The organism is Pseudomonas sp. BN607, assembly GCF_029871175.1.
GTDB lineage: Bacteria > Pseudomonadota > Gammaproteobacteria > Pseudomonadales > Pseudomonadaceae > Aquipseudomonas.
The window spans coordinates 56634-103480 of sequence record NZ_SSOE01000069.1; the positions used below are offsets into that span (position 1 = coordinate 56634).

The 46847-nt window shown below is 62.6% G+C and carries 44 protein-coding genes and 1 tRNA gene (1 of these 45 only partly in view); 29 read left to right on the forward strand and 16 right to left on the reverse strand.

What is annotated here, in order from left to right; translation table 11 throughout:
• Positions 1-92, reverse strand: partial view of a patatin-like phospholipase family protein gene (locus tag E8E68_RS26145; protein ID WP_280346163.1) — the 5' portion only. 2095 nt of this gene lie to the left of the window's left edge; the window shows 92 of its 2187 coding nt (coding positions 1-92); the start codon lies at positions 90-92; its stop codon lies off the left edge, out of view.
• Between the two features lie 67 nt (positions 93-159).
• On the opposite strand from E8E68_RS26145, the gene E8E68_RS26150 reads away from it, so the two are divergent.
• The gene (locus E8E68_RS26150; protein WP_266028839.1) at positions 160-441 is read left to right on the forward strand and encodes a SelT/SelW/SelH family protein; all 282 of its coding nucleotides are present in this window, start codon (positions 160-162) and stop codon (positions 439-441) included.
• Here E8E68_RS26150 and E8E68_RS26155 read toward each other — a convergent pair whose 3' ends face one another.
• Both E8E68_RS26155 and E8E68_RS26160 read right to left on the reverse strand, forming a co-directional pair.
• Positions 442-1332 carry a DMT family transporter gene (locus E8E68_RS26155; protein WP_110743680.1) on the reverse strand — a complete coding sequence of 297 codons (891 nt, stop codon included), beginning with the start codon at positions 1330-1332 and terminating at the stop codon, positions 442-444. It lies immediately after the preceding gene.
• Between the two features lie 107 nt (positions 1333-1439).
• Positions 1440-2207 (reverse strand): AraC family transcriptional regulator, encoded by a 768-nt coding sequence (locus E8E68_RS26160; protein ID WP_280346167.1) that lies wholly within the window; start codon positions 2205-2207, stop codon positions 1440-1442.
• Between the two features lie 126 nt (positions 2208-2333).
• On the opposite strand from E8E68_RS26160, the gene E8E68_RS26165 reads away from it, so the two are divergent.
• Positions 2334-3125 (forward strand): UDP-2,3-diacylglucosamine diphosphatase, encoded by a 792-nt coding sequence (locus tag E8E68_RS26165; RefSeq protein ID WP_280346170.1) that lies wholly within the window; start codon positions 2334-2336, stop codon positions 3123-3125.
• A gap of 39 nt (positions 3126-3164) precedes the next feature.
• On the opposite strand, the gene E8E68_RS26170 is transcribed toward E8E68_RS26165, so the two are convergent.
• Positions 3165-3476: a DUF962 domain-containing protein gene (locus tag E8E68_RS26170; protein ID WP_266028842.1), complete on the reverse strand. Its 312-nt coding sequence runs from the start codon at positions 3474-3476 to the stop codon at positions 3165-3167.
• A gap of 151 nt (positions 3477-3627) precedes the next feature.
• On the opposite strand from E8E68_RS26170, the gene E8E68_RS26175 reads away from it, so the two are divergent.
• A complete protein-coding gene (locus E8E68_RS26175) occupies positions 3628-4689 on the forward strand; it encodes an AraC family transcriptional regulator (RefSeq protein WP_266028843.1) in 1062 nt (353 codons plus the stop codon).
• On the opposite strand, the gene E8E68_RS26180 is transcribed toward E8E68_RS26175, so the two are convergent.
• Entirely contained in the window at positions 4646-6100 is a 1455-nt protein-coding gene (locus E8E68_RS26180; RefSeq protein WP_266028844.1) for a TrkH family potassium uptake protein, read from the reverse strand. The two genes, E8E68_RS26175 and E8E68_RS26180, sit on opposite strands and share 44 nt — an antisense overlap.
• A gap of 102 nt (positions 6101-6202) precedes the next feature.
• On the opposite strand from E8E68_RS26180, the gene E8E68_RS26185 reads away from it, so the two are divergent.
• A complete protein-coding gene (locus E8E68_RS26185) occupies positions 6203-6760 on the forward strand; it encodes an NAD(P)H nitroreductase (RefSeq protein WP_266028845.1) in 558 nt (185 codons plus the stop codon).
• A gap of 85 nt (positions 6761-6845) precedes the next feature.
• Here E8E68_RS26185 and E8E68_RS26190 read toward each other — a convergent pair whose 3' ends face one another.
• From E8E68_RS26190 to E8E68_RS26210, 5 genes are all read right to left on the reverse strand, one after another.
• Positions 6846-8186, reverse strand: coding sequence for a HAMP domain-containing sensor histidine kinase (locus tag E8E68_RS26190; protein WP_280346176.1), 1341 nt, complete (start codon positions 8184-8186; stop codon positions 6846-6848).
• A 59-nt stretch (positions 8187-8245) separates the two neighbouring features.
• Positions 8246-8662, reverse strand: a complete 417-nt coding sequence (locus E8E68_RS26195) for an LTXXQ domain protein (RefSeq protein WP_110743673.1) — start codon at positions 8660-8662, stop codon at positions 8246-8248.
• Between the two features lie 101 nt (positions 8663-8763).
• Positions 8764-9441, reverse strand: coding sequence for a response regulator transcription factor (locus E8E68_RS26200; RefSeq protein ID WP_051099396.1), 678 nt, complete (start codon positions 9439-9441; stop codon positions 8764-8766).
• 121 nt (positions 9442-9562) lie between these two features.
• Entirely contained in the window at positions 9563-9862 is a 300-nt protein-coding gene (locus E8E68_RS26205) for a YciI family protein (RefSeq protein ID WP_015271283.1), read from the reverse strand.
• A gap of 1 nt (position 9863) precedes the next feature.
• Positions 9864-10457, reverse strand: a complete 594-nt coding sequence (locus E8E68_RS26210; RefSeq protein ID WP_110743671.1) for a septation protein A — start codon at positions 10455-10457, stop codon at positions 9864-9866.
• A 67-nt stretch (positions 10458-10524) separates the two neighbouring features.
• Here E8E68_RS26210 and E8E68_RS26215 point away from each other — a divergent pair, with 67 nt between their 5' ends.
• From E8E68_RS26215 to E8E68_RS26240, 6 genes are all read left to right on the forward strand, one after another.
• A complete protein-coding gene (locus E8E68_RS26215; protein WP_110743670.1) occupies positions 10525-11385 on the forward strand; it encodes a PHP domain-containing protein in 861 nt (286 codons plus the stop codon).
• A gap of 13 nt (positions 11386-11398) precedes the next feature.
• On the forward strand, positions 11399-12028 hold the full coding sequence (locus tag E8E68_RS26220; RefSeq protein ID WP_110743835.1) for an L-threonylcarbamoyladenylate synthase: 630 nt from the start codon (positions 11399-11401) through the stop codon (positions 12026-12028).
• 125 nt (positions 12029-12153) lie between these two features.
• The gene (locus E8E68_RS26225; protein ID WP_266028939.1) at positions 12154-12876 is read left to right on the forward strand and encodes a ScpA family protein; all 723 of its coding nucleotides are present in this window, start codon (positions 12154-12156) and stop codon (positions 12874-12876) included.
• On the forward strand, positions 12866-13648 hold the full coding sequence (gene scpB / locus E8E68_RS26230; protein ID WP_266028847.1) for an SMC-Scp complex subunit ScpB: 783 nt from the start codon (positions 12866-12868) through the stop codon (positions 13646-13648). The genes E8E68_RS26225 and scpB overlap by 11 nt, the downstream gene beginning before the upstream one ends.
• A 137-nt stretch (positions 13649-13785) precedes the next feature.
• Positions 13786-14853: a 23S rRNA pseudouridine(2605) synthase RluB gene (gene rluB / locus E8E68_RS26235; protein ID WP_110743667.1), complete on the forward strand. Its 1068-nt coding sequence runs from the start codon at positions 13786-13788 to the stop codon at positions 14851-14853.
• Positions 14854-15496: 643 nt separating this feature from the next.
• A complete protein-coding gene (locus E8E68_RS26240; RefSeq protein WP_266028848.1) occupies positions 15497-16915 on the forward strand; it encodes an amino acid permease in 1419 nt (472 codons plus the stop codon).
• An 84-nt stretch (positions 16916-16999) separates the two neighbouring features.
• Here E8E68_RS26240 and E8E68_RS26245 read toward each other — a convergent pair whose 3' ends face one another.
• Positions 17000-17884, reverse strand: a complete 885-nt coding sequence (locus E8E68_RS26245; RefSeq protein WP_266028849.1) for a LysR substrate-binding domain-containing protein — start codon at positions 17882-17884, stop codon at positions 17000-17002.
• Between the two features lie 152 nt (positions 17885-18036).
• Here E8E68_RS26245 and E8E68_RS26250 point away from each other — a divergent pair, with 152 nt between their 5' ends.
• Positions 18037-21057 (forward strand): FAD-binding and (Fe-S)-binding domain-containing protein, encoded by a 3021-nt coding sequence (locus tag E8E68_RS26250; protein ID WP_280346184.1) that lies wholly within the window; start codon positions 18037-18039, stop codon positions 21055-21057.
• An 877-nt stretch (positions 21058-21934) separates the two neighbouring features.
• Here E8E68_RS26250 and E8E68_RS26255 read toward each other — a convergent pair.
• The 4 genes from E8E68_RS26255 to phhA form a co-directional block, all read right to left on the reverse strand.
• Positions 21935-23134 carry an MFS transporter gene (locus E8E68_RS26255; protein WP_280346186.1) on the reverse strand — a complete coding sequence of 400 codons (1200 nt, stop codon included), beginning with the start codon at positions 23132-23134 and terminating at the stop codon, positions 21935-21937.
• Positions 23135-23225: 91 nt separating this feature from the next.
• On the reverse strand, positions 23226-23354 hold the full coding sequence (locus E8E68_RS26260) for a hypothetical protein (RefSeq protein ID WP_256590512.1): 129 nt from the start codon (positions 23352-23354) through the stop codon (positions 23226-23228).
• 190 nt (positions 23355-23544) lie between these two features.
• Positions 23545-23901: a 4a-hydroxytetrahydrobiopterin dehydratase gene (locus E8E68_RS26265; protein WP_110743662.1), complete on the reverse strand. Its 357-nt coding sequence runs from the start codon at positions 23899-23901 to the stop codon at positions 23545-23547.
• A 39-nt stretch (positions 23902-23940) separates the two neighbouring features.
• Positions 23941-24729 carry a phenylalanine 4-monooxygenase gene (gene phhA, locus E8E68_RS26270; protein WP_266028852.1) on the reverse strand — a complete coding sequence of 263 codons (789 nt, stop codon included), beginning with the start codon at positions 24727-24729 and terminating at the stop codon, positions 23941-23943.
• A 256-nt stretch (positions 24730-24985) separates the two neighbouring features.
• Here phhA and E8E68_RS26275 point away from each other — a divergent pair, with 256 nt between their 5' ends.
• Positions 24986-26545, forward strand: a complete 1560-nt coding sequence (locus E8E68_RS26275) for a sigma-54-dependent transcriptional regulator (protein WP_110743660.1) — start codon at positions 24986-24988, stop codon at positions 26543-26545.
• Positions 26546-26697: 152 nt separating this feature from the next.
• Here E8E68_RS26275 and E8E68_RS26280 read toward each other — a convergent pair whose 3' ends face one another.
• A complete protein-coding gene (locus E8E68_RS26280) occupies positions 26698-26952 on the reverse strand; it encodes a DUF2790 domain-containing protein (protein WP_003254526.1) in 255 nt (84 codons plus the stop codon).
• Between the two features lie 398 nt (positions 26953-27350).
• On the opposite strand from E8E68_RS26280, the gene acs reads away from it, so the two are divergent.
• From acs to E8E68_RS26365, 17 genes are all read left to right on the forward strand, one after another.
• The gene (gene acs / locus E8E68_RS26285; RefSeq protein WP_110743659.1) at positions 27351-29312 is read left to right on the forward strand and encodes an acetate--CoA ligase; all 1962 of its coding nucleotides are present in this window, start codon (positions 27351-27353) and stop codon (positions 29310-29312) included.
• 507 nt (positions 29313-29819) lie between these two features.
• Positions 29820-30605, forward strand: a complete 786-nt coding sequence (locus E8E68_RS26290) for an ABC transporter substrate-binding protein (protein WP_110743658.1) — start codon at positions 29820-29822, stop codon at positions 30603-30605.
• Positions 30606-30693: 88 nt separating this feature from the next.
• A complete protein-coding gene (locus E8E68_RS26295) occupies positions 30694-31383 on the forward strand; it encodes an ABC transporter permease (protein ID WP_003254523.1) in 690 nt (229 codons plus the stop codon).
• A complete protein-coding gene (locus E8E68_RS26300) occupies positions 31380-32078 on the forward strand; it encodes an ABC transporter permease (protein WP_110743657.1) in 699 nt (232 codons plus the stop codon). The genes E8E68_RS26295 and E8E68_RS26300 overlap by 4 nt, the downstream gene beginning before the upstream one ends.
• A gap of 22 nt (positions 32079-32100) precedes the next feature.
• Positions 32101-32865: an ABC transporter ATP-binding protein gene (locus E8E68_RS26305; protein WP_016711851.1), complete on the forward strand. Its 765-nt coding sequence runs from the start codon at positions 32101-32103 to the stop codon at positions 32863-32865.
• Between the two features lie 98 nt (positions 32866-32963).
• Positions 32964-33944 (forward strand): transcriptional regulator ArgR, encoded by a 981-nt coding sequence (gene argR, locus E8E68_RS26310; RefSeq protein ID WP_266028853.1) that lies wholly within the window; start codon positions 32964-32966, stop codon positions 33942-33944.
• A gap of 308 nt (positions 33945-34252) precedes the next feature.
• Entirely contained in the window at positions 34253-35473 is a 1221-nt protein-coding gene (locus tag E8E68_RS26315) for an aspartate aminotransferase family protein (protein ID WP_110743655.1), read from the forward strand.
• Between the two features lie 135 nt (positions 35474-35608).
• Positions 35609-36628 carry an arginine/ornithine succinyltransferase subunit alpha gene (gene aruF / locus E8E68_RS26320; protein ID WP_110743654.1) on the forward strand — a complete coding sequence of 340 codons (1020 nt, stop codon included), beginning with the start codon at positions 35609-35611 and terminating at the stop codon, positions 36626-36628.
• 78 nt (positions 36629-36706) lie between these two features.
• Positions 36707-37735 carry an arginine N-succinyltransferase gene (gene astA / locus E8E68_RS26325; protein WP_280346194.1) on the forward strand — a complete coding sequence of 343 codons (1029 nt, stop codon included), beginning with the start codon at positions 36707-36709 and terminating at the stop codon, positions 37733-37735.
• Positions 37736-39199: a succinylglutamate-semialdehyde dehydrogenase gene (astD, locus tag E8E68_RS26330; RefSeq protein ID WP_280346196.1), complete on the forward strand. Its 1464-nt coding sequence runs from the start codon at positions 37736-37738 to the stop codon at positions 39197-39199.
• Between the two features lie 23 nt (positions 39200-39222).
• Positions 39223-40572: an N-succinylarginine dihydrolase gene (gene astB / locus E8E68_RS26335; RefSeq protein WP_280346199.1), complete on the forward strand. Its 1350-nt coding sequence runs from the start codon at positions 39223-39225 to the stop codon at positions 40570-40572.
• A 13-nt stretch (positions 40573-40585) separates the two neighbouring features.
• Positions 40586-40876, forward strand: coding sequence for a topoisomerase II (locus E8E68_RS26340; protein WP_110743650.1), 291 nt, complete (start codon positions 40586-40588; stop codon positions 40874-40876).
• Positions 40877-40886: 10 nt separating this feature from the next.
• Positions 40887-41894, forward strand: coding sequence for a succinylglutamate desuccinylase (gene astE / locus E8E68_RS26345; protein WP_266028856.1), 1008 nt, complete (start codon positions 40887-40889; stop codon positions 41892-41894).
• Between the two features lie 305 nt (positions 41895-42199).
• Positions 42200-44824, forward strand: a complete 2625-nt coding sequence (alaS, locus tag E8E68_RS26350; protein WP_146230340.1) for an alanine--tRNA ligase — start codon at positions 42200-42202, stop codon at positions 44822-44824.
• A 102-nt stretch (positions 44825-44926) separates the two neighbouring features.
• A complete protein-coding gene (locus tag E8E68_RS26355; RefSeq protein ID WP_110743647.1) occupies positions 44927-46162 on the forward strand; it encodes an aspartate kinase in 1236 nt (411 codons plus the stop codon).
• Positions 46163-46329: 167 nt separating this feature from the next.
• Positions 46330-46518, forward strand: a complete 189-nt coding sequence (gene csrA, locus E8E68_RS26360) for a carbon storage regulator CsrA (protein WP_003254503.1) — start codon at positions 46330-46332, stop codon at positions 46516-46518.
• 72 nt (positions 46519-46590) lie between these two features.
• A tRNA-Ser gene (locus tag E8E68_RS26365) sits at positions 46591-46681 on the forward strand.
• Positions 46682-46847: the final 166 nt, after the last annotated feature.

A 46847-nucleotide genomic window follows, 5' to 3' on the forward strand; every position in this document is an offset into this window, starting at 1 on the left:
AGAACCAGGCCGACCTTGGGCCTGGCCGGTTCGGCGGCGCTTGCTGCAAGCGAGGTGAGGGTAAACAGGAAACAGAACAGCAAACGGCGCATCGTGAGTCTCAAACCGTGGGCTAAAGACCGCTAGTATAAGCGGCCCCCCACCTGGAGATGTTTCACCATGGCCGACAGCAAGCCGGAAATCGTCATCACGTATTGCACCCAGTGCCAGTGGCTGCTGCGCGCTGCCTGGCTGGCGCAGGAACTGCTCAGCACCTTTGCCGACGACCTTGGCCGAGTGGCGCTGGAACCTGGTACCGGCGGCATCTTCCGCATTGCCTGCGATGGGGTGCAGATCTGGGAACGCAAGGCCGACGGTGGTTTCCCCGAAGCCAAGGTGCTGAAGCAGCGGGTCCGCGACCAGATCGACCCGCAGCGCGATCTGGGCCACAACGATCGCTGATCAGGCGCCCTCGGCCACTGGCCGCTGCCTGGGTGGCTGCTCGGCCGCCAGGCGGCTGGACAGTACGATGGCGAAGATGATCAGCGCGCCGCCCAGCAGCATGCGCACGGTGGGGGTTTCGGCAAACACCACCCAGGCCACGGCAATGCCGTAGACCGGCTCCATGCCGAACACCACGGCAGCGGTACGTGCTTTGATCACCGCCAGGCTGGCAACGAACAGGCTGTGTGCCACGCCGGTGCAGAAGATGCCGAGCAGCGCGATCCACAGCCAGTCCATGGGCGCCACGCCTGGCAGGCCTGGTGCTGCGAACGGCAGCAGGCAAAGGCCTACCACCAGGTTTTGCCACAGCGCTGCCTGTACCGCAGGCAAGCGCCCGGAGCCGACGCGGTTGGTGAGCGACAGCAGCGAGAACAGCAGCCCGGACAGCAGTGCCCAGAGCAGGCCGCCAGTGGCCTCGCTGGCCAGGTCGAAGGCCGGTGTGACCAGTACCAGGCCAATGCTGACCAGCAGCACCAGCACTGCCTCGTTGCGGCGAATGCGTTCGCGGAACAGCAGGCCTTCAAGGATCACGGTAAAGGCCGGGAAGCTGGCGAAACCGAGGGTGGCGATGGCCACGCCGCCGACTTTGACGGCGATGAAGAAACTGACCCAGTGGCCGGCCAGCAGCACGCCGCCGAGCAACAGCCGGCGCACGTCCTGGCTGCCTAGACGTTGCCAGCCCGGGCCGGCAACACTGGCGAACAGGGCCAGGGCAAGCACGGCGAAGGCGGCGCGGCCGAACACAATGATTGCCGGGCTTGCGCTGGCGGCCAACTTGCCGAAGACGCCGGTGAGGCCGAAGAACAGCGCGCCAATGTGCAGCGCGCCGAGGGCGGTACGGTGGTTCATGATGGGTCCTTGCTCAAGATCTTCACGCCGTGGGGCGCGCCCACGAAAGGTGCGGTACAGGCTCAGTGTATAGGCTCAGGCAAACGCGTTCTGTCGCAAGACTGCTGTCAGTTGTCGCCAGGCTCTCGCCGCAAAGCTAATGGCGTACACCCGAACGCCCGCAACATCGCCGCCGAAAACGCACTCTGCGAGCCATACCCCACCTGCGCCGCTATTTCACCCATCGGCAGCAGGGTCTGTACCACCAACCGCCGCGCCTTGAGCAAGCGCCGCTGGCGAATGTAGTCCATTGGCGTCATCGCGCACTCGGCAGTAAAGCGCGCGTGCAGCCGAGCGCTGGACAGGCCGGCGATGCGCGCCAGGTCGGCGACCTGCAGCGGGTAGGCTGCATGCTGCTCGATGTGCGCATCGAAGGCTGCATAGGGCAGTCGCTGGCTGGGGCGCACGTTGGCTGCTGTCGTGGCGTTCAGGCTGGCCAGCAACAGCGCTGCGCCTTGCCGGGCAATCAGCGGGTCGTCCATGGGGCTGGCCGCCAACCAGTCCACCAGTTGCTGCTGGCGAGCATCCAGGGCGAGGGTGGCGGGGCGGTCGAGCAGGCGCCGGCTGGCGTCGGCATGCTCGCCCAGCTGCTCGCGCAGCCAGTGGTCTCCGGGCACATCCAGCACCAGGCATTCGCTGCCCTTATCGCTGGCACAGGTGTGGTGAGCGCCGGCCGGCACCACGACCAACCCTTGGCGGGCGACCCCCGCACCTTGCCCCTGCACCTCGAACGCCAGGCGGCCGCGCAGGCCGAACACCAGTTGCGGGTGTTCGTGGCTATGGGCGATCAGGCTGTCGCGGTAGTGGCGCAGGGAGAGGATCGGGCCGACGATCATGGGGCGTCCTCGCAAGGCAAAGGCCCATTGTGCCCGATTCGCTGCTCACCATCACTCGTCACCGATTTGCCACGGCGCTGTCATGCGCGCCTGCCAGTCTCCAGCAAACTGCGCCGGAGCTTGCCCATGACCCATGCCGAACTGTCCCGCCCCTCGCGCAAGCAACGCGTGCGCACCTTGTGGATATCCGACGTGCACCTTGGCACCCGCGACTGCCAGGCCGAACACCTGTCGCAGTTTCTCAAGGGCTACCAGGCCGACCGTGTATACCTGGTGGGCGACATCATCGATGGCTGGAAGCTGCGTGGCGGGATTTACTGGCCGCAGGCCCACACCAACGTGATTCGCCGGCTGCTGACCATGAGCAAGCGCGGCACCGAGGTGATCTACGTCACCGGTAACCATGACGAGTTCCTGCGCCGGTATTCCAGGCTGATCCTGGGCAATATCCAGCTGGTCGACGAAGCCGAGCACCTGACCGCTGATGGCCGCCGGTTGTTGGTGATCCATGGCGACCAGTTCGACGTGATTACCCGCTACCACCGCTGGCTGGCGTTTCTCGGTGACCGTGCATACGAGCTCACGTTGGTGCTCAACCGCTGGCTGAACCATTGGCGCGCGCGTTACGGCTACGGGTACTGGTCGCTGTCCGCGTACCTCAAGCACAAGGTCAAAGGGGCGGTGAACTTCATCAGCGATTTCGAGGCTGCGATTGCCCACGAGTGCACCCGGCGTGGTTTTCATGGCGTGGTGTGCGGGCATATCCACCACGCCGAGATCCGCAAGGTGGGCGAGGTGGAGTACCTCAATTGCGGGGATTGGGTGGAGTCGTGCACGGCGTTGATCGAGCACTGGGATGGCAGTATCGAGCTGTATCGTCTGGCGCAGGCGCAAGCGGCGGTGCGGGAGTTGGCGTAAGGCTCGAGGGCCATGGGCCGCGACGCGGCCCTGGAAATCCTACAGCTTGAGCTTGCCGAGCAGAATATCGCGAAACATCACGAAATCCCCGGCCAGGCTATAAAGCGGATAGGTGAAGGTCGCCGGCCGATTCTTCTCGAAAAAGAAATGCCCGACCCAGGCAAAACCGTAGCCGAACACCGGCACGGCCAGCAGCAGCAACCATTTGCCACTGCCGATGGTGTAGGCCACCAGGGCGATCACCAGGCTGGTGCCGACAAAGTGCAGGCGGCGACAAGTAGGGTTGCTGTGCTCCCCCAGGTAGTACGGGTAGAATTCGGCAAAACTGCGAAACTGCGCTGTGCTGTTCATGGCAGTACTCCGGGATTAATACTTCTGGACAAGATGCACGGCGTGGAGCCTGATTCGAGTCTAGAGTGATTGGCAGTGCCTACCAGTGACAATAGGCGCCAATTGAATATCCTTGGGGTTCACCGCAGGAGCGATCAGGGAAGAGCCTGTCATGAGTGAAAGAACCACGTCAGCCAGCTGGGCATCAGGGATCGTGAAAGCACTTGAACTGGAAGGGCTGGACTGCCGGGCCATGTTCAAGCAGCTGGGGCTGGACTTCGCCGCCCTCGACGACCCTGATGCGCGCTTCCCTCAAGACTCCATGACCCGGCTTTGGCAACTGGCGGTGGAGTTGTCGGGCAACGAGGCCATCGGCCTGAACATGGCGCGTGTGGTGCGGCCAGCGTCATTCCATGTGGTGGGCTATGCGTTGATGTCCAGCCGCACCCTGGCCGAGGGCTTCGAACGGCTGGTGCGGTACCAGCGCATCATCGCCGAAAGTTCCGACCTCAGCTTCGTCCTTGGTGCCGAGGGCTATTCGCTGATTCTCACCGTGCATGGCGACCACCTGCCGCCGACCCGGCACAGTGCCGAAGCCTCGCTGGCCTGCGCGCTGGCGCTGTGCAAGTGGCTGAGCGGCCGGCCGGTGCAGCCGCGGCGGGTACTGGTGCAGGGGCCGCAGCCCAAGGATGTCGAGCCGTACAAGACGGCGTTCCATTCGCCACTGGTGTTCGGTGCACCGCACGATGCGTTGGTGTTCGAGCGGGCCGACATGGAGGCGCCACTGCCCACCGCCAACGAAGCCATGGCGGTGCTGCATGACCGCTTTGCCGGGGAGTACCTGGCGCGCTTTTCCGAAAGCCGGGTTACCCACCGCGTGCGCCAGGTGCTGTGCCGTATTCTGCCGCAGGGTGAGCCCAAGCGTGAAACCCTGGCCCAGGCCCTGCATCTGTCGCAGCGCACCTTGCAAAGGCGCTTGCAGGAGGAGGGGACCAGCTTCCAGACCTTGCTCGACGACACCCGCCGCGAACTGGCCGAACAGTACCTTGCCCAACCGGGCATGACCCTGCTGGAAACCGCCTACTTGCTGGGCTTTGCCGACCCCAGCAATTTCTACCGGGCGTTCCGCCGCTGGTTCGATGCCACGCCCAGCGAGTACCGCGCCCGCCTGGGCACTGAGGCCGAAGGGCTCAGTGACGCCAGAACGCCGGCATACACAATACCAGCACCGTGATGATTTCGAGCCGGCCGAGCAGCATGCCGGCGGCGAGGATCCACTTGGCTGCGTCCGGCAGCGTAGCGTAGTTGCCCGAAGGGCCGATCACTTCGCCGAGGCCCGGGCCCACACCCGAAACCGTGCCGGCGGCGCCGGTCAATGCGGTCATCCAGTCCACGCCCAGCAGTGACAGCAGCAGCGCCATGACGCAGATGGTGATGGCGAAGAAGAACGAGAACGTCAGGATCGAGCGCACGATGTCTTCGTCGAGACGGTGGCCGTTGTATTTCTGCTTGATCACCGCGCGCGGGTGGATCAGCTGGTTGAGGCTGGCCTTGAGCAGGATGTAGGCCACCTGGAAGCGGAAGATCTTGATGCCGCCTGCAGTCGAACCGGAGCAGCCACCAACGAAGCCCAGGTAGAAGAACAACATCAGCGAGAAATTGCCCCAGAGGCTGTAATCGCCCAGGGCGAAGCCGGTGGTGGTGACCACCGAGGTCACGTTCAGTGCCACGTGTCGCAGGGCATCCAGCCAGTGCAGGTTGGTGCTGTACCAGTACCAGGTGCCCAGCACCAGCCAGGTGACCAGTAGCATGCCCAGCAAGCCCTGTACCTGCTGGTCGCGGATCAGCGCCTTGCGGTTGCCACGCAGGGTGGCCACGTACAGGGTGAACGGCAGGCTGCCCATGATCATCACCACCACTGCCACCCAGTGCACTGCCGGGATATCCCATTTTGCCAGTGACTGGTCTGAGGTGGAAAAGCCGCCTGTGGAGATAGCCGACATGGCATGGTTGATGGCATCGAACGGGCTCATGCCGGCCCACCAGAAGGCCAGTGCGCCAAGGATCGAGAAGCCGACGTAAACCCCCACGATCGACTTGGCGACCATGTGCGAGCGTGGCATGACCTTCTCGGAGCGGTCGGAAGATTCGGTCTGGAACAGACGCATGCCACCGATGCGCAGCAGCGGCAGGATCGCTACCGCCATGGCGATGAAGCCGATGCCGCCAAGCCAGTGCAGCATCGAGCGCCACATGAGAATGCCCGGCGACATGGTATCCAGCCCGCTGAGCACAGTGGCGCCGGTGGCGGTGATACCCGACATGCTCTCGAAGAAGGCGTCGGTGTAGCTGATGTGCTGGGTCAGCAGGAACGGCAGGGCGGCGAATATGCACACCACCAGCCAGCTGCTGACCGTGAGCAGGTACATGTCGCGCGGGCGCAGGTGCACGTGTTCGGGTCGCCCCGGCACCACCAGGGCCAGGCCGGCGATGAAGGTGATCAGGCTGGACCAGAGGAACGACGGCATGTCGCCGGTGCGCTCGAAGATCACCAGGGTCGCCATGGGCACGGCCATGCCTACGGCCAGGGTAATCAGGAAGATGCCGATGATGAAACCAATGATCCTTAAGGTCGGCAACGCCATGTGATCTGCTCTGACTCGATTTGGAAGGGCGCCATTCTACCTATGGGTCTGATGATGTAAACGCTAGAATGGCTGCACATTCAACTGCCAGGAGGGTAGCCGATGGAGGCTCTCGACGCATTGCTCAACCGTGTTTCCGTGCCACGCCTGACCGAACCAGCGCCCAATGCCGCCCAGCGCGAGGCGCTGTTCCAGGCCGCCTTGCGTGCCCCGGACCATGGCCAGCTGCGGCCGTGGCGGTTCCTGACCATCGAAGGCCAGGGCCGCGAGAAATTGGGCGAGCTGTTCGCCGAAGCGGTGCAGCAAAAGGGTGATGCCAGCCAGGCTGCGCTGGACAAGGCTCGCGCCATGCCGCTGCGCGCGCCGTTGCTGATCGTGGTGGTGGCCACGCTGCAAGACCACTTCAAGGTGCCCAAGTCCGAACAGCGCCTGGCGGCGGGCTGTGCGGCGCACGGCATTCTGATTGCTGCGCATGCGCAGGGCATCGGTGCGGTGTGGCGTACCGGTGACATGGCCTTTGATGCCCATGTGCACAAGGGCCTGGGGCTGGCTGAGAACGAGGAGCTGATTGGCTACCTGTATGTCGGCACGCCGCTGACCGAGCCGCGTACCGCGCCGGTCCTGGAAACGGCTGATTTTGTCAGTGCCTGGGGTGAGTAACCTGGCCTTGGGCTGATTCATGTACCAAGGCTTCCGGCCTCTTCGCGGGTGAACCCGCGAAGAGGCCAGGCGCCTTTACATCACATCAACTGCCTGCCGCTTCCGCCAAGGGCAACTCCAGCCTGGCCACAAACCCACCCTGTGGATGATTGCCCAGCACCAAACTACCGCCATGGCGCTCCGCAGCCTTGCGCGCAATCGCCAACCCCAGGCCATGCCCCGGCGCTTCTTGCCCCGGCGCGCGGAAGAACGGCTCGCCCAGTTGTGCCAGGTGCTCTGCTGCGGCCCCAGGCCCGTGGTCACGCACGCTGATCACGATCCGGTCCTGCTCGCGCGCGGCGCTGACCTCGACCGGTTGGCCCATCGGATTGAAGCGCAGGGCATTGCGCAGCAGGTTGTCCACGGCACGCTCGATCAACGTTGGCCAACCCTGCAAACTCAACCCCGGCTGCGCCTCCAGGCGCACGTCCTGATCCGGCGCGCTCAGCAGGGCGTCCTTGCGCACGCTGCCGAGCAAGGCGTTGATGTCGACCGGTTCGGCATGAGCTTGTTCGGCGTCGACCCGGGCCAAGGTGAGGATTTCGCTGATCAGGTCTTCCAGGCGGTCGCACTCGCGGGTCAGGCGTGGCCACAGCGCTTGCCGCTGCTCAGGCTCGGCGCGCTCGGCCAGGGCCAGGGCGATACGCAGCCTGGCCAGCGGCGAGCGCAGTTCGTGGGACACATCGCGCAGCAGCTGGCGCTGGCTGCCAATGGTGCTTTGCAGGCGCGCGCCCATCTTGTTGAAGTCCTTGGCCAGTACCCCGAACTCGTCACGCCGTGCGGCAAGCCGGGCCAGGCTGTTCTGCTGGTAGGTGCTCTGGCCCAGGTCGTGCACGGCACTGCGCAGGCGGCTTAGCGGGCGGGTGATGGACAAGGTCACCAGCAGGCTGAACAGGGTCAGTACCACCAAGGCAATACCCAGCGCGCTGAGTGGCCACATCAGGCTTTCACGATGCCAGGCGTCCAGTGCCGGGTGGGGGATGCGGTAGATCAGCAGGTAGGTTTCGCCGGTGTCTGGGCTGGTGTATTCCTCGGTCAGCCGGCGCCACGGCAAGCGCCGCTGGTCATTGTGCTGGCGCGCCTCGAAGGCTGCCGCGCGGCGTGGGAAGGTACCGGGCACTACTGCCTCGCCACTGTCGTCGAGCACCTGCACGTCTATCTTGTAACGGTCCTTGCGCCGCTCCAGGAAGTGCTGCGCCGCCTCCAGGCCTTCCTGCTCGTAATGCCTGGTCCACTTGCTGGCCAGCGTGTTCAGGCCCGGGTGGCGGCTGAGGATCCAGGCGTCCTGGTTGAGCATGTGGCCCAGCAGGATCGACAGGCCTGCGACCAGGGTGATGGCCAGCCAGAAGCTGGCCAGGATGCGCCAGAACAGTGAACGCAAGTGCACCTCCTAAAACAGAAAAAGCCCGGCTCGCGCTTGGGCGGGCCGGGCATTGGGCGGACAGCTTACTGGGCCTTGTTGCCTTTTTCAGCTTTCCAGGCCTGGAACTCTTGCCACTCGGCTTTCTTGGCGGCGCGTTCCTTTTGCAGTTCGTCGAACTTCTTCTGCTGGTCAGGCTTGAGCAGGTTGCGCACGGCGGTGTCGGTTTTGGTGCGGCTGGCTTGCAGTTCGTCCTTCATGGCCTTCTGGTCGGCGGCCGGCAGTTTGGACAGGTAACGCTCGGTGATGTCGCGGCGCTGTTGCATCTGCTCGCCCATCAGCTTGCCGATCTGCTGGCGCTGGTCGCGGCTCAGGTCCAGTTGCTGGAAAGGCGCGTCACCGCGATGATGCGGGCCGTCGTGACGCGGGCCGCCATCAGGCATGGCCATGGCTACGGTCGGCAGGGCGGCGGCGAACATCAGGGCGATAAGGGTCTTGCGCATGGTGTCTCTCCTTTCATAGGCCGGTGGTTACCGGATGAGCACAGTCTAGGGAGATCACCGTCAAGCGCAGTCAGCGGATGGTAAAGGCTCGGTAAAGATGGTCAGAGGCAGTAGTAATAGCCACGGCTGCGCAGCGCGACGATGCGTGGCCGGCCATCGGCGTGGGGGCCGATCTTCTTGCGCAGGTTGCTGACGTGCATGTCCAGGCTGCGGTCGTACAGGGTCAGCTTGCGGCCCAGCCCGATCTGCGCGAGCTCCTGCTTGTCCAGCGGTTCGCCGGGTTGGCGCAGCAGGGCTTCGAGAATGCGGCTTTCGGACAGGGTCAGGGTCATTTCGCGGCCATCGATACTGGCCACGCCACGTGCAGGGCTGTAGACCAGGTCGCCCAGCTCTACCTGGCTGGTGGTAGCGGTGGGGTGGCTACGACGCAGCACCGCGCGCAGGCGGGCAGTGAGCTCACGCGGGTCGCAGGGTTTGGCCAGGTAGTCGTCGGCGCCCAGTTCAAGGCCGAGGATGCGGTCCAGTGGCTCACCACGCGCCGAAAGCATGAGCACCGGCAGTTCCGCATGCTCGCTGCGCAGCTGCTTGAGCAACTCCAGGCCACTGCCATCGGGCAGCATCACATCCAGCACCACGGCAGCGGGGGCGTGCTCGGCCAGGGCCTGGCGTGCGCTGTGGCCGTCGTGGCAGGCACGTACAGTGAACCCTTCCTGGGTCAGCCAGCTGCCGAGCAGCTCGCACAGCTCCTGGTCATCATCAATCAGTAACAGCTCGCTCATGACTCACTCAATTCAACCATTGACGGCGGTTATATCGGCCGCCAGTGGCAAAGATACCGCAGACTGATGGCAACCGCATAACTGCCGCACCGCGAAGCTGCTGACGCGGTGCGGACTCGGATCAAGGCAGCACTTGCTTGAAGGGCTTGACCACAACCTTGTCGTAGACACCTGCCGCAATATACGGATCAGCATCAGCCCAAGCCTGCGCTGCGGCCAGGGAATCGAACTCGGCAACGATCAGGCTGCCGCTGAAGCCTGCTTCGCCAGGGTCGTTGCTGTCGATGGCCGGGTGCGGGCCGGCCAGCACCACGCGGCCTTCGGCCTTGAGCTGCTGCAGGCGCTCGATGTGCGCCGGGCGGGCAGCCAGGCGCTTTTCCAGGGAGTTTGCGACGTCGCTGGCGATAATGGCGTAGAGCATGTCAATCCTTGGGTTTGGAGGTAGAAGGGTCGTCGTGCAGGTGGCGCGACAGGTACACGCCTTGCGCCACCAGGAAAATCACGGTCATGCCCAGGCTGCCGAACACCTTGAAGTCCACCCAGAAGTCCTGGAAGGTGAAGGCGACGAACAGGTTGGCCGCGCCGCAGAACAGGAAGAAGGCGATCCAGGCCAGGTTCAGGCGGGCCCAGATGGCATCCGGCAGGGTCAGGGCGTGGCCCATGATGCGCTTGATCAGTACCCGGTCGCCGATGAAGTGGCTGCCGGCAAAGCCCAGGGCGAACAACCAGTTGACCACCGGTGCCTTCCACTTGAGGAAGGTTTCACTGTGGAAGGTCAGGGTCAGGCCGCCGAAGACCAGGCAGGCGACCAAGGTCAGCCACTGGCCTTTTTCCAGCTTGCGCTGGCGCAGGAACAGCGCGCCGTACACCACCAGCGAGCTGATGATCAGCATGGCTGTGGCGCTGTAGATGCCGCCGAATTCGAAGCTGTGGCCGGCGACTTCCATGGGGCGCGGGTCGAGCTTGTAGACGATGAAGAACAGCAGCAGCGGGATGAAATCGATGAATTGTTTCACAATGGCAGCCAGAATCGGGATGTGACGGCATAATAACAAACATCGATTCCAGCGAAAGCGCTCCTCCATGAATGTTGATCTGCACTGTCACAGCACGGCCTCCGACGGCGCCCTGTCGCCCGCGATCCTGGTTGCCCGGGCCCATGAGCATGGGGTGCAAACGCTGGCACTGACCGACCATGACACCATCGAAGGCCTGCCCGAGGCGCACCAGGCCTGCATTGAGCGCGGCATGCACTGGGTCAGCGGGGTAGAGCTGTCATGTACCTGGGGTGGCGCCACTATCCACGTGCTCGGCTATGACTTCCCGCTCGATGCGCCGCCGCTGCTGGCGGCGATCGAAGCGTTGCACCGTGGCCGCTGGCTGCGCGCCGAAGAAATTGACAAACGGTTGGCCGCCAAGGGCATGCCAGGCACCCTTGAAGGCGCCCGCGCCGTGCAGCACGAGCTGGGTGATAGCGGCAATGCCCCGGCGCGCCCGCACTTTGCCGAGTATCTGGTGCGTGCCGGGCACGTCAAGGACCGCGGCGAGGCGTTTCGCAAATGGCTGGGCGCCGGCAAGCTGGGTGACGTGAAACAGCATTGGCCGACCCTTGACGAAACCGTTGCCACGCTACGGCAGTCCAACGCCTGGGTGAGCCTGGCGCATCCCATGCACTACGACCTGACCCGCAGCAAGCGCAGACGGCTGATTGCCGACTATATTCAGGCAGGTGGGCAGGCGCTCGAAGTGGTCAACGGGATGATGCCTGCCGAGCAAGTGGGCACCATGTCCATCCTTACCCGTGAGTTCGGCCTGCTGGCAAGCGCTGGCAGTGATTTCCACGGCCCCGGCACCTGGGGCGAGATCGGTGCCTACCGGCCTTTGCCCGAGGACCTGCCACCTCTGTGGCGCCGATTCAGCCATGAACAGCCTATGGCGGTATGAACAGGACGATTACGTGAGCCAATTTTTCCAGATTCATCCGGAGAACCCGCAGCAGCGGCTGATCCGCCAGGCGGTGGAGATCATCCGCAAGGGCGGGGTGGTGGTGTATCCCACCGATTCGGCCTATGCCTTGGGTTGCCAGATTGGCGACAAGGCGGCGATCGAACGGGTGCGGCGCCTGCGCGGCCTGGACAAGACCCACAACTTCACCCTGATGTGCTGCGATATGTCGCAGCTGGGGCTTTATGCCAAGGTCGACACAGGCACCTTCCGCCTGCTCAAGGCCCATGTGCCAGGGCCTTACACGTTCATTCTCAACGGTACCCGGGAGGTGCCGCGCCTGCTGTTGCACGAAAAGCGCCGCACCATCGGCCTGCGCGTGCCGGACCACGCCATTACCCTGGCGCTGTTGGCCGAGCTGGGCGAGCCGCTGATGAGCGTGAGCCTGATCCTGCCGGGGGACGACGAGCCGATGACCGACCCCTACGAAATTCGTGAGCGCCTGGAGCACCATGTCGACCTGGTGATCGACGGTGGTTTCGGCGACCTCAAGGCATCGACCATCATCGACCTGTCCGGTGACGAGCCGGAGCTGATCCGCGAAGGCTGCGGCGATCCGACACCGTTCCTGGTCAACGCGTGAGCCAGGTGGAAGCGCCCGAGGCGCCGGCCGAACAGGCCGAGGAGCCTCGGCAGTTACAACTGGCGCTGGTCTACGGCGAAGCCCTCACCGAGCTGCCGTTGGACCTGTACATCCCGCCAGACGCCCTGGAGGTCATCCTTGAAGCCTTCGAAGGCCCGCTGGACCTGTTGCTGTACCTGATCCGCAAGCAGAACATCGACATCCTCGACATCCCGGTGGCAGAGATCACCCGCCAGTACATGGGCTACGTCGAGTTGATGAAGAGCGTACGCCTGGAGCTGGCTGCCGAGTACCTGGTGATGGCGGCCATGCTCGCCGAGATCAAGTCGCGCATGCTGCTGCCGCGCTCCGCCGACATCGAGGAAGAGGAGGGCGACCCGCGCGCCGAGCTGATCCGCCGCCTGCAGGAGTACGAGCGCTTCAAGGCCGCCGCCGAGGGCATCGACGAATTGCCGCGGGTTGGCCGTGACGTGGTAGTGCCCCGCCTGGAGGCCCCGCAGGCCAAGGTGCGCAAGCTGTTGCCGCAGGTCAGCCTGGAGGAGCTGCTGGTGTCCATGGCCGAGGTAATGCGCCGCAATGACCTGTTCGAAAGCCACCAGATCACCCGTGAAACCCTGTCCACCCGCGAGCGCATGAGCCAGGTGCTGGAACGCCTGAAGGGCGGCGCTTTCGTGCCGTTCGTCGAGTTGTTCGGCGCAGACGAAGGCAAGCTGGGCGTGGTGGTGACCTTCATGGCGGTGCTTGAGCTGGTGAAGGAATCGCTGATCGAACTGGTGCAGAATGAACCTTTCGCCGCCATCCATGTGCGGCTTCGCCCGGCGCTTGTTGAAGAACCCGATGAACCTTAATGAACCCCGCGACCTGGCGTCGCTGATCGAAGCCTTTTTGCTGGCGTCGGGCAAACCGCAATCCCTGGACCGCCTCTACGAGTTGTTCGAGGAGGCCGAGCGCCCCGAGCCCAAGGTGTTCAAGCAGGCCCTGGAGGTGCTGGGCAAGTCGTGCAACGGCCGCGCCTTTGAGCTGAAGGAGGTGGCCAGCGGCTACCGCCTGCAAATTCGCGAAGACTTTGCGCCCTGGGTCGGGCGCCTGTGGGAGGAGCGCCCGCAGCGCTATTCGCGGGCTTTGCTGGAAACCCTGGCGTTGATCGCCTACCGCCAACCGATCACCCGTGGTGAGATCGAAGACGTGCGTGGCGTGGCGGTGAACAGCAACATCATCAAGACCATGATGGAGCGCGAGTGGATACGCGTGGTCGGCTACCGCGAAGTGCCCGGGCGCCCGGCGATGTTTGCCACCACCAAGGCGTTTCTCGACCACTTCAACCTGAAAAGCCTGGACGAGCTGCCGGCCTTGGCCGAGCTGCGCGAGATGGAGCCCGAGCCTGTGCTTGACCCGGATGATGCGCCGGTACCGGCGCATTTGCAGGCGTTGGCCGATGCCAGCCTCGGTGAGGAGGAAGCGGTGGGCGAGCCGAAGGAGGAAACCAGCTTCCGCAGCTTGCTGGTGGAACTGGATGCCATGGAAGAGGGGTTGAAAACCGACTTCGATGACCTGCGTTCAGAAGAGCCCGAGGCTTCTGCGGAAGAAGAGGGCAAGGCACAGCCAACCCATCACCATTAGGCAGAAACCCCTCCCGGCCCGCACAAAACCCTCTAATCTCCAGTGCGTTCCCACGGCGAAACGCGTATGATGCGCGACCTTTTGGCGCTTCCGTCGCCAGAAACCCCTTTTTCATTCCTACACCGGGAGGTGCCCAGATGAGTGAGCAAGACCTGCAAGATACCGAGATCACCCCGCCATCCGGCGAAAAGCTGCAGAAAGTGCTGGCACGCATTGGCGTGGGCTCGCGCCGTGATGTCGAGGCCTGGATCAGCCAGGGCCGTATCAAGGTCAATGGCGTCGAGGCCACCCTCGGCCAGCGCGTCGACCTGCACGACGCCATTGCCGTTGACGGCAAGCTGATCAAGCGCGAGGAAGCCGCCGAGGCCACTCGCCGGGTGATCATGTACAACAAGCCCGATGGCGAAATCTGCACCCGTGACGACCCGGAAGGCCGCCCGACCGTGTTCGACCGCCTGCCACGGCCGAAAGAAGGCCGCTGGATCAACATCGGCCGCCTCGACATCAACACCACCGGGCTGCTGCTGTTCACCACCGACGGTGAACTGGCCAACCGCCTGATGCACCCGTCGTACGAAATGGACCGTGAGTACGCGGTACGTGTGCGTGGTGAAGTGGATGACGAGATGATCGAGCGCCTTAAGGCTGGCGTGATGCTGGAAGACGGCCCGGCCAAGTTCACCGACATCCAGAAGGCACCCGGTGGCGAAGGCTTCAACCACTGGTACCACTGCGTGGTGATGGAAGGTCGTAACCGTGAAGTGCGTCGCCTGTGGGAATCCCAGGGCATGGTGGTCAGCCGCCTGAAGCGCGTGCGTTTCGGCCCGGTGTTCCTCAATTCCGACCTGCCGATGGGCCGCTGGCGGGAAATGTCCCAGGGCGAGATCGACATCCTGGCCGCTGAAGTAGGATTGCAGCCAGTTGCGCTGCCAACCCTGAACCTCAAGGCCAAGGACAAGATGGAGCGTATGCAGCGCAAATCGTCTCGCCCACTGGGCCGTGGCGAGCGCGTGCGCAACTTGCGCCCGGCGCAGGAGGGCGCAGCCGCTGGCGAACGCCCTGCGCGTCAACCGCGTGAAGAAGCCCCGCGCAAGGGCAGCCGCGGCAGCGCCGTGGCCGAGCGCCCAAGCGAGATGCGCAAGCGCCCGGGCAAGCCTGATGGTGACAAGCCGGCAGGCCGTGGTCGCGGCAAGCCGCGTGGCTGACAGGCCTTTGCGGTAGAGAGAACCAGCCTTCGGGCTGGTTTTTTTATGCCTGTGAGAAGTGGGGGCGGCAAAACCACCTCAAGATATTGAAGAAAAAGAATTTTTCGGATGACTGGCAAGTTCTTGAACCGCCTTGTAAATAAAACTATACAAGCCTGGCTTATTTCAGCCTGCATTTCAGAATATGCCCGATCTTGTAAACAAACCTTGCCGCTCTTGACGCTGGCAATGCCCCGCCCATGTCCTGCCCACCCTTGCCCAAACCCCCGCCCCACGGTGTTATAGCCGCCATTGCCGTGTGCAAGAGCCTGCCCGAAGAGGCCGGCTGACAAAACAACAAATGGAGGCGCCATGTACGCCGATCACGTTGCCTATCAAGGCCCATACCACAGGATCGCTGCGTTTTTTCCCAAGGAAACGATGCAACGCGTTGACGCCTGCGCGCTTGCAGGGGTATACAGTGCGCCGCGTTTTACCTGTGACCCTCTTGCGTACCGCGCACTCTTGATCACGCCTGGTTGACCCGCCCCGGCGGCACCTGAGGTCAAGAAACCCAAGGTAACCACCTTGCCCATTCCGCTGCGCCACGAGCGCGGTGGGTCCGATTCCGTCACAGATAAAAACAATGCAGGTGACTTCGTTCATGAGTGGACAAAACATGCATTCAGGCGAGCTCAAACGGGGCCTGAAGAACCGCCACATCCAGTTGATCGCCCTCGGCGGCGCGATTGGTACCGGCCTGTTCCTCGGCTCGGCAGGCGTGATGAAATCCGCCGGCCCGTCGATGATCCTTGGCTACGCTATCTGCGGCTTCATCGCCTTCATGATCATGCGCCAGCTTGGCGAGATGATCGTCGAAGAGCCGGTGGCCGGCTCGTTCAGCCATTTCGCCCACACCTATTGGGGCGGTTTCGCCGGCTTCCTGTCGGGCTGGAACTGCTGGGTGCTGTACATTCTGGTGGGCATGTCGGAGCTCTCGGCGGTCGGCAAGTATGTTCACTACTGGTGGCCGGAGATCCCGACCTGGGTGACCGCCGCAGCGTTTTTCGTGCTGATCAACGCCATCAACCTGATGAACGTGAAGTTCTTCGGAGAGGCCGAGTTCTGGTTTGCCATCATCAAGGTGGTGGCCATCGTCAGCATGATCGGCCTGGGTGCCTACCTGCTGACCAGCGGCAGCGGCGGCCCTGACGCCACCGTGGCCAACCTGTGGTCGCACGGCGGCTTCTTCCCGAATGGCGTCAGCGGGCTGGTAATGGCCCTGGCCTTCATCATGTTTTCCTTCGGTGGCCTGGAAATGCTCGGCTTTACCGCTGCCGAGGCCGACAAGCCGAAGACCGTGATCCCCAAGGCGATCAACCAGGTCATCTACCGCATCCTGATTTTCTATGTCGGTGCCCTGGTGGTGCTGTTGTCGCTGACCCCTTGGGACAACCTGGTCGCCAGCATCGACGCTTCGGGTGGCAGCTATGGCAGCAGCCCGTTCGTGCAGGTGTTCTCGTTGCTGGGCAGTGATGTGGCAGCCAACCTGCTGAACTTCGTGGTACTGACTGCGGCGCTGTCGGTGTACAACAGTGGTACCTACTGCAACGCGCGTATGCTGCTGGGCATGGCCGAGCAGGGCGATGCACCGGCATCGCTGGCCAAAGTCGACAAGCGCGGCGTGCCTGTGCGTTCGATCCTGGTGTCGGCTGCCGTGACTTTCGTTGCCGTGCTGCTCAACTACCTGATGCCGCAAAACGCCCTGGAACTGCTGATGTCGCTGGTAGTAGCCACCCTGGTGATCAACTGGGCGATGATCAGCTACTCGCACTTGAAGTTCCGCCAGCACCTCGACCGTACCGGCCAGAAGCCGCTGTTCAAGGCGTTGTGGTACCCGTACGGTAACTATGTGGTACTGGCCTTCGTGGTGCTGATCCTCGGCATCATGCTGATGATTCCGGGTATCCAGGTGTCGGTGTACGCGATCCCGGTGTGGCTGATTGCGATGTTCGTGGTGTACATGCTCAAGCAGCGTCGCCAGCTGAATGCGGGCGGTACCGTTGAGACTGTGGCCAAGTAAGGCACCCTAGGCGGTATGCCAAAACCCGGAGTCACGTGAGTGGCTTCGGGTTTTTTGTTGCCGGTGCGCGGGTACAGGCGACAATCAGATCTGTTCCAGCAACCATCCCCTGAATGCTCGCAGCGACGGCAGCGCCTCATTCCTCGGCGGGTAGATCAGGTAATAGCTGCGCTGGCTGGCAAACGCCACCCCCGGGCTGTGCAGCTCACCCTTGGCCAGTTCTTCCTCCACCAGTATGCGCGGCACCAGCCCGATTCCGATCCCGGCCCGCACGGCCTGGATCAGGTGCGATGTCAGCTCGAAACTGGGCCCCAGGCGCATCGCTCGGTGGGGCAGGCCGTGGTGCGAGAACCACTCGCCCCAGGCATGCGGGTTGTTGGCCACGTTGAGCAGCACCTCCTCGCTGATCCTGGCCGGGCTCCAGTTTTTACTGTCGGCAGCGGCCTGCGGCGGCAGAATCACCACCAGTTCCTCGGCATGCAGGCGATGGCAGATCAGCCCTGGCAGGTCGTGGCTGGCCACGCCGATGGCGGCATCGATCTCGCTGGTGTCGAAGTTGATGGCTTCGATGCGTGAATGGATGTGCACCAGCATACCCGGGTGAGCGCTGTAGAACGCGTGCAGTCGCGGCAACAGCCATTTCGAGCCGAATGTCGGCAGGGTGGCCAGGCGCAGGGTACCCACCCCGGACTGGTAGGCCAGCGCCTGCAATGTGGCGCTGCGGATGCGCCCCAGTGCCTCGCTGAGCTCGCGCTGGTACAGGCGGCCGACATCGGTAAGCTGCACCTGGCGGCCTTCGCGGCGGAACAGGGTCAGGCCCAGTTGTTGTTCCAGTGCCTGCACTTGCCGGCTGACCGCGCTTTGGGTCAGCGACAATTCGGCAGCGGCGCGGGTGTAGCTTTCATGCCGGGCGGCGGCCTCGAATGCCAGCAGCAGCGACATGGAAGGTGTCAAGTGGCGGTAATTCATTCATAAAAGTCATTGATAGCGGCAGGATTATCCGTTTGCCCCTGAAGCCAAACTACAGGAACATTGGCCTATACGTCATCCCCGCATGCCTGAACCCATGCCGGGGCGTCAGGAATCCCGTGAATTAGCCAATATCAAGAGGCCATCCTTCGATGATCGCCCAGCTGTCGACCGTTGCACCGAGCGCCAACTACCCCGAATTCCTTGAAGCCCTGCGCCATAGCGGCTTCCGTGGCCAGATCAGTGCCGACTATGCCACCCGTACGGTGCTGGCCACCGATAACTCGATCTATCAGCGCCTGCCACAGGCAGCGGTGTTCCCGCTGGATGCCGACGATGTGGCGCGGGTCGCCACGCTGATGGGCGAGCCACGCTTCAGGGAGGTCAAGTTGACCCCGCGCGGCGGCGGTACCGGTACCAATGGCCAGTCGCTGACCGACGGCATCGTCGTCGACCTGTCGCGCCACATGAACAACATTCTCGAAATCAACGTCGAGGAACGTTGGGTGCGGGTGCAGGCAGGTACCGTCAAGGACCAGCTCAACGCTGCGCTCAAGCCACACGGGTTGTTCTTCGCGCCTGAGCTCTCCACCTCCAACCGTGCCACCGTCGGCGGCATGATCAACACCGACGCCAGCGGCCAGGGCAGTTGCACCTACGGCAAGACCCGCGACCACGTGCTGGAGCTGCACAGCGTGCTGCTCGGCGGCGAGCGCCTGCACAGCCTGCCGATCGACGATGCCGCACTGGAGCAGGCCTGCGCCGCGCCTGGTCGGGTTGGCGAGGTGTACCGCATGGCGCGGGACATCCAGGAAACCCAGGCCGAGCTGATCGAGACCACTTTCCCCAAGCTCAATCGTTGCCTGACCGGCTACGACCTGGCGCACCTGCGCGATGAGCAGGGCCGCTTCAACCTCAACAGTGTGCTGTGTGGTGCCGAGGGCTCGCTGGGTTACGTGGTCGAAGCCAAGCTCAACGTGCTGCCGATCCCCAAGTATGCGGTGCTGGTCAACGTGCGCTACTCCAGTTTCATGGATGCCCTGCGTGACGCCAATGCGCTGATGGCGCACAAGCCGCTGTCGATCGAGACGGTCGACTCCAAGGTGCTGATGCTGGCGATGAAAGACATCGTCTGGCACAGCGTTGCCGAGTATTTCCCGGCCGACCCTGAGCGCCCGACCCTGGGGATCAACCTGGTGGAGTTCTGTGGTGACGAGCCAGCCGAGGTCAATGCCAAGGTACAAGCGTTCATCCAGCACCTGCAGAACGACACCAGTGTCGAGCGCCTGGGCCACACCCTGGCCGAGGGCGCTGAGGCGGTCACCCGCGTCTACACCATGCGCAAGCGTTCGGTGGGCCTGCTGGGCAACGTCGAGGGCGAAGTGCGCCCGCAGCCTTTCGTCGAGGACACGGCTGTACCACCGGAGCAACTGGCCGACTACATTGCCGACTTCCGCGCGCTGCTCGATGGTTATGGCCTGGCCTACGGCATGTTTGGCCACGTCGATGCCGGCGTGCTCCACGTGCGCCCGGCGCTTGACATGAAAGACCCGGCCCAGGCCGCACTGGTCAAGCCGATTTCCGACGCCGTGGCGGCGCTTACCAAAAGTTACGGCGGCCTGCTGTGGGGCGAGCACGGCAAGGGTTTGCGTTCGGAATATGTGCCGGAGTATTTCGGTGAACTGTACCCGGCGTTGCAGCGCCTGAAAGGCGCCTTCGACCCGTACAACCAGCTCAACCCGGGCAAGATCTGCACCCCACCGGACAGCTCCGAGGGCCTGACCAAGGTCGATGGTGTAACCCTGCGTGGCGACCTCGACCGCACCATCGACGAGCGTGTGTGGCAGGACTTCCCTAGCGCCGTGCACTGCAACGGCAACGGTGCCTGCTACAACTACGACCCCAACGATGCCATGTGCCCGTCGTGGAAGGCCACCCGCGAACGCGAGCATTCGCCCAAGGGTCGTGCCTCGTTGATGCGCGAGTGGCTGCGCCTGCAGGGCGAAGCGAACATCGACGTTCTGGCTGCGGCGCGCAACAAGGTGTCGTGGCTCAAGGGGCTGCCGGCACGCCTGCGCAACAATCGCGCACGCAACCAGGGCCAGGCTGATTTCTCCCATGAGGTGTACGACGCCATGGCCGGCTGCCTGGCGTGCAAGTCGTGCGCCGGGCAGTGCCCCATCAAGGTCAACGTGCCAGACTTCCGCTCGCGCTTCCTCGAGCTGTACCACGGCCGCTACCAGCGCCCGCTGCGCGACTACCTGATCGGCTCGTTGGAGTTCACCATCCCCTACCTGGCGCACGCGCCAGGCCTGTATAACGCAGTGATGGGGTCGAAGTGGGTGAGCAAGCTGCTGGCTGACAAGGTCGGCATGGTCGATAGCCCGCTGATCAGCCGTTTCAACTTCCAGGCCACCCTGACCCGCTGCCGCGTTGGCGTGGCCACGGTGCCGGCGCTGCGTGAGCTGACCCCTGCCCAGCGCGAGCGCAGTATCGTGCTGGTGCAGGACGCCTTCACCCGTTACTTCGAAACGCCGCTGCTGTCGGCCTTCATCGACCTGGCCCACCGCCTGGGCCACCGCGTATTCCTGGCACCGTACAGCGCCAACGGCAAGCCGCTGCACGTGCAGGGCTTCCTCGGTGCGTTCGCCAAGGCCGCGATCCGCAATGCCACCCAGCTCAAGGCCCTGGCGGATTGCGGCGTGCCGCTGGTGGGCCTGGACCCTGCCATGACCCTGGTTTACCGCCAGGAGTACCAGAAGGTGCCAGGCCTGGAAGGTTGCCCGCAGGTGCTGTTGCCGCAGGAGTGGCTGATGGATGTGCTGCCCGAACAGGCGCCTACCGCGCCGGGCAACTTCCGCCTGATGGCGCACTGCACCGAGAAGACCAACGTGCCGGCCAGCACACGGCAGTGGGAGCAGGTATTTGCCCGCTTGGGGCTGAAACTGGTTACCGAAGCCACCGGCTGCTGCGGCATGTCCGGTACGTACGGGCATGAGGCGCGCAACCAGGAAACCTCGCGGACCATCTTCGAGCAGAGCTGGGCGACCAAGCTGGACAAGGAAGGCGAGCCGCTGGCCACGGGCTATTCATGCCGTAGCCAGGTCAAGCGCATGACCGAGCGGAAAATGCGCCACCCGCTTGAGGTGGTCTTGCAGTACGCCCGGCGCTAGGCCCTTGGCGGGCTGCTTGGCAGCCCATTCACGGGTAAACCCGTTTCCACAGGGCTCGCGCTAGATTCTGGAAATTGAGCAAGCCAGTTGATTCCCCAGGTACTGCATCAGCCTCAAGCCTGCGGGGGGTACCTGTGGGAGCGGGCTTGTCCCGCGAAGAATCCAACACGGTGCATGGCACCGGCTCCGCCGGTGTTCGCGGGTAAACCCGCTCCCACAGGGGATCGCGCTAGATTCTGGAAATTGACCAAGCCAGTTGTTTCCCCAGGTACTGCATCAGCCTCAAGCCTGCGGTGTGCCTGTGGGAGCGGGCTTGTCCCGCGAAGCATCCAACACGGTACATGGCACGGGCTTCGCCCGTGTTCGCGGGACAAGCCCGCTCCCACAGGGGATTGCGCTATGTTCTGGAAATTGAGCAAGCCAGTTGATTCCCCAGGTACTGCATCAGCCTCAAGCCTGCGGGGGTACCTGTGGGAGCGGGCTTGTCCCGCGAAGCATCCAACACGGTGCATGGCACCGGCTCCGCCGGTGTTCGCGGGACAAGCCCACAGGGGATCGCGCTAGATTCCAGAAGTTGAGCAAGCCAGTTGTTTCCCCCTGGTATTGCATCAACCTCAAGCCTGCGGGGTAACCAGTGGGAGCGGGCTTGTCCCGCGAAGAATCCAACACGGTACAAGCCCATTCCCACAGGGATTGCGCTATGTTCTGGAAATTGAGCAAGCCAGTTGTTTCCACAGGTACTGCATCAGCCCCAAGCCCACAGCGACCGCGCTAGATTCTAGGATTGAGCAATGCAGTTGCTTCCACGCGGGCCGCGTCAGTCATGATTGATGCGGTCCCTGCTGCGGCAATAGGGCAAGTGCAGGCAACACGAGCGTCAGGGTGCTTGTACCCGATCTCTGTGCCGCCGCGCCTGCCTGTACAGATACAAGCTCAACACCAGCCCGCAAGCCGCCGCCGCAGCCGCGAACAGAAACATCGAAGCAAACCCGAACCCTGCCGCCACTGCGCCCACCAGCGGCCCGGTCACCCCTAGCGACAAGTCGATGAACAGCGAATACGCCCCCACTGCCGCCCCGCGGTTGCCCGCTGTCACCTGGTTAACCGCTTCCACGCCCAATGCCGGGAACACCAGCGAGAAACCAAACCCACTCAGCGCGGCCCCCGCCAACGCCAACTCAGCGCTGGGCGCCAGCCACAGTATCAACAAGCCTAATGTTTCAACCGACAGGCAAGCGATCGCCACCCTGAAACCGCCAATCCGGTTGATCAGGTTGCCGAACAGCAGCCGTGCGCTGATGAAGCTGGCACCAAACAGGCTGAGGGTTAGTGCGGCATTGGCCCAGCCTCGGCTGGCGTAGTACAAGGTAATGAATGTGGCGATGGTGCCAAAGCCGATCGAGCCCAGTGCGAGGCCCGAGCCGTGCGGAAACACCTTGCCCAGCACCCGCAGGAACGGCAGGCGCACGCCGCTGACAATGGGCGCGGCCTGCTTGGGCCAGGCCAGTAGTAGGCCGAGCGTGCACAGCAGGATGATGCTCACGCCCATGCTCCAGAGCCCCAGGGCCTTGACCATCAGCACACCCAGGGGGGCGCCGATGGCCAGTGCGCCGTAGCTGGCAATGCCGTTCCAGGAGATGACCTTGGCCGTGTTGGCGGCGCCCACCCGGCCAATGCCCCAGCCGATCGAGCCCGAGCCTACCAGGCTTTCGGCGCTACCCAGCACCAAGCGGCCGGCCAGCAGGCAGGTCAGGCTCAGCCACGGCATGTGCGTGAGAAAAGCGCAGGCCAGCATGAACACCCCGCTGAGGCCACAGCCGGCGAGGCCGTACATCACGGCTTTCTTGCTGCCGTGGTTGTCGATGATGCGGCTGGCGGTAGGGCGGCTGAGCAGGGTGGCCAGGTATTGCACGCTGATCACCAGCCCGGCGACCACGGCGCTGAAGCCCAGGTCGTTGTGCACATAGCCAGGCAGCACGGCCAGCGGGATGCCGATGTTCAAGTAGCCAATGAAGGTGAAAAGGACGATGGAAACGACTTGCAGGGTGACCGCAAGGGGGCGCGGTGAGTCGGGCATGGGGGCCTACGTAAGTTCTGGACGGTGTGAAAACGTGATGACGGGGGTGGCCCGCAGGTCAGCCGTTTTCACACAGTCGGGGGATGCGCAGTTATTCCTGGTCAGCGCTGGGTTGATCGTCACCATCCTGCTCGACGGCAGCTGCCGGTTCGGCGTGAACGGTCACGGTTGGCTCTTCTGGGTTCAGGCTTGGGAAGGGAAGATTCGGGATCTCATGCATCTCGTCGTTCCTCGCAAGTGTGATTGAAAAGTCTGCGCCAGGCGCGTTTGAAGCTTCGCAAAGCTGGGGCAGGATACACAAGTCTGGATGACAGTTTGGATTTTTTCCCGTTCGCTTGTCGGTTTTACGGGCGAACAGCGCACATTTTCCCCATGAAAAAAGGGGCCATCTGGCCCCTTTGTCTCGGTGCTTACTTACGGCCTTCAGCGGCTTCCGCGAGCTTGTCAGTGCGGGCGCACATGATGAAGTCATTGCGGTGCAGGCCTTTGATCGAGTGGCTCCACCAGGTCACGGTGACCTTGCCCCACTCGGTCAGCAGCCCTGGGTGGTGGCCTTCGGCCTCGGCGATTTCGCCCACGGCATTGGTGAAGGCCAGGGCGTGCTTGAAGTTCTTGAACAGGAACACGCGCTCCAGCTCCATGTGGCCGTCACGTACTTCGATGTTCCAATCCGGAATTTCGCGAATCAGTACAGCCAGCTCTTCGTCAGTGACTTTCGGGGCGTCGGCGCGGCAGGCTTCGCAATGGGCTTGGTTCAAGGCATTCATGAGATCTTTTCCGGTTCGAGTTGTTATCGGCAAGGTCGCTCAGGCGGCGACCTTGGGTGGAAATTTCGGTGCGTGCAGCCCCAGCTGCATGGCTTTGTGGACCATGCCCATGATGTCTTCGTGGGCGAGGTCGAACAGGCGTTTCATGTTCGGCAGTACGAAGTACAGTGGCTGCAGGATGTCGATGCGGTACGGCGTACGCATGGCTTCGACCGGGTCGAAGGCCTGGTGCTCGGGTTCGCCAGACAGACTGTAGACGGTCTCCTTCGGCGACGAGAGGATGCCGCCACCGTAGATCTTCCGGCCTTGGGTGGTTTCCATCAGGCCGAACTCGATGGTCATCCAGTACAGGCGCGCCAGATATACGCGCTGTTCCTTGGTCGCGGCCAGGCCAAGCTTGCCGTAGGTGTGGGTAAATTCGGCAAACCATGGGTTGGTCAGCAGCGGGCAGTGACCAAAGATTTCATGGAAGATGTCCGGCTCTTGCAGGTAGTCCAGCTCCTCCGGGGTGCGGATGAAGGTGGCGACCGGGAAGCGCTTGCTGGCCAGCAGTTCGAAGAAGGTCTGGAAGGGGATCAGCGCCGGTACCCGGGCAACCTGCCAGCCGGTCGTGGCGCCCAGTACCTTGTTGACTTCGCCTAGCTGCGGAATGCGGTCATGCGGCAGTTTCAGCTGGTCGATGCCGTCCAGGTATTCCTGGCACGCGCGGCCTTCGATCACTTTCAGCTGGCGGGTGATCAGGGTGTTCCATACCGCATGCTCTTGCTGCGGGTAGTCGATAAAACCATGCGCATCGGGCTCGCGAGCCACGTATTGCGTCTGTTTCATAAGGCTCTCCTGGTGAGGGCTTTTCTTGTTATGTGCAGGACATACCTAAGGAATATCCCTCCGCTGGCTGTTTTGCACGAGGCCGGCAACGGTCGGCAGAGCGCGACAGGCTCATTTTTGTAACGATAATTTTACAAAATTGCCCAAGTGTCGGAAAATCCTGGGCATCTGGCTGGCGTTTTCGTTGTTTTTGTCAGCTTATCTTTACGACTTTTCTGCGCGGTGTTGAAAAACATTGGCGCTGCGAGAGCCCCTCATGCGTATCAAAGTGCACTGCCAGAACCGCATTGGCATCCTGCGCGACATCCTCAATTTGCTGGTGGAGTACGGCATCAATGTGCTGCGTGGCGAGGTGGGCGGTGACCATGGCAATGCGATCTATTTACACTGCCCCAACCTGATCAACCTGCAATTCCAGGCCCTGCGGCCGAAGTTCGAGGCCATAGCCGGCGTGTTCGGCGTCAAGCGTGTGGGCCTGATGCCCAGTGAACGCCGTCACATGGAGCTGAATGCACTGTTAGGGGCGCTGGACTTCCCGGTGCTGTCGATCGACATGGGTGGCAGCATCGTCGCGGCCAACCGCGCCGCTGCGCAGCTGCTGGGGGTGCGGGTGGACGAGGTGCCAGGTATGCCGCTTGCACGCTATGTCGAGGACTTCGACCTGCCAGAACTGGTGCGGGCCAACAAGTCGCGCATCAATGGCCTGCGTATCAAGGTGAAGGGCGATGTATTTCTGGCCGATATCGCGCCCTTGCAGTCCGAGCATGACGAAAGCGAGGCGCTGGCCGGTGCCGTGCTTACCCTGCACCGTGCCGACCGTATCGGCGAGCGCATCTACAACGTGCGCAAGCAGGAGCTGCGGGGCTTTGACAGTATCTTCCAGAGTTCGCGCGTCATGGCCGCCGTGGTGCGCGAAGCGCGGCGCATGGCACCGCTGGATGCACCGTTGCTGATCGAGGGTGAGACCGGCACCGGCAAGGAATTGCTGGCGCGCGCCTGCCATCTGGCCAGCCCGCGTGGGCAGTCGCCGTTGATGGCGCTGAACTGCGCCGGCTTGCCCGAGTCGATGGCTGAGACCGAGCTGTTCGGGTATGGCCCTGGGGCATTCGAAGGGGCGCGGGCGGAGGGCAAGCTCGGGCTGCTGGAGCTGACCGCCGGTGGCACGCTGTTCCTCGACGGGGTAGGGGAAATGAGCCCGCGCCTGCAGGTCAAGCTGCTGCGTTTTCTGCAGGACGGTTGCTTCCGCCGGGTGGGCAGCGACGAAGAGGTGTACCTGGACGTGCGGGTGATTTGCGCGACCCAGGTGGACCTGTCCGAACTGTGTGCCCGTGGCGAGTTCCGCCAGGACCTGTATCACCGCCTCAACGTGTTGTCGCTGCACATTCCGCCTTTGCGGGAATGCATGGATGGCCTGGAGGGGTTGGTGCAGCATTTTCTCGATCAGGCCAGTCGACAGATTGGCTGCGCCATGCCGCGCCTGGCACCGGCGGCAATGGATAAACTTGGGCAGTACCACTGGCCAGGTAATGTAAGGCAGTTGGAAAACGTTTTGTTCCAGGCGGTTTCGTTATGTGACGGCGGCGTGGTTAAAAGCGAGCATATCCGCTTGCCGGATTATGGCGTGCGGCAACCGTTGGGTGAGTTTTCGCTGGAAGGGGATCTTTCGCAGATAGTAGGGCGCTTTGAAAAGGCGGTGCTGGAAAGTTTGATAGGTGAGTTTCCCAGTAGTCGGGCCTTGGGCAAAAGACTGGGTGTTTCGCACACGACAATTGCCAACAAGTTGAGGGATTACTCGCTTAACAAGTCGGCGGATTAGTTGTTGGGCAAAGAACCTGGGACTGCGTTGCAGTCCTTTCGCGACACAAGGCCGCTCCCACAGGTAATACGCTGTACTCTGGCTGAGCGCATTACCTGTGGGAGCGGCCTTGTGTCGCGATAGGGGCCCGCAGGGCCCCCGATTCCAAGGTATCAGCCGTTAGAGCAGCCGTTCCCCATCACGCGGTATTCGAGAATGTGCTTCTGGCCCTGGGAGTCCTCGTAGGTCATGCGCGCTGGCACGACTTCGCACACATTGGGCACTTCGCTCATCGAGATGACGCGGGCAATGTCCAGGTGCTGCGAGTAACTGTACTGTTCAACCGGAATCTGCTCGGCATCTTTGGCTTCGCCGGCCATCGCCGCGCCGCAAAGACTGCCAAGTACCAATACCAGTAAAGCTTTCATTTTCTATTTACCTGTCTAAGGTCGTGAGGGGGCACGCGGCGCTTATGGCGCCGCGAGTACAGCAAGTTTTAACTATCGGAATGAGAGGGAGATTAACGTGTGCCTTCGTGGGGGCTGTTACCAGTTGTTAATCGCCTTGCCGTTGCTGGCGAGGTGAATTTTAGGGCTGTGCACAAGGCTGAAACAGTGGGTGTTTTGATAAAGTGTTTTGGCAGAATCTGTAACAATCCGCTGTCAATGCCGGTCGGTTTCTTTCTGTGCGGGCTGTAATGCGCATGCCAGAGCGCTTTGCCGGGACGGTCGTGCCAAATTACTACCAACGTCGAATGGCTTTTGTCGCTCTGGTACAGTTACAAACGGTTCCATACAAAAACAACTATTACACCGAGGTAACACAGATGAGTGCGGCTCCACTGTATCCCGTTCGTCCCGAGGTTGCGGCCACTACCCTGACCGACGAGGCCACCTACAAGGCCATGTACCAGCAATCGGTGATCAACCCGGACGGCTTCTGGCGCGAGCAGGCCCAGCGTATCGACTGGATCAAGCCGTTCACCAAGGTCAAGCAGACCTCCTTCGACGACCACCACGTCGATATCAAATGGTTCGCCGACGGCACTCTGAACGTCTCCTCCAACTGCCTGGACCGTCATCTCGAAGAGCGCGGCGACCAGCTGGCCATCATCTGGGAAGGCGATGACCCTTCCGAACACCGCAACATCACCTACCGCGAGCTGCACGAGCAGGTCTGCAAGTTTGCCAACGCCCTGCGTGGCCAGGACGTACACCGCGGCGACGTGGTCACCATCTATATGCCGATGATCCCCGAAGCCGTGGTCGCCATGCTGGCCTGTGCCCGTATCGGTGCGATCCACTCGGTGGTGTTCGGCGGCTTCTCGCCCGAGGCGCTGGCCGGCCGTATCATCGACTGCAAGTCCAAGGTGGTGATCACTGCCGACGAAGGCCTGCGCGGTGGTCGTCGTACCCCGCTCAAGGGCAATGTCGACCTGGCGCTGACCAACCCTGAAACCAACAGTGTGCAGAAGATCATCGTGTGCAAGCGCACCGGTGGTGACATCGCCTGGCACCAGCACCGCGACATCTGGTACGAAGACCTGATGAAAGTGGCCTCCAGTCACTGCGCACCGAAAGAAATGGGTGCCGAGGAGGCACTGTTCATCCTGTATACCTCTGGCTCGACCGGCAAGCCCAAGGGTGTGCTGCACACCACTGGCGGTTACCTTGTGTATGCCGCGCTGACCCATGAGCGCGTATTCGACTACCGCCCGGGCGAGGTGTACTGGTGCACCGCCGACGTGGGTTGGGTCACCGGCCACAGCTATATCGTCTACGGCCCGCTGGCCAACGGCGCCACTACGCTGCTGTTCGAGGGGGTGCCGAACTACCCGGACATCACCCGCGTGTCGAAGATCGTCGACAAGCACAAGGTCAACATCCTCTACACCGCGCCAACCGCTATCCGCGCCATGATGGCCGAAGGGCAGGCTGCTGTTGAGGGGGCTGATGGCTCCAGCTTGCGCCTGCTGGGGTCGGTGGGTGAGCCGATCAACCCTGAGGCGTGGAACTGGTACTACAAGACCGTGGGCAAGGAGCGTTGCCCGATCGTCGACACCTGGTGGCAGACCGAGACCGGCGGCGTACTGATCAGCCCGCTGCCGGGGGCCACGGCGCTGAAGCCGGGCTCGGCGACTCGCCCGTTCTTCGGTGTGGTGCCGGCGCTGGTGGACAACCTGGGCAACCTGATCGATGGTGCTGCCGAGGGCAATTTGGTGATCCTCGACTCGTGGCCGGGCCAGTCGCGTTCGTTGTACGGCGACCACGACCGTTTCGTCGATACCTACTTCAAGACCTTCCGTGGCATGTACTTCACCGGCGACGGTGCGCGCCGCGACGAAGATGGCTACTACTGGATCACTGGGCGTGTGGATGACGTGCTCAACGTCTCCGGCCACCGCATGGGCACTGCGGAGATAGAGAGCGCGATGGTGGCCCACGCGAAGGTGGCCGAGGCTGCGGTAGTGGGTGTGCCGCACGACATCAAGGGGCAGGGTATCTATGTGTACGTCACCCTGAATGCCGGTGTAGAGGCCAACGAGCAGCTGCGCCTGGAGCTGAAGAACTGGGTGCGCAAGGAGATCGGCCCCATCGCTTCGCCGGACGTGATCCAGTGGGCGCCGGGGTTGCCGAAGACCCGTTCGGGCAAGATCATGCGCCGTATCCTGCGCAAGATCGCCACGGGTGAGTACGATGCGCTGGGCGACATCTCGACCCTGGCTGACCCGGGTGTGGTGCAGCACCTGATCGATACCCACAAGGCCATGAACCTGGCTTCGGCCTGACCGTCGCGTCGCATACGATCCCGTAAAGTTTGAGGCAGTCCACAAACCCCGCCCGGGCAACCGGCGGGGTTTTTGCTTTACTGTTACCCGACAATCATCGGTAACCGTTCTGTCACCGCCCCTGCACACTATCGGGGCTTCAGGAAACAATTCCGGCCCGTTTCGGTGCATTCCTTTAGCCATTTTGTGCAACACAGCACGCTACACTTGCCGTAGTTCAAGGCTTTGCCAATAATAGGCCCAGGAATTGCTAGGTCTATAGGTTCTATTTCTTGCGCTTTTGCATATTTTGCAATGGCTGTCAACATCGCCCGCAGCGGTTTCAGGCGCTTCTGTAAGTAGTTGTCGCTTTGAAGAAATATCGACTACCGGGCTGTCGTTAAAATGCCACTCACTCGCTCGTGGTATGCGGCCTTGGTCGAACCCTGCGCGGCTCGCGTTGTACTCATTCGCATATCGGGCAGCCGTTACCTGCCTTGTATTGCCCCGTACCGATGGAGTTACCTGATGAAGAAGCTTGCACTGCTTGGCGCCCTGGCGCTGTCCGTGTTTTCCCTGGTATCGCACGCCGATGAAAAGCCGCTGAAAATCGGCATCGAGGCTGCCTACCCACCCTTCGCCTTCAAGCAACCTGACGGCAGCATCGCCGGCTTCGACTACGACATCGGCAACGCCCTGTGCGAAGAGATGAAAGCCAAGTGCACCTGGGTCGAGCAGGAATTCGATGGCCTGATCCCGGCGCTGAAAGTGCGCAAGATCGACGCCATCCTGTCGTCCATGTCGATCACCGAAGACCGCAAGAAATCGGTCGACTTCACCAAGCGCTACTACCTGACCCCGGCACGCCTGGTGATGAAGGACGGCACCAGCGTCAGCGACAGCCTGGATGAACTCAAGGGCAAGAAGATCGGCGTGCAGCGCGGCTCGATCCACGACCGCTTCGCCAAGGAAGTGCTGGGTGCCAAGGGTGCCACCGTTGTTCCTTACGGCACTCAGAACGAAATCTACCTGGATGTGGCAGCCGGCCGCCTCGATGGCACCGTGGCTGACGCTACCTTGCTGGAAGACGGCTTCCTCAAGACCGACGCCGGCAAGGGCTTCGCCTTCGTAGGCCCGGCCTTCACCGACGCCAAGTACTTCGGTGACGGCATCGGCATTGCCGTGCGCAAAGGCGACAAGGCCAACGTCGACCGCATCAACGCGGCCATCGACGCCATCCGTGCCAACGGCAAGTACAAAGAAATCGAGAAGAAGTACTTCAACTTCGACATCTACGGTCCAGACTCGAACTAAGGCGTCGGGTTTCACCTGTGCAATGGTGCAAACAGCAGAGGCTCTGAGGTTTGCACCATTTTTCATTCTCTAGGTCGAGGACCTCATCATGTTGAAAGGCTACGGGGCAGTCATCCTCGACGGGGCGTGGCTGACGCTGCAGCTCGCCCTGTCGTCGATGGCCCTGGCCATCGTGCTCGGCCTGATCGGTGTGGCGCTGCGCTTGTCGCCGGTGCGCTGGCTGGCCTGGCTGGGCGACCTGTATTCCACGGTGATCCGTGGCATTCCGGACCTGGTCCTGATCCTGCTGATCTTCTACGGCGGGCAAGACATCATCAACCGGGTGGCACCGCTGCTCGGCTACGAAGACTACATTGACCTGAACCCGCTGATCGCGGGCATCGGTACCCTGGGCTTCATCTTTGGCGCCTACCTGTCGGAAACCTTCCGTGGCGCGTTCCTGGGCATCCCCAAGGGCCAGGCCGAGGCCGGCGTGGCCTATGGCATGAGCCCGCGGCAGGTGTTCTTCCGCATCCAGGTGCCGCAAATGATTCGCCTGGCCATTCCGGGCTTCACCAACAACTGGCTGGTACTGACCAAGGCCACCGCGCTGATCTCGGTCGTCGGCCTGCAGGACATGATGTTCAAGGCCAAGCAGGCGGCCGATGCCACCCGCGAGCCTTTCACCTTCTTCCTGGCTGTGGCGGCGCTGTACCTGGTGCTGACCAGTGTCTCGTTGCTGGCGCTGAAGTATCTGGAGCGCCGCTACTCGGTGGGCGTCAAGGTGGCTGAACTATGATTTTCGACTACAACGTCGTCTGGGAGGCACTGCCGCTGTACTTCGGCGGCCTGCTGACCACCCTCAAGCTGCTGGCGATTTCGCTATTTTTCGGCCTGTTGGCGGCCATACCGCTGGGCCTGATGCGGGTGTCCAAGCAGCCGCTGGTCAACATGACCGCATGGCTGTACACCTACGTGATTCGCGGTACGCCAATGCTGGTGCAGCTGTTCCTGATCTACTATGGCCTGGCCCAGTTCGAGGCTGTGCGGGCAAGCGTATTCTGGCCGCTGCTGTCCAGCGCCACCTTCTGCGCTTGCCTGGCGTTCGGCATCAACACCAGTGCCTACACCGCCGAGATCATTGCCGGCAGCCTGAAGGCCACGCCGCACGGCGAAATCGAGGCGGCCAAGGCCATGGGCATGTCGCGCATGAAAATGTACCGCCGTATCCTGCTGCCATCGGCCCTGCGCCGGGCGCTGCCGCAGTACAGCAACGAAGTGATCATGATGCTGCAGACCACCAGCCTGGCGTCGATCGTTACCCTGATCGACATCACCGGTGCCGCGCGCACGGTCAATGCCCAGTACTACCTGCCTTTCGAGGCCTACATCACGGCGGGCGTGTTCTACCTGTGCCTGACCTTCATCCTGGTGCGCCTGTTCAAGATGGCCGAACGCCGCTGGCTCGGCTACCTGGCGCCGCGCAAGCACTGACCGCTTTGTGAGAATCGACAGCATGTACAAACTCGAAGTCCAAGACCTGCACAAGCGCTATGGCAGCCACGAAGTGCTCAAGGGCGTGTCGCTGGCGGCCAAGGCCGGCGACGTCATCAGCATCATCGGCTCCAGCGGTTCGGGCAAGTCGACCTTCCTGCGCTGCATCAACCTGCTGGAGCAGCCGCACGCCGGCAAGATCCTGCTCAACAACGAAGAACTGAAGCTGGTCGCCGGCAAGGACGGCGCGCTGAAGGCTGCCGACCCGCGCCAGCTGCAGCGTATGCGCTCGCGTCTGTCGATGGTGTTCCAGCACTTCAACCTGTGGTCGCACATGACTGCACTTGAAAACATCATCGAAGCGCCGGTGCATGTGCTGGGCGTGAACAAGAAGGAAGCCCTGGAAAAGGCCGAGCATTACCTGGCCAAGGTGGGTGTTGCCCATCGCAAGGATGCCTTCCCGGGGCACATGTCCGGTGGTGAGCAACAACGTGTGGCAATTGCCCGTGCGCTGGCCATGGAGCCGGAGGTCATGCTGTTCGACGAGCCGACCTCGGCGCTCGACCCGGAGCTGGTCGGCGATGTGCTGAAGGTGATGCAGGCGTTGGCGCAGGAAGGCCGAACCATGGTCGTGGTCACCCACGAAATGGGTTTTGCCCGCGAGGTGTCCAACCAGTTGGTGTTCCTGCACAAGGGCCTGGTGGAAGAAACCGGCTGCCCGCGCGAAGTGCTGGCCAACCCGCAGTCGGAGCGCTTGAAGCAGTTCCTTTCGGGCAGCCTGAAGTAAAAGCTGCATTTTTGCACCAGAATAGGGCATGCTGCGCGGCGAGCGCAGCCTGACCCGGCGCACAGACTCGAACGACCTCAGGTTTCGGACCGTACCCTATGAGCACCCAGCGAATCGGTTTTCTCATCTGGCCCAGCACCAGGCCTTTGACCCTGGCGCTGGCCGAGGAAGTGTTGCAGGTGGCGCAGCGGGTGCATCCGGATGTCGTCTACGAAATGGCCTTCCTGCAGGCCGAGCCTGCCCAGGAGGGTGCCTGGCGATTGCCGGGCGAACCGTGGAACGGCCGCCTGGAGGGCTACCACAAATTGTTCCTGCTGGCTGACGAGCCGCCTGTGGCGGTGGGTGCTGCATTGTCGGCGGCGCTCAAGCAGCTGGCACGCAGTGGCTGCATGATCGGCGGGCTGTCTGCCGGGGTGTATCCGCTGGCGATGCTGGGCCTGCTCGACGGTTATCGGGCGGCCGTGCATTGGCGCTGGCAGGATGACTTTGCCGAGCGCTTCCCCAAGGTCATCGCCACCAGTCACCTGTTTGACTGGGACCGCGACCGCCTGACGGCTTGCGGCGGCATGGCCGTGACCGACCTGCTGCTGGCAGTGTTGGCGCGCGACCATGGTGCGGAGCTGGCCGGTGCGGTGTCGGAGGAGCTGGTTGTCGAGCGTATCCGCGAAGGCGGCGAGCGCCAGCGCATTCCGCTGCAGAACCGCCTGGGCTCCAGTCATCCCAAGCTGACCCAGGCGGTGTTGCTGATGGAAGCCAACATCGAAGAGCCGCTGACCACCGACGAAATTGCCCAGCACGTGTGCGTTTCGCGCCGGCAGCTGGAGCGCATCTTCAAGCAGTACCTGAACCGCGTGCCGAGCCAGTACTACCTGGAGCTGCGGCTGAACAAGGCGCGTCAGATGCTGATGCAGACCAGCAAATCGATCATCCAGATTGGCTTGTCCTGTGGTTTCTCCTCGGGGCCGCATTTCTCCAGTGCGTATCGCAACTTCTTTGGTGCGACGCCGCGCGAAGACCGTAATCAGCGTCGCAGCAGCAGCCCGTTTGAGTTGAGCTCGGCGCCGGCTGAAAAAGGCTGAGCTTTCGGGAGGGCGGATATCGAGCGCCACGCGGGCGGCGCTCGATATCCGGCACAACACAAAAACAACGCCTCACACCCGCGACCCTCTCCACTTTGCCTGTGAACACCCGTTCACCCAGCCCCCGCTCTCCCGTACACTGCGCGATTGCGACAGTGTTTGTCGCATTGCCGAAAGCCTTGTCAAAACTGGGTTTTGCGCTGTAACAAGTTGTCGCTTGGCCGCAAGGACAGGCGCGGATCAGTCCTTACAATCCCCCCATCGCTTGCCACTTCCAGGCCAGCGTTCCTCTTCAGGAGACTCATCAGATGTCCGTTGAGCAAGCCCCGGTGCAACGTGCCGATTTCGACCAGGTCATGGTCCCCAATTATTCTCCGGCGGCCTTCATTCCTGTGCGAGGCGAGGGTTCCCGTGTCTGGGACCAGTCGGGTCGCGAGCTGATCGACTTTGCCGGCGGCATCGCGGTAAATGCTTTGGGCCACTGCCACCCGGCACTGGTCAAGGCCCTGACCGAACAGGCCAACACCCTCTGGCACGTCTCCAACGTATTCACCAACGAGCCGGCCCTGCGCCTGGCGCACAAGCTGGTGGACGCCACCTTTGCCGACCGTGCGTTCTTCTGCAACTCCGGTGCCGAGTCCAACGAGGCCGCCTTCAAGCTGGCCCGTCGCGTTGCCCATGACCGCTTCGGCCCGGAAAAGCACGAAATCATCGCCACCGTGAACAGCTTCCACGGCCGTACCCTGTTTACCGTCAGTGTCGGCGGCCAGCCGAAGTACTCCGATGGTTTCGGCCCGAAGATCACTGGCATCAGCCACGTGCCCTACAACGACCTGGAAGCGCTGAAGGCACAGATTTCCGACAAGACCTGCGCCGTGGTGATCGAGCCGATCCAGGGCGAAAGCGGCGTGGTGCCGGCCGACAAGGCCTACCTGGAAGGCGCGCGCAAGCTGTGTGACGAGCACAACGCCCTGCTGATCTTCGACGAGGTGCAGACCGGCGTAGGCCGTACCGGCTCGCTGTATGCCTACCAGCACTTCGGCGTGACCCCAGACATCCTGACCAGCGCCAAGAGCCTGGGCGGTGGTTTCCCGATCGGCGCCATGCTGACCACCAGCGAGCTGGCCAAGCACCTGGCTGTCGGTACCCACGGCACCACCTACGGCGGCAACCCACTGGGCTGCGCCGTTGCTTGCGCGGTACTGGACGTGGTCAACACCCCTGAAACCCTGGCTGGCATCAAGGCCAAGCACGCGCGTTTCAAGACCCGCCTGGAGCAGATCGGCCAGAAGTACAGCCTGTTCAGCCAAGTGCGCGGCGTTGGCCTGCTGCTGGGCTGCGTGCTGACCGAAGCCTGGCAGGGCAAGGCCAAGGACGTACTCAATGCCGCCGAAAAGGAAGGCGTGATGGTGCTGCAGGCCGGCCCGGACGTGGTTCGCTTCGCGCCAAGCCTGGTAGTGGAAGACGCCGATATCGATGAAGGCCTGGACCGCTTCGAGCGTGCCGTGGCTACCCTGACCCAAGGCTGATACGCCTGCGGTCCCTTCGCCGGCCCCGGCCAGGGTTGTGCCGGGCCGGCGATACCCGATTCCAGTGCAGGTGCCCGTGTGCCTGCCGTTTTTCCGTGCCGCCATGAGCGGCCCGTATTCCAAAGGAGTGACACCATGCTGGTGATGCGCCCCGCGCAAATGGCTGATCTGAACGAAGTGCAGCGCATGGCTGCAGACAGCCCCATTGGTGTCACCTCGCTGCCGGACGACACCGCTCGTCTGGGCGACAAGATTGCCGCCTCCGAGACTTCCTTCGCCGCAGAGGTCAGCTTCAACGGTGAAGAAAGCTACTTCTTCGTGCTCGAAGACAGCGAGACCGGCAAGCTTGCCGGCTGCTCGGCCATCGTCGCTTCGGCCGGCTACTCCGAGCCGTTCTACAGCTTTCGTAACGAGACCTTCGTGCATGCCTCGCGCGAGCTGAAAATCCACAACAAGATTCACGTGCTGTCGCTGTGTCATGACCTCACCGGCAACAGCCTGCTGACCAGCTTCTATGTGTTGCCGGAGCTGGTGAACAGCGGCTGGGCGGAGCTCAACTCGCGCGGTCGCCTGCTGTTCATGGCGGCACACCCGGAGCGCTTCGCCGACTCGGTAGTGACCGAGATCGTCGGCTACAGCGACGAGCAAGGCGAATCACCGTTCTGGGATGCCATCGGGCGCAACTTCTTCGACCTCAACTATGCCCATGCCGAGCACCTGTGCGGCCTGAAGAGCCGTACCTTCCTCGCCGAACTGATGCCGCATTACCCGATCTATGTGCCGCTGCTGCCTGACCTGGCGCAGGAAGCCATGGGCCAGGTGCACCCGCGGGCGCAGATCACCTTCGACATCCTCATGCGTGAAGGCTTCGAAACCGAACACTACATCGACATCTTCGACGGCGGCCCGACCTTGCATGCGCGCACCTCGGGCATTCGCTCGATCGCCCAGAGCCGGGTGGTGCCGGTGAAGATCGAAGAGGCGCCGGCCAAGGGCGGGCGCCCTTATCTGGTGTGCAACGGCCAGTTGCAGGACTACCGCGCGGTATTGCTGGACCTCGACTGGGTGCCGGGCAAGCCGGTCAGCCTGAGCGTGGCTGCAGCCGAAGCGCTGGGCGTGGGCGAGGGCGCCAGTGTGCGCCTGGTGGCGGTCTGAGGTCTGGCAACAGACGTTTCGGGATTGATGCGTTAGCAGAGTTTCGCGCCGGCCGATGCCGCCGCACAAGGAGATAGCATGATCGTTCGTCCTGTACGCAGCAGCGATTTGCCTGCGTTGATCGAATTGGCACGCAGCACCGGTACTACCGGGCTGACCACGCTGCCGGCCAACGAAGAGCGCCTGCGGCATCGCGTTGGCTGGGCGGAAAAGAGCTTCCGCGGCGAAGCCGAGCGTGGCGACACCGACTACCTGTTCGTGCTGGAAAACGTCGAGGGCATGGTGGTGGGTATCAGTGCCATTGCCGGTGCCGTCGGCCTGCGCGAGCCTTGGTACAACTACCGCGTCGGCCTTACCGTCAGTGCTTCGCAGGAGCTGAAGATCTATCGCGAAATCCCCACGCTGTTCCTGGCCAACGACCTGACCGGCAACTCCGAGCTGTGCTCGCTGTTCCTGCGCAGCGACTACCGCTCCGGGCTCAACGGGCGCCTGCTGTCGCGTGCGCGCATGCTGTTCATCGCCGAGTTCCCCGAGCTGTTCGGCAAGAAGATCATCGCCGAAATGCGCGGTATGTCCGATGAGCAGGGCCGCTCGCCGTTCTGGGAAAGCCTGGGCCGGCACTTCTTCAAGATGGAGTTCAGCCAGGCCGACTACCTTACCGGCGTAGGCAACAAGTCGTTCATCGCCGAGCTGATGCCCAAATTCCCGCTGTATACCTGCTTCCTGTCCGAGGCGGCGCGCAACGTGATAGGTCGTGTGCACAAGGACACCGAGCCGGCGCTGGCCATGCTCAAGCAGGAAGGTTTCAACTACCAGGGCTACGTCGACATCTTTGATGCCGGCCCCGCCATCGAATGCGACACCGCCAGGATCCGCGCGGTGCGCGAGAGCCAGACCCTGGTACTGGCGGTCGGAACGCCGGGCGATGACGCTACCCCCTACATCATTCATAACCGCAAGCGCGACGACTGCCGCATTACCGCTGCACCCGCGCGGCTGGCCGCCGGCACGCTGGTGGTCGACCCGCTGACTGCCAAGCGCCTGCGTATGGGCGCCGGCGACAATGTGCGCGCCGTGCCGCTGTCGGCTAGCCGGGAGGCCCAATAAATGACCACGCATTACATTGCCGGTAATTGGCAGGCCGGCCAGGGCGAAACCCTGCAGTCGCTGAACCCGGTGACCCAGGCCGTGATCTGGCAAGGGCAGGGCGCAGATGCCCGTCAGGTGGACGCCGCCGTGCAGGCTGCGCGTCAGGCTTTCCCGGCGTGGGCGCAATTGAGCCTTGAGGCACGCATTGATGTCCTGGAGAAATTTGCCGCGCAGTTGAAGGTGCATGCCGAAGCCATGGCCCAGTGCATTGGCGAGGAAACCGGCAAGCCGCTGTGGGAGTCGGCGACCGAAGTCACCAGCATGATCAACAAGGTGGCCATCTCGGTACAAAGCTACCGTGAGCGCACGGGCGAGAAAAGTGGCCCCCTGGCTGACGCCACGGCGGTGCTGCGGCACAAGCCGCACGGCGTGGTGGCGGTGTTCGGGCCCTACAACTTCCCCGGCCATTTGCCCAACGGCCACATCGTGCCGGCGCTGCTGGCCGGCAACTGCGTGGTGTTCAAGCCCAGCGAGCTGACCCCCAAGGTTGCCGAACTGACCGTCAACTGCTGGATCGCCGCCGGCCTGCCGGCGGGTGTGCTCAACCTGCTGCAAGGCGCGCGTGAAACCGGCGTGGCGCTGGCTGCCAACCCGGGTATCGATGGCCTGTTCTTCACCGGCTCCAGCCGCACCGGCAACCTGCTGCACCAGCAGTTCGCCGGGCGCCCGGACAAGATCCTCGCCCTGGAAATGGGCGGCAACAACCCGTTGGTGGTCGATGAGGTCAAGGACGTCGATGCGGCGGTGTACACCATTATCCAGTCAGCGTTCATTTCCGCCGGCCAGCGCTGCACCTGCGCGCGGCGCCTGCTGGTACCGCAAGGTACCTGGGGTGATGCGCTGATCACCCGCCTGGTCGAGGTGTGCAAAACCATCACCGTGGGGGCATTCGATGAGCAGCCGGCGCCGTTCATGGGCTCGGTGATTTCGCTGCAGGCGGCCCGGGCACTGATGGCGGCCCAGGCTGAACTGGCTGCCAAGGGGGCGGTGAAACTGCTGGAAATGACCCAGCCGCACGCCGATGCCGCGCTGCTGACCCCGGGTATTGTCGATGTCTCCGCGGTGGTTGAGCGCCCGGACGAAGAGTTCTTTGGCCCGCTGCTGCAAGTGATCCGCTACCCCGACTTCGACGCCGCCATCGATGAGGCCAACAACACCCAGTATGGCCTGGCCGCCGGGCTGCTGTCCGACTCGCGCGCCCGCTACCAGTACTTCTGGCTGCGCAGCCGTGCCGGCATCGTCAACTGGAACAAGCAGCTGACCGGCGCCGCCAGCACTGCGCCGTTCGGTGGCGTCGGTGCCAGTGGCAACCACCGTGCCAGTGCCTATTACGCGGCTGACTACTGCGCTTACCCCGTGGCTTCGCTGGAGGCCGCCAGCCTTGCCTTGCCGGCGACCCTGACGCCGGGCGTCACCCTATAACAACAGGTCACGGAGCCTAGCCGATGAAATCCTATGAAGTGAATTTTGATGGCCTGGTGGGGCCTACCCACAACTACGGCGGCCTGTCCTATGGCAACGTGGCTTCGCAGAGCAACAGCCAGCAGGGGTCCAACCCGCGAGAGGCCGCGCGCCAAGGGCTGGCGAAGATGAAGGCGCTGGCCGACATGGGCTTCAAGCAGGGCGTACTGGCGCCGCAGGAGCGCCCGGACGTGGCCGCGCTGCGCCGCCTGGGCTTCAGTGGCAGCGATGCCGAAGTGATCCAGCGGGCTGCCAAGGAAGCCATGCCGTTGCTGGTGGCCAGTTGCTCGGCATCAAGCATGTGGGTGGCGAACGCCGCCACGGTCAGCCCCAGCGCCGACACGGCCGATGGGCGCGTGCATTTCACTGCCGCCAACCTCAACTGCAAGTACCACCGCAGCATCGAGCACCCGACCACCAGCCGCGTGCTCGGCGCCATGTTCAACCATGAGCAACACTTTGCCCACCATGCAGCGCTGCCTGCCGTGGCACAGTTCGGTGACGAGGGCGCTGCCAACCACACGCGCTTCTGCCGCGACTATGGCGAAGCTGGCGTGGAGTTTTTCGTCTATGGCCGCAGTGCCTTCGACAACCGTTACCCGGCACCGCAGAAATACCCGGCCCGGCAAACCCTGGAGGCCTCGCAAGCCGTGGCCCGGTTGCATGGGTTGAGCGATGACGGTGTGGTCTACGCTCAACAGAATCCGGCGGTGATTGACCAGGGGGTGTTCCACAATGACGTAATTGCGGTGGGGAACGGGGAGGTGCTGTTCTACCACGAGGACGCGTTCCTCGAGACCGACGCGGTACTCGGCCAGCTGCAAGCTAAACTGGCCAGCAAGGGTGGCAACTTTCAAGCCATCTGCGTGCCCCGGGCGGCGGTGACGGTAGAGGACGCGGTGCGTTCCTACCTGTTCAACAGCCAGCTGCTCAGCCGTGATGACGGCTCCATGCTGCTGGTGGTGCCGGAAGAATGCCGCAACAACGAGCGGGTCTGGGCCTACCTCGGCCAGCTGACCAGCCAGGGCGGCCCGGTGAAGGAGGTCAAGGTGTTCGACCTCAAGCAAAGCATGCAGAACGGCGGTGGGCCGGCTTGCCTGCGTTTGCGTGTGGCATTGAAGGAAACGGAACTGGCGGCGGTCAACCAAGGCGTTATCATGACCGCCCCGCTGTACGACACCCTGTTGCAGTGGGTCGACAAGCACTATCGCGACCGCCTCGTCGAGGCGGACCTGGCCGACCCGCAACTGCTGCTGGAATGCCGTACGGCACTGGACGACTTGACCCAGATCCTGAAGTTGGGCTCGGTGTACCCGTTCCAACGCCAACCTTGAAGAGAGAATTGTAATGACCGACGCCCTGCGCCTGATCCTCGAAGACGAAGACGGCACCCAGCTGGAAACCTCCTGCACCCGGTTCGCCGTAGTGTGGCAAGGCAAGGAAGTGTGGATTCAGCAGGACGGCCGTGGCCAGTTGCTGATCGGCGTGGATGTCGAGGAAGACGACACCGAGTACGCCAACTTGCTGCTGCGCCCGATGGCCACCAACCTGGTCAGCCTGCAGCTGGAAATGGAGCCGGCCGAAGTCGCTGAAGACGACGATCACGTCCATGGCCCCGACTGCGGCCATACACACTAAGGAAGTCCCTATGCTCGCCCTTGGCAAATTGCTTGAGCTGACCCTCACCGATCACGAACCGGCCGAGAAGACCCAAGTGACACCCAAGGGGGCGCGTTTGCGCTGGTTGGGAGAGGGCGCACTCGAGGTGCGCCCGGCCGAAACCGATGATTGCGGGCTGGACTTGCTGTTGTCGGCCGGCATCCATGGCAACGAAACGGCGCCGATCGAGTTGCTCGAACGGCTGCTGCACGGCGTGGCCAATGGCAAGATAAAGCCCAAGGCGCGGGTGTTGTTCCTGTTCGGCAACCCACCGGCAATCCGCAAGGGCGAGCGCTTCATCGAGCAGGACATCAACCGCCTGTTCAATGGCCGGCATGAGCTGTCCAGCGGGTTTGAGGCATTGCGTGCTGCGGAGCTGGAGCAATTCGCCCGGGTATTTTTCAGCAAGCCGGGGCGCAGTCGCCTCCATTACGACCTGCACACTGCCATCCGGGGCTCAAAGATCGAGCAGTTTGCCTTGTACCCTTATAAGGAAGGGCGCAAGCATTCCCGCCGCGAGTTGGCACGGCTGGCCGCAGCGGGCATGGAGGCCGTGTTGCTGCAGAGCAAGTCGTCCATCACCTTCAGCGCCTTCACCTACGAGCAGCTGGAAGCAGAAGCTTTCACTCTGGAGCTGGGCAAAGCACGCCCGTTCGGCCAGAACGAGCAGGTCAACCTCGACAAGCTCGAAGAGCGGCTTATCCGCATCATCGAACATACCGAGCCAGAGGGTGAGGGCTCGCTGGATGGTCTGCAGCTGTTCAGTGTCGCCCGCGAGATCATCAAGCACAGCGACAGTTTCCACCTGCACCTGCCAGCGGACATCGAGAACTTCTCCGAGCTGAGCAAGGGCTACCTGCTGGCTGAAGACCTGGCCGAGATGCGTTGGGTGGTCGAGGAGGAGGGCGCGCGCATCATCTTCCCCAACCCCAAGGTCAGGAACGGCCTGCGCGCCGGGATCCTGATCGTGCCGGACTCTGGGCAGCGGCTGGGCTGAGGCGGGGGTCACCCGCTTCGCGGGTGATGCAGTTTCGGATCCTATCCATGATGAAAACCTTTTAATTCACCGCCTGTTCCATTTTCCCTCCCCATAAGCGGTAATTGGCTTGCCAGTGGCGAAACACAGGATTTAGCATCCGGTCATGTCGTTTTCGTTTGCATAGCCCGAAAAACCGTCCAAACGATGGTTTCAATCGTATAAACACACTGCATCGAGACCGCAGGACCGATATAATGCGGCCCTTTGCCGTCGTTTCGTCGACGCGTTTGCCCAACAGGGCCGCCGTTTCCGTGGAAGAACCTATGAAAAGCGCAGAAATCCGTGAAGCCTTCCTTCGCTTCTTCGAAGAGCAGGGCCATACCCGAGTCGCCTCCAGTTCGCTGATCCCGAACAACGACCCGACCCTGCTGTTCACCAACGCAGGCATGAACCAGTTCAAGGACTGCTTCCTCGGCGCAGAGAAGCGTGCCTACACCCGTGCGGTCAGCAGCCAGAAGTGCGTGCGGGCGGGCGGCAAGCACAACGACCTGGAAAACGTCGGTTACACCGCGCGTCACCATACCTTCTTCGAAATGCTGGGCAACTTCAGCTTCGGCGACTATTTCAAGCGCGATGCCATCACGTTCGCCTGGACGTTCCTGACCTCGGACAAATGGCTGAACCTGCCCAAGGAAAAGCTCTGGGTCACCGTCTACGCCACTGACGACGAAGCCTACGACATCTGGACCAAGGAAGTTGGCGTGCCGGCAGAGCGCATGGTGCGCATTGGCGACAACAAGGGCGCGCCATACGCTTCCGACAACTTCTGGACCATGGGCGATACCGGCCCGTGCGGCCCTTGCACCGAGATCTTCTACGACCACGGCGCGGATATCTGGGGCGGCCCACCCGGCTCGCCAGAAGAAGACGGTGACCGCTACATCGAGATCTGGAACAACGTCTTCATGCAGTTCAACCGCACCGCCGATGGCGTGCTGCACCCGCTGCCAGCCCCGTCGGTGGACACCGGCATGGGCCTGGAGCGCGTCAGCGCCGTGCTGCAGCACGTGCACTCGAACTACGAGATCGACCTGTTCCAGAACCTGCTGGCTGCCGCAGCCAAGGCCATCGGTTGCAGCAATGACGGCCAGGCCTCGCTGAAAGTGGTCGCCGACCACATCCGTTCGTGCGGCTTCCTGATTGCCGACGGCGTGCTGCCGTCCAACGAAGGCCGCGGGTACGTACTGCGCCGCATCATTCGCCGCGCTTGCCGCCACGGCAACAAGCTGGGCGCCAAGGGCAGCTTCTTCTACCAGATCGTTGCGGCCCTGGTCGCCGAAATGGGCGAAGCCTTCCCGGAGCTGAAGAGCCAGCAGGCGCACATCGAGCGCGTGCTCAAAGCCGAAGAAGAGCAGTTCGCCAAGACCCTGGAGCAAGGCCTGCGCATCCTCGAGCAGGACCTGGCCCAGCTGCAGGGCGACGTGGTACCGGGCGACGTGGTGTTCAAGCTGTACGACACCTACGGCTTCCCGATGGACCTGACTGCCGACATCGCCCGTGAGCGCGAGCTGACCATCGACGAAGCCGGCTTCGAGCGTGAAATGGACGCCCAGCGTGAGCGTGCCCGTTCCGCCAGCGCCTTCGGCATGGACTACAACAGCCTGGTCAAGGTCGACAGCGCTACCGAGTTCCTCGGTTACGACGCCACCGAGGGCCAGGGCAAGATCATCGCCCTGTACAAGGACGGCCAGTCCGTTGACCAGCTGGGTGAAGGCGAGCAGGGCGTTGTGGTGCTCGACCGCACGCCGTTCTACGCCGAGTCCGGTGGCCAGGTCGGTGATAGCGGCTTCCTGCAGGCAGGTGCTGCACGCTTTGACGTGCGTGATACCACCAAGACCGGCGGCGCCTTCCTGCACCACGGCGTGGTGGCCAGCGGTGCGCTGCTGATCGGTTCGCCAGTCGAGGCCAAGGTCGATGCCGACGTTCAGCACGCCACCTCGTTGAATCACTCCGCCACCCACCTGTTGCACGAAGCATTGCGCCAGGTGCTGGGCGAGCACGTACAGCAGAAGGGTTCTCTGGTCGACAGCCAGCGCCTGCGTTTCGACTTCAGCCACTTCGAAGCGGTGAAGCCGGAGCAGATCAAGCAGCTGGAAGACATCGTCAACCGCGAGATTCGCAAGAACACCCCGGTTGAAACCGAGCTGACCGACATCGAAACCGCCAAGGCCAAGGGCGCCATGGCGCTGTTTGGCGAGAAGTACGGCGACACTGTGCGTGTGCTGAGCATGGGCGGCGATTTCTCGGTCGAGCTGTGCGGCGGTATCCACGCCAAGCGCACCGGTGACATCAGCCTGTTCAAGATCATCAGCGAAGGCGGCGTAGCCTCTGGTGTGCGCCGCATCGAAGCGGTTACCGGTGCTGCTGCGCTGGCCTACCTGAACGCTGCCGAAGAGCAGGTCAAGGAAGCGGCGCAACTGGTCAAGGGTAACCGCGACAACCTGATCGACAAGTTGTCGGCTGTGCTTGAGCGCAACCGCCAGCTGGAGAAGCAGCTGGAACAGCTGCAGGCCAAGGCCGCCAGCGCCGCCGGGGATGATCTCTCCAACGCGGCCGTTGAGGTCAAGGGTGCCAAGGTCCTCGCCGCCCGCCTGGATGGGCAGGATGGCAAGGCCCTGCTGGCCCTGGTCGATCAGCTGAAGAACAAGCTCGGCCACGCAGTGATCCTGCTGGGCAGCGAGCATGAGGGCAAGGTCGTGCTGGTGGCCGGCGTGACCAAGGACCTCTCCAGCCAACTCAAGGCTGGCGATCTGATGAAGCAAGCCGCTGCGGCGGTGGGTGGCAAGGGCGGTGGCCGTCCGGACATGGCCCAGGGTGGTGGCGTCGACGTCGCTGCACTGGACCAGGCCCTGGCGCTGGCCGTGCCATTCGCAGAGCAGGGACTTTGAGATGAAGGGGTGGAGGGGCCAGTCGCCACACAGGCCACTCCCGTCCACCCCTTCATGTTGGATTGTTTTTTGGGGCCCTGTATGGGCTGAGGCACCATTGAAATGGCGTTGATCGTACAGAAATTTGGCGGCACCTCTGTCGGTTCCATCGAGCGGATCGAGCAGGTAGCCGAAAAGGTCAAGAAACACCGTGAAGCGGGCGACGATCTGGTAGTTGTGCTGTCGGCCATGAGCGGTGAAACCAATCGCCTGATCGACCTGGCCAAGCAGATCACCGATCAGCCGGTTCCGCGTGAGCTGGACGTGATCGTGTCGACCGGTGAGCAGGTCACCATCGCCCTGCTGACCATGGCCTTGATCAAGCGTGGTGTGCCAGCGGTGTCCTACACCGGCAACCAGGTGCGCATTCTCACCGACAGCGCGCACAACAAGGCGCGCATCCTGCAAATCGACGACCAGAAGATTCGTGCCGACCTCAAGGAAGGCCGCGTGGTCGTGGTTGCAGGCTTCCAGGGTGTGGACGAGCACGGCAGCATCACCACCTTGGGTCGTGGTGGCTCCGACACCACCGGCGTGGCCTTGGCGGCGGCGTTGAAGGCTGACGAGTGCCAGATCTACACCGATGTCGATGGCGTCTACACCACTGACCCGCGCGTTGTGCCACAGGCCCGTCGCCTGGAGAAGATCACCTTTGAAGAGATGCTGGAAATGGCCAGCCTCGGCTCCAAGGTGCTGCAGATCCGTTCTGTGGAGTTTGCCGGCAAGTACAACGTTCCGCTGCGCGTGCTGCACAGCTTCAAAGAGGGTCCAGGTACCCTCATTACCATTGATGAAGAGGAATCCATGGAACAGCCGATCATTTCCGGTATCGCCTTCAACCGTGATGAAGCCAAGCTGACCATTCGCGGCGTGCCGGACACCCCGGGCGTGGCCTTCAAGATCCTCGGCCCGATCAGTGCTTCGAACATCGAAGTGGACATGATCGTGCAGAACGTTGCTCACGATAACACCACCGACTTCACCTTTACCGTACACCGCAATGAGTACGAGAAGGCGCAGAGCGTGCTGGAAAACACCGCCCGCGAAATCGGTGCCCGTGAAGTGATCGGCGACACCAAGATCGCCAAGGTCTCGATCGTCGGTGTCGGCATGCGTTCGCACGCTGGTGTTGCCAGCTGCATGTTCGAAGCCCTGGCCAAGGAGAGCATCAACATCCAGATGATCTCCACTTCCGAAATCAAGGTTTCGGTGGTGCTCGAAGAGAAGTACCTGGAGCTGGCCGTTCGCGCGCTGCACACCGCGTTCGATCTCGACGCCCCGGCCCGACAGGGCGAGTAAGGCGCTGCCCTTGAAGGGCGCGGCCGGTGCCGCGCCCTTCGTGTTTCTGCGCGCCGTACAGGCCCTGTCCTGCACTGTGTGGCGCGTAACCGGGCCAGGTCGTCGTCCGCGACCGGCCCTGATACCCCAGACTGTTACCCCTGAATGTTTTGCGTAAGGAGAAAGCTATGTTGATTCTGACTCGTCGGTGCGCCGAGAGCCTGATCATTGGAGACGGCGAGATCACCGTGACGGTGCTCGGCGTAAAGGGCAACCAGGTGCGTATTGGCGTCAGCGCCCCGAAAGAAGTGGCTGTTCACCGCGAGGAAATCTACCTGCGGATCAAGAAAGAGAAGGATGAAGAGCCAAGCCTTTAATTTTTTTGAAGTTTTTTTCAAAAAAAGGGTTGCAAAGGTGAAAGAGGTTCTTTAATATTCGCCTCGTGTTGCGGTGAGGTGGCCGAGTGGCCGAAGGCGCTCCCCTGCTAAGGGAGTATACCTCATAAGGGTATCGGGGGTTCGAATCCCCCCTTCACCGCCATTATTTGCGTAGGGCGCTGTAAACGGTAAGAGCGCTAAGTAGTTGTTTTACAACGAAAAGCTTCTTGCAAAAATGTTTCAGCGACCTATAATGCGCGGCAAGACACGGACTCATAGCTCAGCTGGATAGAGTACTCGGCTACGAACCGAGCGGTCGCAGGTTCGAA

What these genes read in the sequence shown, in the direction of transcription:
- E8E68_RS26150 (WP_266028839.1), top strand. Translation starts at nt 160, where the DNA reads ATGGCCGACAGCAAGCCGGAAATCGTCATCACGTATTGCACCCAGTGC.
- E8E68_RS26155 (WP_110743680.1), bottom strand. Translation starts at nt 1,332, where the DNA reads ATGAACCACCGTACCGCCCTCGGCGCGCTGCACATTGGCGCGCTGTTC.
- E8E68_RS26160 (WP_280346167.1), bottom strand. Translation starts at nt 2,207, where the DNA reads ATGATCGTCGGCCCGATCCTCTCCCTGCGCCACTACCGCGACAGCCTG.
- E8E68_RS26165 (WP_280346170.1), top strand. Translation starts at nt 2,334, where the DNA reads ATGACCCATGCCGAACTGTCCCGCCCCTCGCGCAAGCAACGCGTGCGC.
- E8E68_RS26170 (WP_266028842.1), bottom strand. Translation starts at nt 3,476, where the DNA reads ATGAACAGCACAGCGCAGTTTCGCAGTTTTGCCGAATTCTACCCGTAC.
- E8E68_RS26175 (WP_266028843.1), top strand. Translation starts at nt 3,628, where the DNA reads ATGAGTGAAAGAACCACGTCAGCCAGCTGGGCATCAGGGATCGTGAAA.
- E8E68_RS26180 (WP_266028844.1), bottom strand. Translation starts at nt 6,100, where the DNA reads ATGGCGTTGCCGACCTTAAGGATCATTGGTTTCATCATCGGCATCTTC.
- E8E68_RS26185 (WP_266028845.1), top strand. Translation starts at nt 6,203, where the DNA reads ATGGAGGCTCTCGACGCATTGCTCAACCGTGTTTCCGTGCCACGCCTG.
- E8E68_RS26195 (WP_110743673.1), bottom strand. Translation starts at nt 8,662, where the DNA reads ATGCGCAAGACCCTTATCGCCCTGATGTTCGCCGCCGCCCTGCCGACC.
- E8E68_RS26200 (WP_051099396.1), bottom strand. Translation starts at nt 9,441, where the DNA reads ATGAGCGAGCTGTTACTGATTGATGATGACCAGGAGCTGTGCGAGCTG.
- E8E68_RS26205 (WP_015271283.1), bottom strand. Translation starts at nt 9,862, where the DNA reads ATGCTCTACGCCATTATCGCCAGCGACGTCGCAAACTCCCTGGAAAAG.
- E8E68_RS26215 (WP_110743670.1), top strand. Translation starts at nt 10,525, where the DNA reads ATGAATGTTGATCTGCACTGTCACAGCACGGCCTCCGACGGCGCCCTG.
- scpB (WP_266028847.1), top strand. Translation starts at nt 12,866, where the DNA reads ATGAACCTTAATGAACCCCGCGACCTGGCGTCGCTGATCGAAGCCTTT.
- rluB (WP_110743667.1), top strand. Translation starts at nt 13,786, where the DNA reads ATGAGTGAGCAAGACCTGCAAGATACCGAGATCACCCCGCCATCCGGC.
- E8E68_RS26240 (WP_266028848.1), top strand. Translation starts at nt 15,497, where the DNA reads ATGAGTGGACAAAACATGCATTCAGGCGAGCTCAAACGGGGCCTGAAG.
- E8E68_RS26245 (WP_266028849.1), bottom strand. Translation starts at nt 17,884, where the DNA reads ATGAATTACCGCCACTTGACACCTTCCATGTCGCTGCTGCTGGCATTC.
- E8E68_RS26250 (WP_280346184.1), top strand. Translation starts at nt 18,037, where the DNA reads ATGATCGCCCAGCTGTCGACCGTTGCACCGAGCGCCAACTACCCCGAA.
- E8E68_RS26255 (WP_280346186.1), bottom strand. Translation starts at nt 23,134, where the DNA reads ATGCCCGACTCACCGCGCCCCCTTGCGGTCACCCTGCAAGTCGTTTCC.
- E8E68_RS26260 (WP_256590512.1), bottom strand. Translation starts at nt 23,354, where the DNA reads ATGCATGAGATCCCGAATCTTCCCTTCCCAAGCCTGAACCCAGAAGAG.
- E8E68_RS26265 (WP_110743662.1), bottom strand. Translation starts at nt 23,901, where the DNA reads ATGAATGCCTTGAACCAAGCCCATTGCGAAGCCTGCCGCGCCGACGCC.
- phhA (WP_266028852.1), bottom strand. Translation starts at nt 24,729, where the DNA reads ATGAAACAGACGCAATACGTGGCTCGCGAGCCCGATGCGCATGGTTTT.
- E8E68_RS26275 (WP_110743660.1), top strand. Translation starts at nt 24,986, where the DNA reads ATGCGTATCAAAGTGCACTGCCAGAACCGCATTGGCATCCTGCGCGAC.
- E8E68_RS26280 (WP_003254526.1), bottom strand. Translation starts at nt 26,952, where the DNA reads ATGAAAGCTTTACTGGTATTGGTACTTGGCAGTCTTTGCGGCGCGGCG.
- acs (WP_110743659.1), top strand. Translation starts at nt 27,351, where the DNA reads ATGAGTGCGGCTCCACTGTATCCCGTTCGTCCCGAGGTTGCGGCCACT.
- E8E68_RS26290 (WP_110743658.1), top strand. Translation starts at nt 29,820, where the DNA reads ATGAAGAAGCTTGCACTGCTTGGCGCCCTGGCGCTGTCCGTGTTTTCC.
- E8E68_RS26295 (WP_003254523.1), top strand. Translation starts at nt 30,694, where the DNA reads ATGTTGAAAGGCTACGGGGCAGTCATCCTCGACGGGGCGTGGCTGACG.
- E8E68_RS26300 (WP_110743657.1), top strand. Translation starts at nt 31,380, where the DNA reads ATGATTTTCGACTACAACGTCGTCTGGGAGGCACTGCCGCTGTACTTC.
- E8E68_RS26305 (WP_016711851.1), top strand. Translation starts at nt 32,101, where the DNA reads ATGTACAAACTCGAAGTCCAAGACCTGCACAAGCGCTATGGCAGCCAC.
- argR (WP_266028853.1), top strand. Translation starts at nt 32,964, where the DNA reads ATGAGCACCCAGCGAATCGGTTTTCTCATCTGGCCCAGCACCAGGCCT.
- E8E68_RS26315 (WP_110743655.1), top strand. Translation starts at nt 34,253, where the DNA reads ATGTCCGTTGAGCAAGCCCCGGTGCAACGTGCCGATTTCGACCAGGTC.
- aruF (WP_110743654.1), top strand. Translation starts at nt 35,609, where the DNA reads ATGCTGGTGATGCGCCCCGCGCAAATGGCTGATCTGAACGAAGTGCAG.
- astA (WP_280346194.1), top strand. Translation starts at nt 36,707, where the DNA reads ATGATCGTTCGTCCTGTACGCAGCAGCGATTTGCCTGCGTTGATCGAA.
- astD (WP_280346196.1), top strand. Translation starts at nt 37,736, where the DNA reads ATGACCACGCATTACATTGCCGGTAATTGGCAGGCCGGCCAGGGCGAA.
- astB (WP_280346199.1), top strand. Translation starts at nt 39,223, where the DNA reads ATGAAATCCTATGAAGTGAATTTTGATGGCCTGGTGGGGCCTACCCAC.
- E8E68_RS26340 (WP_110743650.1), top strand. Translation starts at nt 40,586, where the DNA reads ATGACCGACGCCCTGCGCCTGATCCTCGAAGACGAAGACGGCACCCAG.
- astE (WP_266028856.1), top strand. Translation starts at nt 40,887, where the DNA reads ATGCTCGCCCTTGGCAAATTGCTTGAGCTGACCCTCACCGATCACGAA.
- alaS (WP_146230340.1), top strand. Translation starts at nt 42,200, where the DNA reads ATGAAAAGCGCAGAAATCCGTGAAGCCTTCCTTCGCTTCTTCGAAGAG.
- E8E68_RS26355 (WP_110743647.1), top strand. Translation starts at nt 44,927, where the DNA reads ATGGCGTTGATCGTACAGAAATTTGGCGGCACCTCTGTCGGTTCCATC.
- csrA (WP_003254503.1), top strand. Translation starts at nt 46,330, where the DNA reads ATGTTGATTCTGACTCGTCGGTGCGCCGAGAGCCTGATCATTGGAGAC.